This is a genomic window from Serratia sp. CY40230, assembly GCF_052168835.1.
Lineage (GTDB): Bacteria > Pseudomonadota > Gammaproteobacteria > Enterobacterales > Enterobacteriaceae > Serratia > Serratia nematodiphila.
Map to the genome: position 1 here is coordinate 1 of NZ_JBJNLX010000003.1, position 57,671 is coordinate 57,671.

Sequence of the window (57,671 nt, forward strand, 5' to 3'; positions counted from 1 at the left end):
GCGGCAATAGCGCGGTGGTCCCACCTGACCCCATGCCGAACTCAGAAGTGAAACGCCGTAGCGCCGATGGTAGTGTGGGGTCTCCCCATGCGAGAGTAGGACACTGCCAGGCATCAAATTAAGCGTGCTGATATGGCTCAGTTGGTAGAGCGCACCCTTGGTAAGGGTGAGGTCCCCAGTTCGACTCTGGGTATCAGCACCACTTTATTTAAAGTGGGTTTAGAAGTTCGGCAGAAAAAAGAATTTGCTTGGCGGCAATAGCGCGGTGGTCCCACCTGACCCCATGCCGAACTCAGAAGTGAAACGCCGTAGCGCCGATGGTAGTGTGGGGTCTCCCCATGCGAGAGTAGGACACTGCCAAGCATCAAATAAAACAACAAGCCTCATGCGAAAGCATGGGGCTTTTTGTTTTGTCTGTTATTTGGTGTTCTGCTCGAGCATGGGCATGCGAAAGGCCCGTCGGGAACGGGCCTTAACGCCGCTTGCGGCGGCCCCGCAGGGGAGAGTCTCAGGATGAGACGAATACTGTAGGACACTGCCAAGCATCAAATAAGCCAAGAGGCCATCCGAAAGGATGGCCTTTTTGCTTTTCATCCGCTTTACTCCCTCTGCTTATATCCCCGCGCAGGCCGCGCAATGAAACATTTTCACCTTTCCGCTGAATGCTCGACAGCGACGAAAAAAAACGCTATCTTCGGGCATCTAGAAGTCTAAACGTATAAATGGATGTGTGAGGGTTAAGCAATGCCGATTCGTGTTCCTGATGAGTTACCTGCGGTCAATTTCTTGCGCGGTGAGAATGTCTTCGTGATGATATCCTCGCGGGCAAAAACACAGGAAATCAGGCCGCTGAAAGTGCTGATCCTCAACCTGATGCCAAAGAAGATCGAAACGGAAAACCAGTTTTTGCGCCTGCTTTCCAACTCGCCGCTGCAGATTGATATCCAGCTGCTGCGTATCGACAGCCGCGAATCGAAGAATACGCCGGCCGAGCATCTGAATAACTTCTACTGCGACTTCGAGGATATTCAGAACGAGAACTTCGATGGTTTGATCGTCACTGGTGCGCCGCTGGGGCTGGTCGATTTCTGCGATGTTGCCTACTGGCCGCAGATCGAGCGCGTGATCGACTGGGCCAAGCACCACGTTACCTCTACGCTGTTCGTGTGCTGGGCGGTACAAGCGGCGTTGAACATCCTGTACGGCATTCCCAAGATGACGCGCGAAGTGAAGCTCTCCGGCGTTTATCCGCACCAAACGCTGCAGCAGCATGCGTTGCTGACGCGCGGCTTCGACGAAAGCTTCCTGGCGCCGCACTCACGCTATGCCGATTTCCCGACCGAGGTGATTCGCCAATATACCGACCTGGATATTCTGGCCGAATCCGAGCAGGCCGGCGCCTACCTGTTCGCCAGCAGGGATAAGCGCCTGGCGTTTGTCACCGGCCATCCTGAGTATGATGCCCTGACCCTGGCCGGGGAGTATTGTCGCGACAACGAAGCTGGCCTCGATCCTGCCGTACCGCTCAACTACTTTCCCGATGACAACCCCGCACTGACACCGAAAGCCACCTGGCGCAGCCATGGCCACCTGCTGTTTTCCAATTGGCTCAACTATTACGTCTACCAGATCACGCCTTACGATCTGCGCCATATGAATCCGACTCTCGACTGATCTTTTCTGCCTGCCGGCGGCTGAATCGAGGCCGCCGCGCTGTTGATCCTCTGTACGATCCTCTTTTTACCCGCCACTTTTCCTAAAAAACCATTGGCCAACAGCGCGTTAGCCTGTCTTTGTGACTCTATTGGAACCGGTTTCCTTACCTGTTGGTTATGTTATTTGCTCTAACCAATTGATAATAAAGTGTTAATAAAATATTTAATAATAAAATGGAAATGGTTTTTGATTTTTATTTTTTGTTGAGTATTCTTAGAGCTATCGGGATGAGATCTGACCAGTTTAGGATCGTTTCATCCGCCCTGATCCACAGTGATTTCTGATGAAAATGCGCCGGTCGCTCGGGCGCAATGATGGGAAGGAGCAAGGTCATGACGCAACAGATAGCAGGCACGGAGTTAAGGTTTACCCAGGGTTTCGCCGCTGCGGAGCGCCAGGTATTAACGGATGAAGCGGTTGAATTCCTGGCGGAACTGGTGGCGAAATTCACGCCGCGGCGCAATGAGCTGCTGGCGGCGCGTGCCCGCTGGCAGCAAAATATCGATCGCGGCGAGCTGCCTGGATTTATTTCGGAAACTAATTCCATTCGTGAAAGCGACTGGCAGATCCGCGGCATTCCGCAAGACCTGCGCGATCGCCGGGTCGAAATCACCGGGCCGGTAGAACGCAAGATGGTGATCAATGCGTTGAACGCCAACGTAAAAGTATTTATGGCGGACTTCGAAGACTCCCTGGCGCCAAGCTGGGACAAAGTCATCGATGGTCAAATCAACCTGCACGATGCGGTTAACGGCACCATTTCCTACACCAATGAAGCCGGCAAGATCTACCAGCTGAAACCGAATCCGGCGGTGTTGATCGCTCGTGTCCGCGGCCTGCATTTGCCGGAAAAACACGTGCTGTGGCGTGATGAAGCCATTCCCGGCGGCCTGTTCGATTTCGCGCTGTATTTTTATCACAACTATCGCCAGCTGTTGGCCAAGGGCAGCGGCCCGTATTTCTACCTGCCGAAAACCCAGTCCTGGGAAGAAGCGGCCTGGTGGAGCGATGTCTTCAGCTTTACCGAGGATCGTTTCGATCTACCGCGCGGCACCATCAAGGCGACCGTGCTGATCGAAACCCTGCCGGCGGTGTTCCAGATGGACGAGATCCTCTATCACCTGCGCGATCACATCGTCGGCCTGAACTGCGGCCGCTGGGATTACATCTTCAGCTACATCAAAACGCTGAAGAACCACGGCGATCGCGTGCTGCCTGATCGTCAGTCGGTGACCATGGAGAAACCTTTCCTCAGCGCCTATTCACGTCTGTTGATCAAAACCTGTCATAAGCGCGGCGCCTTCGCCATGGGCGGCATGGCGGCGTTTATCCCGAGCAAAGACGCTGAGAAAAACGCCTGGGTGCTGAACAAGGTACGGGCGGACAAAGAGCTGGAGGCCAACAATGGCCACGATGGCACCTGGGTGGCGCACCCGGGGCTGGCGGACACGGTGATGGATGTGTTCGGCAAGGCATTGGGCGATCGCCAGAATCAGCTGGACGTGATGCGTGAGCAGGATGCGCCAATCAGCGCCGCGCAGCTGTTGGAACCATGCGACGGCGAACGCACCGAAGCGGGGATGCGCGCCAATATCCGCGTGGCGGTGCAGTACATCGAAGCCTGGATCTCCGGCAACGGCTGCGTGCCTATCTATGGGTTGATGGAAGATGCCGCGACGGCGGAGATCTCCCGTACCTCTATCTGGCAGTGGATCCACCACGAGAAGAGCCTGAACGACGGGCGCCCGGTCACCAAGGCGCTGTTCCGCCAGATGTTGCAAGAAGAGATGTTGGTGGTGCGTGAAGAAGTAGGGGAAGCACGCTTTAACGCCGGCCGGTTCGAAGAGGCGGCGCGCCTGATGGAGCGCATCACCACGCAAGATGAATTAATCGATTTCCTGACGTTGCCCGGCTATGAGCTGCTGGCCTGAACTTTCCCAATCAACCCTACATGACTGAAAGGATAAAAATTATGTCTACCTCTCGCTCTCAACAGATCCAGCAGCTGGAACAGGAATGGAAATCGGCCCGTTGGGAAGGCATCACCCGCCCTTACAGCGCCGAAGACGTGATCAACCTGCGCGGTTCGGTCAACCCGGAATGCACCCTGGCGCAAAACGGCGCCGCCAAACTGTGGGCGTTGCTGAACGGCAAGGCGCGCAAAGGCTACGTGAACTGCCTGGGCGCGCTCACCGGCGGCCAGGCGCTGCAACAGGCCAAAGCCGGCGTCGAGGCTATCTACCTGTCCGGCTGGCAGGTGGCGGCCGACGCCAACAGTGCGGCGGCCATGTACCCTGACCAGTCGCTGTATCCGGTGGACTCGGTACCGAAGGTGGTCGAGCGCATCAACAACACCTTCCGCCGCGCCGATCAGATCCAGTGGGCGAACCAGATTGAGCCGGGCAGCAAAGGCTACACCGATTACTTCCTGCCGATCGTCGCCGATGCGGAAGCCGGCTTCGGCGGCGTGCTGAACGCCTTCGAGCTGATGAAAGCGATGATCACCGCCGGTGCTGCCGGGGTGCATTTCGAAGATCAGCTGGCGGCGGTGAAGAAATGCGGCCATATGGGCGGCAAAGTGTTGGTGCCGACGCAAGAAGCGATCCAGAAACTGGTCGCCGCTCGCCTGGCGGCCGACGTGCTCGGCGTGCCGACGCTGGTGATCGCCCGCACCGACGCCGACGCGGCCGACCTGCTGACGTCCGATTGCGATCCGTATGACAGCGCCTTCGTCACCGGCGAGCGCACGGCGGAAGGCTTCTTCCGCACCCATGCCGGCGTCGAGCAGGCGATCAGCCGCGGCCTGGCCTATGCCCCTTACGCCGATATGGTGTGGTGCGAAACCTCAACGCCGGATCTGGATGCCGCTCAGCGCTTCGCCGACGCCATTCACGCCAAATACCCGGGCAAGCTGCTGGCCTACAACTGCTCGCCGTCGTTCAACTGGAAGAAGAACCTCGACGACCAGACCATCGCCCGCTTCCAGCAGGCGCTGTCGGACATGGGCTACAAGTATCAGTTCATCACGCTGGCGGGCATCCACAGCATGTGGTTCAACATGTTCGACCTGGCGCACGCCTATGCGCAGGGCGAAGGGATGAAACACTACGTCGAGAAGGTGCAGCAGGCGGAGTTCGCCGCGGTGGATCGCGGTTACACCTTCGCGTCGCACCAGCAGGAGGTGGGCACCGGCTACTTCGACAAGGTCACCACCATCATTCAGGGCGGCGCCTCTTCGGTCACCGCGCTGACCGGTTCGACGGAAGAACAGCAGTTCTGATGCGGCAAGCTTGAAGACGTTTCACCCGGAGCCTGCATGCGCAGGCTTCTTTTTCTGGCGGGGGGTAAGGATGGCGGCAAAACTGGAGTTGTTGATCGCACAGACGATCCTGCAGGGCTTCGATGCGCAGTACGGCCGCTTTCTGGAGGTGACCGCCGGCGCGCAGCAGCGCTTCGAGCAGGCGGACTGGCCGGCGGTGCAGCAGGCGATGAAAAAGCGCATCCATCTGTATGACCATCACGTCGGCCTGGTGGTGGAGCAGCTCAAATGCATCACCGGGCAGAAATATTTCGACGCCGACTTCCCCAGCCGGGTCAAAGCGGTCTATATCGACCTGCTGCCGGACTACCCGCGTTTCGAGATCGCCGAAAGCTTCTTCAACTCGGTCTACTGTCGGTTGTTCAAGCATCGCGATCTGACGCCGGACAAGCTGTTCGTGTTCAGTTCGCAGCCGGAACGGCGCTTTCGCGACATTCCGCGTCCGCTGGCGCGCGATTTCACCCCCAATGGCGATCTGCCGGCGATGCTGCGCAGCGTGCTGAGCGATCTGCCGCTGCGGTTGCCGTGGGAGGATTTGACGCGCGATATTCGCTATATCACCCAGGCGCTGCAACGCGCCTTCAGTCCGCAGCAACTGGCGGGGGCCACCTTTCAGATCGCCAACGAACTGTTTTACCGCAACAAGGCCGCCTGGCTGGTTGGCAAGCTGCGCCTGGCCGACGGCGTTTACCCGTTCCTGTTGCCGATCCACCACAGCGAATCGGGCGCGCTGTTTATCGATGCCTGCCTGACCGGTAAGGCCGAGGCCAGCATCGTCTTCGGCTTCGCCCGTTCTTATTTCATGGTCTACGCGCCGCTGCCGGCGGCGATGGTGGAATGGCTGCGCGAGATCCTGCCGGGCAAGACCACCGCCGAGCTGTACATGGCGATCGGCTGCCAGAAGCACGGCAAAACTGAATGCTACCGCGAATACCTGACCTTTATGGCGCAGTCGCAGGAGCAGTTCATCATCGCGCCGGGGGTGAAGGGCATGGTGATGCTGGTGTTTACCCTGCCGTCCTTCGATCGGGTGTTTAAAGTGATCAAGGACGAATTCGCCCCGCAAAAAGAGGTGACGCAGGCGCAGGTGATGGCTTGCTATCAGCTGGTGAAAGAGCACGATCGCGTCGGGCGTATGGCGGATACCCAGGAGTACGAGAATTTCGTCGTCGACAAGGCGCGCCTCAGCCCGGAACTGTTGGCGGAGCTGCGGCGCGAAGTACCGGGCAAACTGGAAGATCTTGGCGATCGCATCGTGATTAAGCACCTGTATATGGAACGGCGCATGACGCCGCTGAATCTGTATCTGGAGCAGGCCAACGACCAGCAGATGCGCGATGCGATTGAAGAGTACGGCAATGCCATCAAACAGCTGGCCGCCGCCAATATCTTCCCCGGCGACATGCTGTTCAAGAACTTTGGCGTGACGCGCCACGGGCGGGTGGTGTTCTACGACTACGACGAGATTTGCTACATGACCGAGGTCAACTTCCGCGATATCCCGCCGCCGCGTTATCCGGAAGATGAGTTGGCCAGCGAGCCGTGGTACAGCATCGCGCCCAACGACGTGTTCCCGGAAGAGTTCCGCCACTTTCTGTGCGGCGATCGGCGCATTCGGCAGGTGTTTGAAGAGCTGCACAGCGATCTGTTTACCGCGGAGTATTGGCGCGGATTGCAGCAGCGCATCCGCGAAGGGCATGTGGAAGACGTATTCGCTTATCGCAAGAAGCAGCGGTTCAGCCAGCGCAGCGGGGCGGCGCTGCCGGCCGCCACCGCTGCGATGTAAATCAGGCCTCGGCGCCCGCGACGGCGGCGCGCGCCAGTTCAGTGATGCGCGCGTAGTCGCCGCTTTCGAGCGCGTCCGCCGGCACCAGCCAGGAGCCGCCGATGCACAGCACGCTTTTCAGCGCCAGATAGCTGCGGTAGTTGTCCGGTGAGATGCCGCCGGTCGGGCAGAAGCGCACCTGCGGGAACGGGCCGCCGATCGCCTGCAGCGCTTTTACGCCGCCGTTGGCTTCCGCCGGGAAGAATTTAAACTCGCGCAGGCCGTAATCCATGCCCTGCATCAGTTCGGAAACGGTGCTGATGCCCGGGATCAAGGGAATGGAACCGGCGGTGGCGGCTTTGAGCAGCTCGTCGGTCAGGCCTGGGCTGATGGCGAACTGCGCACCGGCTTCGGTCACTTCCCGCAGCTGCTGCGGATTGATCACCGTACCGGCGCCGATGATCGCTTCCGGCACCTCTTGGGCGATGGCGCGAATGGCGTCCATGGCGCAGGCGGTGCGCAGCGTCACCTCCAGCACCCGCACGCCGCCGGCGACCAGCGCTTTCGCCAACGGCACCGCATGTTCCAGCTTGTTGATCACGATGACCGGCACCACCGGCCCCGCCGTCAGGATCTGCTCGGCGCTTGTTGTCCACTTGTTCATGCTGACGTTCTCCTCTGTGGCCGCCGCCAGGCGGCGATGCGGCCAGGCTATCGATTAAAATTTGATGCAGCAGGCGCCCTGTTCGGCACCGGACAGCTGGCTGCGCAGCGCGCCGAACAGCTCGCGGCCGCAGCCGATGTGTTCGGCGCTCAGATCGGGTTGGCAAGGCGTGCGCCGCGCCAACTCGTCGGCGTCGACCAGCACCTGCAGCTCGCCGCTGCGGCCGTTGACGCGGATCGGATCGCCGTCGCGCACTTTCGCCAGCAGGCCGCCGGTATAGGCTTCCGGGGTGACGTGAATGGCGGAAGGCACCTTGCCGGAGGCGCCGGACAGGCGGCCGTCGGTCACCAGCGCCACTTTGAAGCCGCGATCCATCAACACGCCCAGCGGCGGCATCAGCTTGTGCAGCTCCGGCATGCCGTTGGCCTGCGGCCCCTGGAAGCGCACCACCACCACGCAATCGCGATCCAGCTTGCCGGCTTCGAACGCCGGCACGATATCGTGCTGGCTGTCGAACACTACCGCCGGCGCTTCGATGATCTGGTTGTCGGCGGGCACCGCCGAGGTTTTCATCACCGCGCGGCCCAGATTGCCGGCCATCACTTTGGTGCCGCCATGATGTTCGAACGGCTGGGCCACGCTGGCGATCACGCTGGCGTCGAGCGAGCCGGCCACGCCTTCGCGCCATACCAATTGGCCGTTGTCCAGCCACGGTTCCTGGGTGTAGCGGCGCAGGCCGAAACCGGCCACGGTGTGCACGTCTTCGTGCAGCAGGCCGTGTTGCAGCAGCTCGCGCACCACCAGCGGCACGCCGCCGGCGGCCTGGAATTGGTTGATGTCGGCCGGACCGTTCGGGTAGATGCGGCACAGCAGCGGCACCGCCTCCGACAGCTCCGAGAAATCGTCCCAGGTGATGATGATGCCCGCCGCGCGCGCCATCGCCACCAGATGCATGGTCAGGTTGGTGGAGCCGCCGGTCGCCAGCAGCGAGACGATGCCGTTCACCACCACTTTCTCGTCCACCAGGCGGCCGATCGGCAGGTAGTTGCCGGCGGTATCGGTCAGTCGGGTCACCTGGCGCGCGGCGGCGTCGTTCAGCGCGTCGCGCAGCGGCGTGTCAGGATGGACGAAGGAGGCGCCCGGCAGATGCAGACCCATCACTTCCATCACCATCTGGTTGGTGTTGGCGGTGCCGTAGAAGGTGCAGGTGCCGATGCCGTGATAAGAGGCCGCCTCGGCCTCCAGCAGCGCCAAACGGTCGGCCTTGCCCTCGGCGTACAGCTGGCGCACGCGCACTTTTTCCTTGTTCGGCAGGCCGCTGCTCATCGGGCCGGCCGGCACGAACAGCGCGGGCAGGTGGCCGAAGGAGAGGGCGGCCATCACTAACCCCGGCACGATCTTGTCGCAGATGCCGAGGAACAGCGCGCCGTCGAACATATTGTGCGACAGGCCGACGGCGGCCGACATGGCGATCACGTCGCGGCTCATCAGCGACAGCTCCATGCCGTCCTGCCCCTGCGTCACGCCGTCGCACATTGCCGGCACGCCGCCGGCTACCTGGCCCACGGCGCCGACCGCCTTCAGCGCTTGCTTCAGCCGCTGTGGGTAGTGTTCGTACGGCTGGTGGGCCGACAGCATGTCGTTGTAGGCGGTGATGATGGCGATATCGCTGCGCACCATGTTTTTCAGCGACGCCTTGTCATCGGGCTGACAGGCGGCGAAACCGTGGGCCAGGTTGCCGCAGGCGAGCTGCGCGCGGTGGACGGTTTGGGAGCGGGCCGCCTCGATACGCGCCAGATAGGCGGCGCGGCTGGCCTGGGAACGGTCGATGATGCGCTGTGTGACACGGGACAAGGTTGGATTAATCATGCCTTCCTCACATTGCTGTTGTTATAGTCGCCGCCTGTGGCGGTGCCCCCGGGGGTGATTTGCAGCCCTGGTGTGCAAGGCCGGGGGCGATTTAGGATTTAAAACATCGTGAATGCAATCATGCCGATGGCGCCGCCGACGCTGCCCAGAATGGTTTCCATCACCGTCCAGGTTTTCAGCGTTTGCAGTTCGTTGGCGCCGGTGAATTTGCCGAACAGCCAGAAGCCGGCATCGTTGACGTGGCTCAGCACGATGGAGCCGCCGGCGATGCAGATGGCCAGCGCGGCCAGTTGCCCGCCGCTGAGCCCGAGCTGGCTGGTGACCGGCAGCACCAGGCCGACGGTGGTCAGGCAGGCGACGGTGGCCGAGCCCTGGATCACCCGCACCATGGCGGACAGCGCGAAGGCGGCCACGGCGATCGGCAGGCCGGCGCCGATCATGGCGTCACCCAGCGCCGGCCCGACGCCGGAATCCACCAGGATCTGCTTGAACACCCCGCCGGCGCCGGTCATCAGCAGGATGATCCCGGCCGGCTGCACCGCGGCGGAGCAGATGGCCAGCGTCTGTTCGTTGCTCATGCCGCGCGGTTTCGCCAGACCGTAAATCACGATCAGGCAGGCCAGCAGGATGGCGGTGAACGGGTGGCCGATAAACTCCAGCCACTGCTGCAGCTGTGAACCTGGAGTGACCAGCCGCGCGCCGATGGTTTTCATGCCGACCAGCACCAGCGGGCACAGCACCAGCGCCAGGCTGAAGCCGAACGACGGCAGATTGCCCTTGGTCAGCGTCGGCTCATTTTCTTCCGGCGGCATCGGCCAGTTGACGAAACGGCTGATAAAGCTGCCGTACAGCGGGCCGGCGATCAGCATGCCGATCACCGCCGCCACCAGGCCGATGGCGATCATCCAGCCGAAATCGGCCTTCATCTGCGACGCCAACAGCATCGGCACCGGCCCCGGCAGCAGGAAGGAGGCGGCGGCGGCCACGCCGGCGAACAGCGGGATCGCCAGCTTGACGATATTACCGTCGGTGCGGCGCGCCACGGCGAACACGATGCCGATCAGCAGCACCACCGCCACGTCGAAGAACAGCGGCAGCGCGCAGATCAGCCCGGCGATGCCGAGCGCGTAGTGCGCCTTGCTTTGTCCGAATCGTTTCAGCAATTGCGCCGCAATTTGATCGAGCGCGCCGACCTCATGCAGGATCTTGCCGAACATCGCCCCGAGCGCCACCACGATCGCCAGGAAGCCCAGCGTGTCGCCCATGCCTTTTTGCATGGTGTCGGCGATGTGTTCCAGCGGCATGCCGGAGAAAATGCCGGCGGCGATGGACACCAGCATCAGCGCGACGAAGGCGTGCATGCGCGCCTTCATCACCAGGAATAACAGCAGTAAAACCGAGCCGACTGCGGTACCGACCAGCGTTACGGTACTCACGCGCACACGTCCTGCGGCAGGAAGCTCTGGATATGGCGCACGGTATCGGCGATCACCGCGTCCAGCGGCTGATTGATGTCGATCGCCATCACGTCGTTCTCGTCGGCGCCCGGTTGCTCCAGCGCGGCGAACTGGGTGACCAGCATCTGCGGCTTGAAGAAGTGGCCGTTGCGCGCCGCCAGGCGGGATTCGATCACCGGGAACTCACCGTGCAGATAGATGAATGACAGGTTGCCGTTGCCGGCGCGCAGGCGGTCGCGATACTGCTTTTTCAACGCCGAACAGACGATGATCGACACGCTGTTGGTGCGCTGCATGGCGAAGGCGGCGTCGTTGAGCGCGGCCAGCCACGGCGCGCGATCGTCGTCGTTCAACGCCTCGCCGGCGGCCATCTTCAGGATGTTGCTGCGCGGGTGCAGGAAGTCGCCGTCGAGGAAGCCGGCGGAGAGTTGGCGGGCCGCGGCGGCGGCGACGGCGGACTTGCCGCTGCCGGAAACGCCCATAACGACGTAAATGCGATTTTGATTGTTGGTCATGGCTTGGCTCCAAAACACCGGGTGACGTTACCTTCGTTCAGCTTGATTGTTACCGGTAACATGTTATCGGTAACATTGTCGAAGGAAGTTTGAGCGGTTGCAATGGGCTTTCGCCGTGAGGATCGTTAACTGTGATCGGCTTCAAGCTTTTTTCCTGTGCGCTAAACAGGATGCCGACAGCCTGTTACATGCTGACAACAGAACAGAGCGGGGGAACAAGGGCGCGCTGCGGCGCCCCTCGGATGGACAGGATTAGCGCACGCCGCCGTAGGCCAGGCTGATCTCTTTCGACGCGTGGATCACCAGCGCGCCCAGCTCGATCACGCGATCGTCGGTGATGCGCGACACCGGGCCGGAGATGGAAATGGCGGCGAAGGCTTCGCGGTGTTCGTCGAAGATGCAGGCCGCCACGCAGCGCAGGCCGAGCGCGTGCTCTTCGTCGTCAAAGGAGAAGCCCTGTTTGCGGATCTGCGCCAGCCCCTCTTTCAGGTTGTGCGGCGTCAGGGTATGCGGCGTGTAGGTGTGCATGCCTTTCTTATGCAGCAGTTTGGTCACCTGATCGTCCGGCAGGGTGGCGAGGAACGCTTTGCCGGCGCCGGAGGCGTGCATCGGCAGTTTGCCGCCGATCGGCGCCGACATGCGCATCAGCGCCGTGCACTGCACCTGATCGATGATGATCGCCTGGTACTCGCTGGTATCCAGCACCGCCAGGTTGACGGTTTCGCCGGACTCTTCCATCAGGCGGCGCAGCGTCGGATGCACCATCGCCAGCAGGTTGCGGCTTTGCAGGAAGCTGCTGCCGACCACAAAGGCGTGCGAGCCGATGGTCCACAGGCCGAGATCGCCGACCTGGCGCACGAATCCCTGCTGCTGCATGGTGGTGAGCAGGCGGTGAGTGGTGGAGTTCGGCAGGCCGGCCTGCTGGGCCAGATCGGTCAGGGCCACGTTGCCCTGGGCTTCCGAAATGTATTCCAACAGTTTCAGGCCACGGGTCAACGATTGTACCTGACCGGTCGCCGCACTGGCGGCGGGGGCTGCTGCGCGGGGCTTCTTGCCGCGCTTGGCGGGAGCAGGGGTGGCCATGGGTGAGATTCCTTTTTCCGTATGATGGAATTCATTTTCGTTTTTTGTCGATGAATTGCAAGCCGCCGTCAGCTCATCGGAGGTGTTGGCGCACAACCTGAAAAACTCTCAATTGCCGCCTGGCCCTTTGTCCTTACAAGCTGTGCTAGGATGACTCGTTGGTTTTTGCGGCAGTTGAGCAATGGGCTGGATGGCAATGGAAGGGGTTACAGTGACGAATCGAGTAGAACAACTGCGCCGCCAGTTAGCGCAGCGCATTTTGGTGTTGGACGGCGGCATGGGCACCATGATCCAGAGCTATCGCCTGGACGAGCGTGATTTCCGCGGTGAGCGTTTCGCCGACTGGCGCAGCGATCTGAAAGGCAATAACGATCTGCTGGTGCTGACCAAGCCGGAAGTGATCACCGCCATTCATTACGCCTATCTCGAGGCGGGCGCCGATATCCTTGAGACCAATACCTTCAACTCCACCCCCATCGCCATGGCCGACTACCACATGGAGTCGCTGTCCGCCGAGATTAACTATCAGGCCGCCTGCCTGGCGCGCGCCTGCGCCGACGAATGGACGGCGCGCACGCCGGAAAAACCGCGCTACGTCGCCGGGGTGCTGGGGCCGACCAACCGCACCGCGTCCATCTCGCCGAACGTCAACGATCCGGCGTTCCGCAACATCTCGTTCGATGAACTGGTGGCGGCTTACCGCGAATCGACCCGCGCGCTGGTGGAGGGCGGCGTCGATCTGATCATGATCGAAACCATCTTCGACACCCTGAATGCCAAGGCCGCCGCTTTTGCGGTGGAAACCGAATTCGAAGCGCTGGGGGTGGAACTGCCGATCATGATTTCCGGCACCATCACCGACGCCTCCGGCCGCACCCTGTCTGGCCAGACCACCGAAGCGTTTTACAATTCGCTGCGCCATGTCAAGCCGCTGACCTTCGGCCTGAACTGCGCCCTGGGGCCGGATGAGCTGCGTCAGTACGTCGCCGAGCTGGCGCGCATCTCGGAGACCTACGTCACCGCGCACCCGAACGCCGGTTTGCCGAACGCCTTCGGCGAGTACGATCTGGATGCGGCCGAGATGGCGCGCCAGGTCGGGGAGTGGGCGCAGGCCGGCTTCCTCAATATCATCGGCGGCTGCTGCGGCACCACGCCGGAACACATCGCCGCGATGGCCAAGGCGGTTGAGGGCGTGCCGCCGCGCCGGCTGCCGGAGCTCCCGGTCGCCTGCCGCCTGGCCGGTCTGGAACCGCTGACCATCGACGCCAACACCCTGTTCGTCAACGTCGGCGAGCGCACCAACGTCACCGGTTCGGCACGTTTCAAACGCCTGATCAAAGAAGAGAAATACAACGAGGCGCTCGACGTGGCGCGCCAGCAGGTCGAGAGTGGCGCGCAGATCATCGATATCAACATGGACGAGGGGATGCTCGACGCCGAAGCGGCGATGGTGCGCTTCCTCAACCTGATCGCCGGCGAGCCGGATATCGCCCGGGTGCCGATCATGATCGACTCCTCCAAGTGGTCCGTTATCGAGAAAGGCCTGAAGTGCATTCAGGGCAAGGGCATCGTCAACTCGATCTCGATGAAGGAGGGCGAAGAGGCCTTTATCCACCATGCCCGGCTGGTGCGCCGCTACGGCGCCGCGGTGGTGGTGATGGCGTTCGACGAAGTGGGCCAGGCGGACACGCGCGAGCGCAAGTTCGAGATCTGTCGCCGCGCCTATAAAATTTTGACCGAACGCGTCGGTTTCCCGCCGGAAGACATCATTTTCGACCCGAACATCTTCGCCGTCGCCACCGGCATCGAAGAGCACAACAACTACGCCGTCGACTTTATCGAAGCCTGCGCCGACATCAAAACCCACCTGCCGCACGCGATGATCTCCGGCGGGGTGTCTAACGTGTCGTTCTCGTTCCGCGGCAACGATCCGGTGCGCGAGGCGATCCACGCGGTGTTCCTGTATCACGCCATTCGCAACGGCATGGACATGGGCATCGTTAACGCCGGGCAGCTGGCGATTTACGACGATCTGCCTGGCGAGCTGCGCGAGGCGGTAGAAGACGTGATCCTCAACCGTCGCGAGGACGGCACCGAACGCCTGCTGGAGCTGGCGGAAAAGTACCGCGGCAGCAAAGACGGCGAAGCGGCGGTGCAGCAGGCGGAGTGGCGCGGTTGGCCGGTGGAAAAGCGGCTGGAATATTCGCTGGTGAAGGGCATCACCGAGTTTATCGAGCTGGACACCGAAGAAGCGCGGCAGCAGGCCGAACGCCCGATCGAAGTGATCGAGGGGCCGCTGATGGCGGGGATGAACGTGGTCGGCGATCTGTTCGGCGAGGGCAAGATGTTCCTGCCGCAGGTGGTGAAATCCGCCCGCGTGATGAAGCAGGCGGTGGCCTACCTGGAACCGTACATCGAGGCCAGCAAGCAGCAGGGCACCTCCGCGGGGAAAATCCTGCTGGCGACGGTGAAGGGCGACGTGCACGACATCGGCAAGAACATCGTCGGCGTGGTGCTGCAGTGCAACAACTATGAAATCGTCGATCTTGGCGTGATGGTGCCGACGGAGAAAATCCTGCGCACCGCGCGCGAGGAGAACGTCGACATCATCGGCCTGTCGGGGCTGATCACGCCGTCGCTCGACGAGATGGTCAACGTGGCCAAAGAGATGGAGCGCCAGGGCTTTACGCTGCCGCTGCTGATCGGCGGCGCCACCACCTCCAAGGCGCACACCGCGGTGAAAATCGAGCAGAACTACAGCGGCCCGACCACCTACGTGCAAAACGCCTCGCGCACCGTGGGCGTGGTGTCGGCGCTGCTGTCCGCCACCCAGCGCGACGAGTTTGTGGCGCGCACCCGCAAAGAGTATGAGACGGTGCGCATTCAGCACGCGCGCAAAAAACCGCGCACGCCGCCGGTCGATTTGCACAAGGCGCGCGCCAACGCCATGGCGCTGGACTGGGCCGACTATCAGCCGCCGGCGCCACGGCAGCTTGGCGTATTCCCGGTGTCGGCCGGCATCGAGACGCTGCGCCATTATATCGACTGGACGCCGTTCTTCATGACCTGGTCGCTGGCGGGCAAATACCCGCGCATCCTGGAAGACGAGGTGGTGGGGGAAGAGGCAAAGCGCCTGTTCCACGACGCCAATCAGATGCTGGATCGGTTGGCCGCCGAGCGCAGCCTCAACCCGCGCGGCGTTTACGGCCTGTTCCCGGCCAACCGCGTCGGCGACGACGTGGAAGTGTACCGCGACGAACAGCGCGGCGAGGTGCTGGCGGTGAGCCGCCATCTGCGCCAGCAGACGGAAAAAACCGACTTCCCGAACTACTGCCTGGCGGACTTCGTGGCACCGAAAAACAGCGGCAAGGCCGACTACTTCGGTGCCTTCGCGGTGACCGGCGGGCTGGAGGAGGACGCGCTGGCGGCGGCGTACGACGCACAGCACGACGATTACAACAAAATCATGGTCAAGGCGCTGGCGGATCGTCTGGCGGAGGCTTTCGCCGAATACCTGCATGAACAGGTGCGCAAGTTGCACTGGGGTTATGCCGCCGACGAGAACCTGAGCAACGAAGAACTGATCCGCGAAAACTATCAGGGCATCCGGCCGGCGCCGGGCTACCCAGCCTGCCCGGAGCACACCGAAAAAGCGACCATCTGGCAGCTGCTGGACGTCAACCGCCACACCGGCATGGAACTGACGGAGTCCTTCGCCATGTGGCCGGGGGCGGCGGTGTCCGGCTGGTATTTCAGCCATCCTGAGAGTAAGTACTTCGCGGTGGCGCAGATCCAGCGCGATCAGGTGGAAGACTATGCGGCGCGTAAAGGGATGAGTGTGAGCGAGGTCGAACGCTGGCTGGCGCCAAACCTCGGCTACGACGCCGACTGACCTTCCTCTTTAAGGGCGCAGCGATGCGCCCTTGTCATTTACAGCGCTTCCACATCGATGTGCAGCGCGTCGTACCGCCAATACTCCAGGTCGCAATCGATCACCCGGTCATGTTGATCGCGATTCACCCGCGTAATGAACAGCGCCGGGCTGCCGTAGGTCACCTTCAGCATGGCGGCGGCCTGTTGTGGCAGCAGGGTGGGCAGCATGTCGAAACGTACCCGGCCGTAGTGAATGCCGTAGCGTGCGGCGTACAGCGCGGTCAGTGACTGGGTCAGATCTTCGTCCAGAATACCGGGGAAATAGGCCGGATTGAGGTAGTGCTCGCAGTACAGCACCGCGCGCCCGTCGATGTAGCGCAGCCGGCGAATGCGATAGGCCTCGGCGCCGGAGGGCAGCGCCAGGCGGCCGGCCAGCGGCGCGTCGAGCGTGACGACCGCACTGTCGATCGCTTCGGTATGGGCGGCGCGCCCCTGTTGCTGCGCCATGGCGTGAAAATGGCTGCGCTGCAACGGGTTATAGATCAGACGTGGCGGCGAGATAAACCAGCCGCGCCGCACCTGGCGGTAAATGACGCCCTGCGCCTCCAGCTGGCCGAGCGCCTCCTGCAAGGTAATGCGGGTGGTGGCGAACTGTTCGCTCAGGGCGCGCTCGGAGGGCAGCTTGCCGCCCGCGGCGAACTCGCCGGCGGTGATGCGGGCGCTCAGCGTTTGGCAGATGGTGGCGACGGTCGTCGGTGCTTCACTCATACAGCGGGTGTCCCGTTTCAGTGCGTTTGGCCTTCCTTAAGGTAGACCAGCGTCGCGTTTTCGCCGTTGCAATGGGTGATAAAACTGTCGCTTTTTTAAGCTGACATATAATTATCACATTCGTCCGTTAGATTGGTTTGGTCCTTGCTGGACTAGTCCAGCCATCCCCACACTACCACCTGGAGCATCAGTTATGAAACGTTTGTGCGCTTCTGTGTTAACCAGTGCCATCGTGTTATCCAGCCAGATGAGCTGGGCCGCGGGTACCGATCTGGCGGCGCTGGAGCAGGCCGCTAAAAAAGAAGGCGAAGTCAACAGCGTCGGCATGCCGGACAGCTGGGCCAACTGGAAAGGCACCTGGCAAGATCTGTTGAGCAAATACGGCCTGAAGCATGTCGATACCGACATGAGCTCTGCGCAGGAGATCGCCAAATTCGATGCGGAAAAGAACAACGCCACGGCGGACATCGGTGACGTCGGCGCGGCCTTCGGCCCGGTGGCGGTGCAGAAGGGTGTAACGCAGCCGTACAAACCCTCCACCTGGGATCAGGTGCCGGATTGGGCGAAAGACAAAGATGGCCACTGGGCGCTGGCTTACACCGGCACCATCGCCTTCATCATCAACAAGCAGCAGGTGAAAGACATCCCGCACAGCTGGGCCGATCTGCTCAAGGGCAGCTATCAGGTCACCATCGGCGACGTCGGCACCGCGTCGCAGGCGGCCAGCGGCGTGCTGGCGGCCACTTACGCGATGGGCGGCAACGAGAAAAACCTCAAGCCGGGCCTGGAATTCTTCGGCAAGCTGGCCAAGGCCGGCCGCCTGAGCCTGAGTAACCCGGTGATCGCGTCGCTGGAGAAGGGGGAAGTGCAGGTTGGCGTGGTATGGGACTTTAACGGCCTGAACTACCGCGATCAGATCGACAAAACCCGCTTTGAAGTGCTGATCCCGTCGGACGGTTCGATCACTTCCGGCTACACCACCATCATCAACAAATACGCCAAGCACCCGAATGCCGCCAAGCTGGCGCGCGAATACATCTTCTCCGACGCCGGTCAGATCAACCTGGCGCGCGGCTATGCCCGCCCGATCCGCGCCGAACATCTGACGCTGCCGGACGACGTCAAGGCCAAGCTGCTGCCGGCCGAGCAGTACAAGAACGCGCACCCGATCGCCGATCCGGCGGCCTGGGAACAGAGCGCCAAAGCGCTGCCGCGCCTGTGGCAGGAAAACGTCATTATGTTTATGCAGCAGTGAGTTAACGCACCATGAAAACGATCCTCGTGCTGCTGGACGGCCTCAACTACCGGGTGGCGCACGACGCCATGGGTTATCTGCAGGCCGAATGCGCGGCGGGACGCGGGCGGTTGTACCTGCTGGAGAGCGAGTTACCCTCGCTCTCCCGGCCGCTGTATGAATGCATTCTCACCGGCGTCACGCCGGTGGAGAGCGGCGTGGTGCACAATCACGTCTCGCGCCTTTCTCATCAACAAAGCGTGTTTCATTACGCGCGCGCCGCCGGGCTGACCACCGCCGCCGCCGCGTATCATTGGTTCAGCGAATTGTATAACCGCACGCCGTTCGACGCCGCGCGCGACCGCCATACCGACGCCCCCGAGCTGCCGATTCAGCACGGGCATTTCTATTACGACGACGGCTATCCCGACAGCCATCTGTTCGACGACGCCGAAAGCCTGCGCCAGCGTCATCAGCCGGACTTCTTGCTGATCCATCCGATGAACATCGACGACGCCGGCCACCGCTTCGGCCTCTCTTCGCCGCAGTACCGCAACGCGGCGCGGCGCGCCGACGGCTCGTTGTCGCGCTATCTGCCCGAGTGGCTGGCGGCCGGTTATCAGGTGCTGGTCACCGCCGACCACGGCATGAACGACGATCGCAGCCACGGAGGGGTGTTGCCGGAAGAGCGCCAGGTGCCGCTGTTCGTGTTCGGTGCGGGCTTCAGCCTGGATGACGCCGATCCGCAGCAAACCGAGCTGTGCGGCACGATCTGCGATCTGCTGCAGGCGCCGCACGACAAGCCGCGCTGCCGGGCGTTGCTGGCGCAGGATGCGCGATGAACAGTAAAACCAAATGGATCGCCGCACTGTGCCTGCTGCCGTTTATCGTGTTGTTCGGCGCGTTTCAGATCGCCCCGCTGGTGTGGATCGCCATTCACAGCTTTTTCAGCGAGACCAGCGGCTGGGGCTGGGGCAACTATGTCGATATCCTCACCTCGCCGTTCTACCTGCAGGCGTTTCAGTTCTCGCTGGAGATCTCGCTATGGTCGAGCGTCTACGGCTTGCTGATCGCGTTAGTTGGCAGTTACTCACTTCGCCAGCTCGGCCAGACCCGGTTTCATGACTTCGTGATGTCGTTCACCAACATGACCAGCAACTTCGCCGGGGTGCCGCTGGCGTTCGCCTTCGTCATTCTGCTGGGGCTGAACGGTTGCCTGACGTTGCTGCTGCGCAAATACGGCCTGATGGAGAGCTTCAACCTCTATTCGAAGAGCGGCCTGATCGTGCTGTATACCTACTTCCAGATCCCGCTCGGGGTGCTGCTGCTGTATCCGGCATTCGACGCGCTGCGCGCCGACTGGCGCGAATCGGCGGCGCTGCTCGGCGCCGGCCCCTGGCGCTACTGGCGGCATATCGGCCTGCCGGTGCTGGCGCCGGCGCTGATGGGCACCTTCGTTATCCTGCTGGCCAACGCGCTGGGCGCCTACGCCACGGTGTATGCGCTGACCACCGGCAACTTCAACGTGATCCCGATCCGCATCTCGGCGTTGGTGGCGGGGGACATCTCCCTCGATCCGAACCTGGCCAGCGCGCTGGCGATGCTGCTGGTGGTGATGATGGCGTTTATCACGGTGATCCACCAATGGATGCTGCGCAGGAGCTATCTCAATGCGCGCTCATAACCGGCTGGAGAATGCTCATGTCGCGTGCTGAACGCCTCTATCATCGTACGGTGACCGGCCTGCTGCTGTTGATCCTGCTGCTGCCGCTGGCGGCGACGCTGATTTACGCGCTGGCTACCCAGTGGGGCGCCACCATTTTGCCGGACGGTTTTACCCTGAAGTGGCTGACGGCGCTGTGGAGCGATCCGCGCTTTTTGCAGGCGCTGTGGCACTCGCTGCTGATCTGCTTCGGCACGCTGCTGCTGTCGGTGGTGGTGATCCTGCCGGCGATGTTTGTGATCGCTTACTACTTCCCCAAGCTGGACGCGGTGATGAACGTGCTGATTCTGCTGCCGTTCGCCGTGCCGCCGGTGGTGTCGGCGGTGGGGCTGATGCAACTGTTCGCCGCCGATCCGCTGCCGCTGCTCGGCACCCCCTGGATTTTGGTGGGTTGCTATTTCACCATCGCGCTGCCGTTTATCTACCGCGCCATCAGCAACAACATGCAGGCGATCAACCTGCGCGATCTGATGGACGCCGCGCACCTGCTGGGCGCCAGCACCTGGCAGGCGGCGCTGTGGGTGGTGTTGCCGAATCTGCGCAAGGGCGGAACGATCGCCGTGCTGCTGTCGTTTTCGTTCCTGATCGGCGAGTTCGTGTTCGCCAACCTGCTGGTGGGCAGCCAGTATGAAACGTTGCAGGTCTACCTGTTCAATATGCGCAACGGCAGCGGGCATTTCACCAGCGCGCTGGTCATCTCCTATTTCGCCGTGGTGCTGCTCGTCACCTGGCTGGCGAACCTGCTGAATAAAAACAAGGGTTAACCCGATGGCTTATCTCAACGTCACCCGCCTGAACAAACACTATGGCCAGACCCAGGTGTTTCAGGATATCGATTTCACCGCCGAAGAGGGGGAGTTTGTCACCCTGCTCGGGCCAAGTGGCTGCGGCAAGTCGACGCTGTTGCGCTGTCTGGCCGGCCTGACTCCGGTCGACAGCGGGCAAATTTTACTGCAGGGCCAGGATCTGGTGCCGCTGGCACCGCAAAAGCGCGGCATCGGCATGGTGTTCCAAAGCTATGCGCTGTTTCCCAATATGACGGTGGAAGGCAACGTGGCCTTCGGCCTGAAAATGCAGAAGCTGGCGGCCGGGCAGATCGGCCAGCGAGTGCAGGAGGTGCTGGCGCTGGTGGAGCTGAGCGATCTGGCGAAGCGCTATCCGCATCAGCTGTCGGGCGGCCAGTGTCAGCGCGTGGCGCTGGCGCGATCGCTGGTCACGCGCCCGCGTCTGTTGCTGCTCGACGAACCGCTGTCGGCGCTGGACGCGCGCATCCGCAAACATCTGCGCGAGCAGATCCGGCGCATTCAACGCGAGCTGAACCTGACGGCGATCTTCGTCACCCACGATCAGGAAGAGGCGCTGACCCTGTCGGATCGCATCGTCCTGATGAACAAGGGGCAGATCGTGCAGAGCGGTGATGCGGAAACCCTGTATACCCAGCCGGCGGACGCCTTCGCCGCCGGTTTTATCGGCAACTATAACCTGCTGAGCGCCGAACAGGCCGGCCGGCTGACCGGGCGCAGCTATGCCGGCAAGGTGGCGATCCGCCCAGAGTCTATCGGGCTGTTGCCGGCCGGACAGGGGATCGGCGGGGTGATCCTTGGCCACAGTTTGCTCGGGAATGTGGTACGCTATCGGATTCAGGTTCGCGAGGTAGAGTTGCTGGTTGACGTGCTCAACCGTTCGGTGGCCGATCTGCGGCCCGACGGCGCGGAAATTGGGCTACACTTGGAACCTGTTGTATTGCGGGAAGTTGCATGACTTCGCAGCGCGGCGCCGGGGCTCTCCCACCGCCGCCTTAACCCTTCTCTTCTGCGGTCTGCCGCCCGCCCGCTGTCCTGCCAGACCCACGCCCGGCAGGCGGGACCGCGCGCTGTACCCGTCATCCTTTGGCTCGCCTCTCTGCGTCGCGTGACAGGCATCGGGTATCAGCCTCCTTTGGCCGGGCGTTAATGGAGCGTATCTTCCGTGCTGACCCTTCTTCACCTGCTTTCGTCCGTGGCGCTTTTGGTGTGGGGAACCCACATCGTGCGCACCGGGATCATGCGGGTTTACGGCGCCAATCTGCGGCGCGTGTTGAGCGACAGCGTTGAGAAAAAACCGCTGGCGTTCGTTTCCGGCATCGGCGTGACCGCGCTGGTGCAAAGCAGCAACGCCACCGCGCTGCTGGTGACCTCTTTCGTCGCGCAGGGGCTGGTGGGGCTGGCGCCTGCGCTGGTGATCATGCTCGGCGCCGACGTCGGCACCGCGCTGATGGCGCGCGTGCTGACCTTCGATCTTTCCTGGCTGTCGCCGCTGCTGATCCTGGTCGGCGTCTTCCTGTTCCTCAGCCGCAAACAGATGCGGATCGGCCAGATCGGGCGCGTCTTGATCGGTCTGGGGCTGATCGTGCTGGCGCTGGAGCTGATCGTCGCCGCCGCCACGCCGATCACCCAGGCGGCAGGGGTAAAAGTGCTGTTCTCGTCGCTGACCGGCGATGTGATGCTGGACGCCCTGACCGGCGCGCTGTTCGCCATCGTCAGCTATTCCAGCCTGGCCGCGGTGCTGCTGACCGCCACCCTGACCGCCACCGGCGTGATTTCGCTGAAGGTGGCGCTCTGTCTGGTGATCGGCGCCAACCTCGGCAGCGGCCTGCTGGCGATGATCAACGCCAGCGGCCAGAACGCCGCCGGGCGGCGCGTGGCGCTAGGCAGCCTGCTGTTCAAATTGGTGGGCTGCATCCTGGTGTTGCCGTTCGTCTCCTATCTGGCGGATGTGATGGCTCAGCTGCCGGGCGGCAGCGAAGAGCTGGTGATCTATTTCCACGTGTTCTACAACCTGCTCCGTTGTTTGGTGATGATCCCGCTGGCCGGGCCGATGGCGGCGCTGTGCGAACGGCTGATCGTCGACGTGGCGGCCGACGACCCGCGCATGCGGCCGCGTCATCTGGACGCCAGCGCGCTGGATACGCCGACGCTGGCGCTGGCCAACGCGGCGCGCGAAACGCTGCGCATGGGCGACGTGGTGGAACACATGATGATCCTGCAGCGCGAAGTGCTGCACGGTAAGCAAGGCGTGGATAAAGAGGTGCGGCGACTCGACGATGACGTCGACGTGCTGTACACCGCCATCAAGCTGTATCTGGCGCAGATCCAGAAGGAAGATCTGGGCGAGGAAGATTCGCGCCGCTGGGCGGAAATCATCGAAATGGCGCTCAACCTGGAACAGGCGGGCGACATCATCGAGCGCATGGCCGGCGACGTGGGCGCCAAATCGCACGCCGCGCGCCGCGCCTTCTCGGCGGAAGGATTGGCGGAACTGGACGGGCTGCACGAACGGCTGATCGGCAACCTGCGTCTGGGGCTGTCGGTGTTCCTGTCCGGCGACGTCACCAGCGCCAAACGCCTGCGTCGTTCCAAGCACCGCTTCCGCATTCTGGATCGCCGCTATGCGCACGCGCACGTCGATCGCCTGCATCAGCAAAACGTGCAGAGCATCGAGACCAGTTCGCTGCATTTGGGATTGTTGGGGGACATGAAGCGCCTGAACTCGCTGTTTTGCGCCGTGGCCTACAACGTGTTGGATCAGGATGCGAAAGACGACGATCGCGACTGGGAAGACACCCCAAGCACGCTGTAAAAAAAAACGCCCCCGGAAAACCGGGGGCGTTGCGTAGGGGAGAGCGTTATTTGCCGCTGAACACGCCGGCTTTGGCGTCCGCCTGCTGAGTTGAGGCATGGCCGCTGGCGAACGGCACGTTGCCGTCGACGCTTTGCTTCGCCGCGCCGCCTAACAGTCCACCTACCGTGGCCGCCGCATCGACGCGGCCGCCGCCCTGATAGCGCTGGCCGCTGACGTCCTGCTGGCTGACCTGGCTACCGCCCAGTTCCACCTTGCCCTGCTGGCTGCGGATTTCGCCGCCAGTCAGTTGGGTTTGGCCGCCGACCTGCAGCGCCACGCCGTGCTTACCGGCAATCGCCGATTGCTCGCCAACCGCATTGTTGTTCACCACGTCGGCATTGACCTTGAGGTGCCCCTGGCGACCGGCCGGCCCGGTGATGCTGTCTTTCACCGCGCCGCCGACGGTGCGTGCGCCGCGATCCCACAGTGGGCCCTGCGGTTTTTCGCCGGCCGGCGTTTCCGGCAGCGTGACTTTGCCGTCAGCCTTGCTGAAGCTGACTGCACCGGTGGTATCCTGCTGCGGATCGAGGCGACGTGCCACGCTGTTGTACTTGTCGGTGGTGGCGTCGGCCACTTTGTTCACCCCGGCTTCCAGTTTCTCTTTCACTTTACCGGCGTAGCGCGGCGTGCCGACCTTCGACAGCTTGGAGGTGATGCTGCTGCCCGGATCGTTGCTGTGGCTCAGACCGGCATCCACATCCACCTTCACGCCTGTCTCGACGTCTTTGCGGCTTTCAACGCGCAGATCGCCGCCCACCTTGCCCTGTACGCTGTCGGCATCGACGCGCGCGCCGGCAAGGCGGGTGTCTTTGCCGCTGTTGAGCGCCACGTCGCCCGCGGTGATGCCGGTATTGGCGTGGGTGGTTTTATCCTGCTGCTCCACGCCGACTTTCAGACCTGCGCCCAGCGTGTGGGTGTCTTTGCCGGTGTTCGGATCGACCTTGCCGCCTGCGTCCTTGTTGAAGGTTTGACCGCCTCTGGCGTTGGCTTTGATGCCCAGATTCCAGTTGTCCTTATGCTGCTCGTTCTTGGCGGATCCCAGCAGGATGCCGCCGTTTTTCGCTTCGAGCGCTGCGCTGCCGCCGCTGACTTTGGCCCCCTGCAGATGCAGCGCGTCATCGCCTTTGCCGTTGGCGGACAGGGTGACCTTGCCGTCTGAGGCGATAGTAGCACCCTGACGTTCTGTCGCGGTCTCATTGACCTTGGCGATGTCGAAGGCGCCGCCGGCGGAGAGGCTGCCGCCGGTTTTTTCCTTGCTGTCGCTGCTGCCGGCGCCCAGATCGATATTGCCGGACAGCTTGCTTTCCTTACGCGTTTGGGTCGATTCCGCCGCCTGCAGCGCGACCTTGTTGCCCGCGTTCAGGCTGACGTCGCCCTGGCTCTTGACGTTGGTGCCCTGCAGCGTCAGATCGCGGCCCGCCTTCAGCTCCACACCCTGGCCGCTGACGTTGCCGACCTGCGCCGTGCTGCTGCTGCTTTCACCGTTGTTGGTGCCGCCGCCGAAACCGGCGCCGAAGTTTTTGCTGTCGGCGGTGAAGCCACCTTTGGCGGACGCTTTGACGTTAAAGCCGCTGTGGTTCTCGCTCTGTTTGTCGCTGGCCTGATCGAAGCGGATATCGCCGCCGGCGTTGACGGCGGTTTTACCGCTGCCGCCGTTCAGCGCGGTACCCTGATAGACCGCGTCTTTTTTCACGTTGACGTTGATGCCATTGGCCGCGTCGATCGAGCCGGCCACCGCCTGGCTGGCGCTGCTGTTGCTGCGCTGGGTGCCGCCTTCGCCCTTGGCGTCCACGGTCAGATCGCTGCCGGTGGTGGTGTAGACGCGCACGCCGGCACTGCCGCGGGTGTCGCGGCTCTGCTCGTCCTGACGGTTTGCCGCGGCTTCGCTGCGGTGGCTGTCCGCCGTCAGGTTAACCGCGCCTTTGCTCGCCTGGTACTGCGTGCCCTGATCGCGCACTTCGCCTTTGGCATTGATGTCGATGCTGCCGGCTTTCACCGAGCTGACCACCGCCTGCGAGCTGCTGCTGTGTTTTTCGCTGCTGCCGCCCTGTGCGCCGATATCCAGGCCGACGTTAGGCGCGCCGATGCCGCCGATGTCGTTGATAACGCCGGTAGCGTCCAGCTTGGCTGCCTTGCCGACCGCGCGCTCGACCGGACGGGTCACGGCGCTGTAATCGACGTTGGCGCCGATGTTCACGCCGACGTCGGTTTTGGTGGTGGTGGTGCTGGCGGTGTCGGCAGTGGCAAGGTGATCGACGCCGGCGGCGTTTTCTTGATAGGCGCCGCCGACGCGGTGCTGTGCGCCTTGCTGGATCAGCTTGTCGCGGGCGTTGATCGTCAGGTTGCCTTTGACGTCGCTGCCGGAGGTGATCGCCTTGCTGCTTTGCGTCTGGGTTTTGCTGTTCTCGTAGCCGGCTTCCACGCCGCTGCCGAGTTTGTCGATGCCGCCGGTGTAATAGAAACCGCCGCCGATCTTGGTTTGCTCGGTGTTTGAGGCCGTTTTGTCGTCGGCCGCCAGGAACGAAACCTTGTTGCCGCTGACGCTGGCGTCGCCTTTGTCGGCGACCAATTGAGAACCGCTGAAGGTCACGTCCTTCTCCGCCTTGAGCTTCACGCTGCCGCCGCTGAGGCTTGAGGCGCTATTCTCGGTGCGGGTGGTTTTCTCGCTGTCGCGGGTGTGCTCGATGCGCAAACCGGCGCGGTACTGCTTGTCACCGGCTTCTTTGGCGTAGCCGTTAACGGTGAGCGCGGTCTTCTGCTCGTCGATGTTCTGCTGCCGCTCGGCCGCCTTGACGTTGATGTTGCCGGTCTTCGACTCGACGCTCAGCTCACCGCCGCTGGCGACCTGGCTGCCGATCACGTCGGCATCCTTGTGGCTGACCAACGTCAGGTTGGTGTCGGACTTCAGCTCGCTGGCGGTGCTGCTCTGGTAGCTGTTGTCGGCCTTGTGCGAACTGCTGGTGATGTTGAAGGCGGTGCCGGTGCGCGCGTCGATTTTGTCCACGGTGGTGCTCAGCGCGTTGTCGATGCGCAGGCCGCCGTGGGTGGCGGTGACTTCGCCGCCTTTCTGGCCGCGCGCCTTGCTGCCGGTAATGGTGACGCCTTGCTGACCGTTCAGGCGCAGGGTGCCGCCGCTGGTCAGCTCGGAAGCGTGGCTGATCTCGCGGCGATTGCTGTTGTTTTTGTTGTCGCCGCCGCCGATGCCGCCCCAGGAGGTTTTGTCATCGCGCACCGCTTTGGCGTTGGCGGTTTTCTGCACCCCGACCTGGATCTGGCTATCTGCATCGATCGTCAGATCGCGCTGGGCGTGGATCTTGGCGCCCTGAGTCGAGACATTGCGACCGGCTTTCAACGTCAGTTCGCCCTGGCTGCGCAGTTCGCTGGCCTTCAGGCTTTCGCTTTCGTCGCTGCTGCTCCATCTGCCGGTGCGCAGGCTGGAGGTGTGGTTGCGCTGGTAGCCGCGCTCGCTGGATTTATCCTTCTCCACCAGCCCGGCAAGGTGTACGTCGCGCGCCGCTTTGACGCTCAGCGCACGGTCGGCGCTGACATGGGCGCCCAGCAGCTTCACGTCTTCCTGGGTGCTGATGAGTTTGGCGCTGCCGCTGGCGGCGACGGTGCTGCCCGCCTGCTGCAGCTGCTCGCGTTCGCGGGTGACGTCGTATTGCCAGGAGTAGAACCAGCGATCGTCGGTATGGCCTTGCGTCTGCTTCAGCTGCTGGCCGTCGAGCGTCAGCTTACCGCCCTGCAGCGTAATGTCTTCGCCGCGGATATCGGTGGCGGTGAGGTGCGCATGATTATCCGCCACCAGGCTGATGTTCTTGCCTTTCAGCTCGGTGCGGGTCAGCTTCTGGCTGCTGCTGCGATCGTTGACGTAGATGCCGCCACGGTAATTTTGATAGTTATCGCCGCCGTTTTTGTTGCTGCTGGCGTCGTCGACGCGGCTTTCGCTGCGGATATCATAGGCTTTCACCTTGAGTTCATCGCCGGCGTTCAACGAGCCGGCCAGCTTCACGCCGCTGCCCTGCACGGTGTTGATGATGTTGATGCGCCCGGCCTGCATGCTGCCGAGGTAGTAGCTGTCCAGCGCGGTCGGCGTCTGTTGGCTGGCCTGCACCGTGCCGTCGCGCGCTACCCGGTTAAGGCCGCTGATGGCGTTGATCGTCGCCGAGGTCACTTTACCATTCGAATGTTTGAAATCTTGCACGATCACTTCGCCGCGGCTGTCGATCTTCGGCGCGATCAGATCCAGTACGCCGCCGGCGTTCAGGGTGCCATTGAGGCTCAGCGTGTTGCGGTTGCCGAAGGTGCTGTAACCCTGCAGCACGCCGTTTTCCACCAGCGGGTTGCCGACCACCAGTGAGGAATGGCTGGTATTGATGAATCCGCAGCCCTGACAGCTGATGCCGTTCGGGTTGGCCAGCACGTAGTCGGCCGCCATGCCGAAGATCTCTTGCTGGCCATGCAGCAGAGACGGGTTACGGCCGATCACCTCGTTGAGGATCACGCTGGCTTCGCGTCCGCCCAGATTGGGGTTGGCGCCCAGTTGGCCGGCCAGCTGCGACAGTCCCGCCTCGCGGGAGTTGTTCAGCACCGCGCCGGGCTGGTTGACGTTGAAGTCCTGATATTGGTTGTGCGACAGCCCGTTGCCGTTCGGCGCGACGATATCGACCACCTGTGCGCCGGTGGCAGCGGTGGAGACGCCGGGGCCGTTGGCGCCGTTGGCCGCAACGATCTCTGCGGCGTAGGCGCCGGCGGAAGCGGCGAGAATAATCGCCAGCGCGGCGGCCAGTTTGCCTGCCGCCGAAAGTCTGAAGTTATTATTTTTCATCCATGTATCTCCGTATATTGCCGTGGGGTCCTGCAAAACTGTTGATTAAAAGGTGTAAGAAAAGCGGGCCAACACCTGAACGGGATCTTCCGGCGTAGCGTGGTTAGACAAAATCCAGCCGCGGCTGACCTCGAGATCGACCAGCGCCTGGCGGTAACGTAACGTGGCGCCGGTGCTTATACCGGCGCTGCTGCGCCAGCCCGAGTTGTCCTGACGCGGCAGAATGCGGCCGACGTCGGCGCCGAGGCGCGGCGTCAGCGTGGTGGCACCCAGATTGAAACTGCGGGACAGCGTATTTTGCAGATACCAGCCGTTGTCGCCGGACTGGGTGCTGCGGCTGAAGCCGCGCACGGCGCTGCGATCGGTGAGGCTCAGCCACTCCACGCCGGGCAGCGGGTCGCGGCTGTACTGGCCATAGAACAGATTGTTGAGCTGATAGGTGGCGTCACCCAGCTGGAGGCGCTGGCTGAGGTTGGCGAACAGCTTGCCTTTGGTGAACTGGCTGTCGAGGTGCACCGAACTCGGGTGGCGGCCGGCCCCCAGCCACGGCATCCCCTGCTCGACGCTGAGGTTGGCGCTGAACACGCCATTGGGCAGAATTTGCAGGTGGCTGGCGCTCAGTTCGGCCAGGGTCAGCGTTGGGCTGCTGACCTCAAGGCGCACGCTTTCGAAGTAGTTGTCGATGCGCTTGTAGGTCAGCTGGCCGCTCAGGCTGTCTATCTGATCATGATCGCGATAAAACACGTAGTCGCTGCGCAGCCCGTACTGTTGGGTCTGGCCGTGCAGTTTGACCACGTTGTGCGGCAGCTGCTGGTGGTTTTCATAGGACGAGAAGCTGGCGAACCCGCTGAAGGTGAACGCGCCGTACGGCAGCGAATAGAGCAGGGTGTAGGCGCGATTATAGCGGTGAGCCGGGTTTTCCAGCGTGCTGTTGGCGTTCAGGCTGACAAAGTCCGACAGGCCAAACGGGCTGTCCAACGTGGCAGTGGCGCGCGCCAGCCACCGGCCGGTGCTTTTTTGGCCGTAATTATCCGTGCCGGCGGTAATCAGCCAGGGCTTGGCATGCTGATTGCGCAAACGAATAACCGAACCGCCAACCTGGCGGCCGGGCAATATATCCAGCTTGGTGGTATTCGATTGCAAACGGTTGGCCTGATCCAATCCCTGATCGAGCTCGGTTAATTTCAACGGCTTGCCTTCCAGCCCCGGAAATAATAAACGGCTGTTGACCCAGCGATCGCCGCCTTCTATTTTCTCGATAAATCCTTCCGTCACGCTTAACCCCAATTCTCCTTGTGAATTAGGGCGAACAATTTGCACGCGCGCGGTGATATAGCCCTTTTGCACATAAAGGCGCGTTAATTCACGGGTCAGGCGATTGATATCGTTGCTGCTGATGCACTGTTCCGGCAGCGCGCTCAGGGCCGACAAATCGGCCGGCGAGAGTAGGGTGACTCCCTGCAGATAAACGCCGGCGATCGGCAGGCACTGCGCGGACTGCGGCAGTGCGGGCGCGGCTGGTTCCGGTTCCGCCAGCAGGCGCTGTTGCTTCAGCTGCTGGTAGCGGCGTTGCTCAATCAACTGGTTGACTTCACGCGTGCTGTCTTGCAACGCGCGCCGTGACTCCCCCATCGACATGTCCATCATCATGTGGGAGTCCGGCAGGGTTTCGGCGGAAAGGGCCGTGCTGACCAGCAGTGTCAAGGCGGTGATTTTTTTTATCATTGTAATCCATTCTGAGAGGCCGCCGGGGCAGCCAGCCCAATCCATGAGGTTAACCACGGGCGGCCGACGGCCGGCCCGAAATAATGAGCGACATGCACATTGCGAGGTATCTTGATTTGCCGCAGCAAATAAGACGGTGGGTATATATCTAAATAATAATTAGGCTGCTTCTTTTATGGCGGGCAACCCTGGTGTCTTAATTAATTAAAAAAAGTGGAGCGTCTCTTCCTCTTGCCAACATTATCGGCATGGATAGGAAGAATCTGAATTTTTATTTTTCACGGATGATAGGGGATGAGGGGAATTATGACAATCCGACCAGTGGGAAATACGAAATTTCGCAGGAAAGAAAAGGGACGCAATTGTTTGCGTCCCTACAGGCGGTTTATTTCTTCTTGATAGGGCGGCCGGACCAATAACCCGCCAGCAGTGAACCGGAAAGGTTGTGCCAGACCGAGAACAGCGCGCCTGGCAGCGCGGCCAGCGGCGAGAAGTAGATTTTGCCCAGTGTGGCCGCCAACCCGGAGTTCTGCATGCCCACTTCGATCGCCAGCGTACGGCAGGTGGACTCGTCGAAGCCGAACAATTTGCCGCCCCAATAGCCGCTCAGCAGACCGATGCCGTTGTGCAGGATCACCGCGACGATCACCACCAGACCGACCGAAGCGATATGGCTTTGGCTGCCCGCCACCACCGCGCTGATGATCGCCAGAATGCACACCATCGACAACGCTGGCAACAGTGGCTCGATGCGTTTCACTGCCTTGGTCAGGGTATGGTGGACGATCAGGCCCAGGCCGATCGGGATCACCACAATCTGCAGAATGCTCAACAGCATGCCCATGATATCGACGCTGATCTCGGCGTCGACGTACAGACGGGTCAGCAGCGGCGTGGCGAACACCCCCACCAGCGTCGAGACCGCCGAGATGGTCACCGACAGCGCCACGTCACCCTTGGCCAGATAGATCATCACGTTGGAGGCGGTGCCGCTGGCCACGCTGCCCACCAGCACCATGCCGGCGGACAGATCCGGCGGCATGCGGAACAGCATCGCCAGGATCCAGGCCGCCAGCGGCATAATCAGATAATGCAGGAAGATGCCTGCCGCCACCGGGCCGGGGCGCGCCAGCACGCGTTTGAAGTCGTCGAGCCGCAGCGTGACGCCCATGGCGAACATGATCAGCATCAGCAGCGGGCTGACGTAGGGGCCGATACCGGTAAAGGTGGTCGGCGTGTAATACGCGGCGACGGACAGCAGTATCGCCCAGAGGGGGAATAAGCGCGTGAGTAGTGCCAGCATGCAGGTTTTCCTTAGCCAGATTGAGAACGGTGGATGTGGTTGCGTTTTTATTGCGGGCTCAACATGCTGAACCCCTGCAGGTTTTGAACGAATTTTTTAGACGCAGGGGCGCAGCATGCTGCGCCCGCAATCAGGGATAATGACTTATTCGAACAGGTTGTGATGCAGGGTACGCACCACCTGCTCGGCTTCTTCGCCCGGCACCAGGAAGCACAGGTTATAGCTGCTGGCGCCGTAGCAGATCAGGCGGATATTGAACGGATCGAGCACGCCGAACACCTCTTTGCCCACGCCGCAGGCGCGCGACAGCTGGTTGCCGATGATCGCCACCAGCGCCAGGTTTTCTTCCACTTCCACCCGGCACAGCGACGACAGTTCGGTCAGCAGTGAGGTGGTCAGCAGGCTGCCGCCGACGGAGGTGGCGCCGGTGGTGTCCATGGTCAGCGCGATGCTGACTTCCGAAGTGGTGATCAGATCGACGGAGACATTATGGCGCGCCAGGATGTTGAACACCTCGGCCAGGAAACCGCGCGCGTGCAGCATGTTCAGGCTGTGCAGCGTCAGCAGCGTTTGCTTGCGGCGCAGCGCCAGCGCGCGGAACAGCGGCGGGTTCTCGGTGGTGTTGCACACCAGCGTGCCGCCGGCCGCCGGATCCTTGCTGGAGCCGACGAACACCGGAATATCGCTGCGCACCGCCGGCAACAGGGTGGCCGGATGCAGCACTTTAGCGCCGAAGGTGGCCATTTCCGCCGCCTCTTCGAAACCGATTTTGTCGATGCGCTTGGCCGCCGGCACCACGCGCGGATCGGTGGTGTAGATGCCCGGCACGTCGGTCCAGATATCCACCCGGCCGACGCCGAGCGCTTCGCCGAGCAGCGCGGCGGTATAGTCGCTGCCGCCGCGGCCGAGCGTGGTGGTGCGGCCCTTCGGCTCGCTGCCGATAAAGCCCTGGGTGACCACCAGCGCTTCCTGCAGGCGCGGCTGCAACTGCGCCCGGGCCAGTTCGCTGAGCGCGGCGCTGTCCGGCACGGCGCGGCCGAAGTGATCGTCGGTGCGCATCACTTTGCGCACGTCGAACCATTCGGCCTGCACGTTGCGGGCGCGCAGGATTTCAACGAACAGCAGGGTGGACATCAGCTCCCCATGGCTGACCAGCTCGTCGGTCAACGCCGTCGAGGTGGCCAGCGACGCGGCTTCCGACAGCATGGCGATGTTTTCCAGCAGGCGGTCTATTTCGTCGCGGATCACCGCCGGCGCCGCGAGGCGATCGAGGATGGCGTATTGGATACGCCGGATTTCATCAAGCTGGTAATTGCGCTTGTCGGCCTCGCAACCCTCGGCCAGGGCGACCAACAGGTTGGTGACGCCCGCCGAAGCGGACAACACCACCAGGCGGACCTGCGGGTTGGCCAGCACGACGTCGGCACTGCGGTTCATGGCTTCAAAGTCGGCGACGCTGGTGCCGCCGAACTTGGCTACCACGGTGGAATTCTGGGGTGCTGCTTGGTTCATCTAGAAACCTCGTGTCAGGGATGCCCGTTTGGGGCACTGTAATTCCATAGCCTTGGCACAAGGGGAGAGCGGTAAACAGGGGGCAGGCGTAGAGGTCAGGCTACGATACACCCAGAAGCGCCCCACCTTGTCGATCGCCCTGCGGGCGATCCCCTGGTGACAACCCAGGGGATTCAGCCCCTGTAGTCGATACGATAATGGCCGGCCATTACCCTACCTCGGCGTCGCTCCCCCTCGGGTGCCGTCAACGGAGAAACGGCTCCTCTGACACTCTACCTGGGCGACGCGCCTCTTCTGGCTTGCGCACCGGGTGCGCAAGTAGGCTGTTAGGAATAGCCGGTTATCGCCATTCTGTCAACGTACAGACGGTGAGGGATTTTCATCTTGTACCAGCGCGATAAGCGTACAGGGCATCGCGGGCGTGGAACCGGCGCCAATCGGTTGCAGAGAACCGTCTTCCTTTTGGCTGAATAACGGAATAACGCCCTGATGTTTCTCCAAATACTCCAGCCAACCGAAATTTTCGTTCAATTTGGTCGCCTTGATGGTGGCGCCTCTGGCGAGCAGGCTGCTCAGTCGGCCGTAGGTGGCTTCCTGATTAAATAAAATTTCATGCCGGCGGAAACGCGAACTTTCCGCGCTGGCGCCGCGTCCTTTCAACGGCGCCCCCGAACGGATGGCGAACACGTGATCTTCGCCGAAGAGATGGCCGAAGTGGTAGACCGCCAGCGCGTTCTGGTGGCGATTGGGCGACAGCGCCAGCACCTGGGCGATATTGCTCAGATCGAGGTAGTTCTCGGCGTGTTCGGAGTAGGCGTGGCCATAGTAGGCCGGAATGCCGTCCATACGCGCCTGACGGTAGTATTCCCAGCTGCTGTCGGTGACGATCACCGGCACGTTCAGCTTGATCAGCGCCTGCGCCAGCATGCGCGCCACGCTGTTGGCGCCGACGATCAGCACGCCGCGCGGTTTCTGCTGCTGCACCCGCAGCCAGCGCGCCATCATGCCGCTGGTCAGGCTTTGCAACACCACGGTGCCGATGATGATGGCGAACACCACGGTCACCAGCCGGTCGGCGCCCTGATAGCCGCTGCGCTGCAGCGTCAGCGCGAACAGCGAGCTGACCGCCGCGGCCACGATGCCGCGCGGGGCGATCCAGCACAGCAGCAGCCGATCGCGCCAGTGCAGGGAAGAGCGCCAGGTCGACACCGCGATGCACAGCGGCCGGGCGATGAACTGCACCGCCAGCAGCAACAGGAGCAGCGGCCAGCCCATGTTCCACAGCGCCTGGATGTCGAGCCGCGCCGCCAGAATGATGAACAGCGCCGAGATCAGGATCGCCGACAGCTCTTCTTTGAACGCCAGAATATCGCTGGTGTCCACGTCGCGCATGTTGGCCAGCCAGATACCCATGACCGTGACGGTCAGCAAACCGGATTCGTCGGCGATGGCGTTGGACACGCCGAAGGCGGTCAGCATGATCGCCAGCACCGCCAGGTTCTGCAGGTAGCGCGGCAGCCAGACGCGGCGCAGCGCCAGGCCGAGCAGGTAACCGAACAGCGCGCCGGCGATCAGGCCGACGGCGGCGGTCACGCCCAGCGTCCAAAACAGGTGGGTATAGGACTCCGCATTCTGCTTCAGCACGATAAACTCGAACACCAGCAGGGTGAAGATGGCGCCGACCGGATCGATGACGATCCCTTCCCAGCGCAACACCTGGTTAATGTTGGCGTTCGGCCGCACCACGCGCATCAGCGGGGCGATCACCGTCGGCCCGGTCACCACCGTCACCGCGCCGATCAACGCCGCCAGCTCCGGCGGGAAATCCAGCAGCCACCAACTGGCGAGGCTGATGACCAGAAAGGTGACCAGCATGCCGACGGTGACCAGGTTGCGCACCACGCCGCCGAGGCCGCGTATCTCCTCGAAACGCAGCGTCAGCGCCCCCTCGAACAGGATGATCGCCACCGACAGCGACACCAGCGGAAACAGCAGATCGCCGAACAGCAGATCCGGCTGTACCAGATGCACCGTCGGGCCGAGCACGATGCCGAACAGCAGCAGCGGCAAGATGGCCGGCAGGCGCAGCAACCAGGCCAGCCACTGCGCCAGCAGCGACGCCAGGCCGATAAGCACCAACATGAGCGGGGCGGATAATTCCATAAGCGAGATCCCTTTCAAATGACGAAATAAACGACGATGACACAGCCTGATGACAATTCGGCAACCCCGATAACAGGCCGTTAGCCAAAAGTATAGAGTGAAAGCTGAAACGAGGCGGCAATGCGTTGACAGTTAGCGCCTATCGCAAGAAAAGCGATCATAATCACAGTCGAACAGGCTACAATCGGACAAACGCGTCATTTTTATTCTCAAGCCTAAGAGTGTTGCTATGAAAAATATCAATCCTAGTCAAACCGCTGCTTGGCAAGCCCTGCAGCAACATTATGCACAGATGAAAGACGTACGGATCGCCGACCTGTTCGCCGAGGACAGCGATCGTTTCTCCAGGTTCTCCGCGACCTTCAACGACCAAATGTTGGTGGACTATTCCAAGAACCGCATCACGCAGGAAACCCTGGAGAAGCTGCAGGCGCTGGCGAAAGAAACCGATCTGCAAGGCGCCATCAAATCGATGTTCGCCGGTGAGAAGATCAACCGCACCGAAGATCGCGCGGTGCTGCACATTGCCCTGCGCAACCGCAGCAACAGCCCGATTCTGGTCGACGGCAAAGACGTCATGCCGGAAGTGAACGCGGTATTGGCCAAGATCAAACAGTTCTGCGCGCGCGTCATCGGCGGCGAGTGGAAAGGCTACACCGGCAAGCCGATCACCGACGTGGTGAACATCGGCATCGGCGGTTCGGATCTCGGCCCTTACATGGTGACCGAAGCGCTGCGCCCTTATAAAAACCACCTGAACATGCACTTCGTCTCCAACGTCGACGGCACCCACATCGCCGAAACGCTGCAGCCGCTGAATCCGGAAACCACGCTGTTCCTGGTGGCCTCCAAAACCTTCACCACTCAGGAAACCATGACCAACGCCCACAGCGCGCGTGACTGGTTCCTGAGCAGCGCCGCCGATCAACAGCACGTGGCCAAGCACTTCGCCGCGCTGTCCACCAACGGCAAAGCGGTAGCCGAGTTCGGCATCGATACCGACAACATGTTCGAATTCTGGGACTGGGTCGGTGGCCGTTACTCCCTGTGGTCGGCGATCGGCCTGTCGATCGCGCTGTCCATCGGTTATGACAACTTCGAGCAGCTGTTGAGCGGCGCGCACGCTATGGACAAGCACTTCGCCGAAACGCCGGCGGAGAAAAACCTGCCGGTGCTGCTGGCGCTGATCGGTATTTGGTACAACAACTTCTTCGGCGCCGAAACCGAAGCCATTCTGCCGTACGATCAGTACATGCACCGTTTTGCCGCTTACTTCCAGCAGGGCAACATGGAATCCAACGGCAAGTACGTCGATCGCAACGGCAACCCGGTGGATTACCAGACCGGCCCTATCATCTGGGGCGAGCCGGGCACCAACGGCCAGCACGCGTTCTACCAGCTGATCCACCAGGGCACCAAGCTGGTGCCGTGCGATTTCATCGCGCCGGCCATCAGCCATAACCCGCTGGGCGATCATCACGCCAAACTGCTGTCCAACTTCTTCGCTCAGACCGAAGCGCTGGCGTTTGGCAAATCGCTGGAAGTGGTGGAAGCCGAGTTCGCGGCGCAGGGCAAAACCCCTGAGCAGGTCAAGCACGTGGCGCCGTTCAAAGTGTTTGAAGGCAACCGGCCGACCAACTCGATCCTGCTGCGCGAAATCACCCCGTTCAGCCTGGGTAGCCTGATCGCGTTGTATGAGCACAAGATCTTCACCCAGGGCGCAATCCTGAACATCTTCACCTTCGATCAGTGGGGCGTAGAGCTGGGCAAACAGCTGGCTAACCGCATCCTGCCGGAGCTGGCGGGCAGCGAGAAAATCAGCAGCCATGACAGCTCGACCAATGCGCTGATCAACCGCTTCAAGGAATGGCGCTAAGCGCCTGAGCTGAAGCCAATAAAAAAACCCGCCGCGGCGGGTTTTTTTTTACGTCTGTAACAAATTACAGGTTGATCGGCACTTCGAAGCTGATGCCTGCACCCACGTCGTCGGCGGTGCTGTGATCGCTGTCGGTGTACCACAGGCTGGTATCGAATTTAACCTGAGAATCGAAGCTGTAACCCCAGCCGAGCTGAATGCCTTTCAGCGTATCGGAACGCGGGAACGCCCGGTTGATGGTTTGGTTGTTCGGGTTTACCTTGGCGTACACCAGGCGGGTACTCCAACGTTGGCCATCGTCCAGCACCATTTCCACGCGACCGGACAGCATCTGGCCGTCGCCGCCCATCGCGTGGCCCAGCGGATAACCTTGCTGATAGTAACCGCCCCGATAGATGTAGTGGTTGTACATCACGTTGTTGGCGTTGCCGTTAGAGCGGGTATCAGAACCTTCGATATGCCAGTTGATGGTGGTCGGGCCCCATTCCGGATGGCCTTCAAGCCCCAACATATAGGCATTATGCGAAGGCAACATGCCTGCTTCATCTTCACCGGTGATCTGACCATAAAGGCTGACCGGCATGCCGATGAGCGGCTGCAGCTTGAGTTTGAAGTCAAAACCGCCCAACTGGTTGCCCGGATCGTTTTTCGGATCGCCGGTGTTATCGTTACCGGTTACGCCATCCCAGAAGGAACTCCAGGAGTGCGGACGGCCATCACCACCCCACATCATGACGCGTGAAGCGCCCAGCTCCAGGAAGTCGGTCGGCATCATGGTCAGGCGACCGCCGATCAGCTTGGTGTCCGGTACGGCAGCGTACTGCGACAGCTGGCCGGCGGACAACTGGTATTGCCAGCGGCCGATCCACGACAGCCACGGGGTTTCAAACGGCGATTGGTCGGCGCGCTGCAGCATAAAGCCGGCCACCGGGCGCGCGGCGTCGGAGCGGATCAGGCTGCCGTCGTAACCCGGGCCCCACCACTGGGAGACCTCGCCGAAGGAGAGCCATTGGTTCCAGATCTTCACTGCGCCGTAGGAGCCGTTCATGTTGAATTTGGAACCGTCGCTGACGCGCTGATCGCCTTCCACCGAGCCCTGCAGACGCACGTCCCAGAACTCGCCGTTGGCGCCGGCGCCGATGGTCAGGCGATCGTCGGCGTACTCGTTTTGGCCGAAGCCCTGCGGGGTGCCGGGTTTATCGGTCGAGGCGTAACCGCTGACGCGGATGTTGGCTTTCAGGGCGTCAACGCGGCGTTGCACGCGGTCGATGACGTTTTTCTCGGTATTGGTGACCGGTTTGGCCTGCGCGATAACGGAACTGATCTCTTCCTGACTCAGCGGCCAGGTGGACAGGCTGACGTTGATGACGCCGCGGTCAGACAACCAGGCGAGATCGTTACGCAGATCGTTGTCAGGGGCTACCAGGCCGGCGGCGTGGCCGGACAATGCACAGGTAAACAGGCCTGCAGCGACCAGTCCGTTAAGTTTAGCGCGCATAAAGAATTCCCTTGTTAATTCGAGGTTATTGGTTTTATGTAAAGATCTCTGTGACCCATGATAGTTGACATTTCGATTTGCTACAAATCTATAAGTCAGAAACATCTTATTATAACGTGATGAATTAAATGGGGTTTAAAGTGCTTTCGCGAGGGGCGGAATTTTTAGGACAATGCCTATATTGGCACGGTTGAATCATATAAGCGGTATTCAGGAGAGGTTTTATGGCAAAAACGTCGCGTTCGATCATGATAGCGAAAGGGCTGCAGCGGGTGCTGAACGTGGGCTTATTGCTGCTGGCGGCAATTCTGGTGGTGTTTCTGGTCAAGGAGACCCTCCACCTGGCGAAGGTGTTATTTATCAACAACGAAGAGTCTTCTTCATACCTGTTGATTGAAGGCATTGTGATTTATTTTCTGTACTTTGAATTTATCGCCTTGATCGTCAAGTATTTTGAGTCGGGTTATCATTTCCCGCTGCGCTATTTTATTTATATCGGCATTACCGCGATTATTCGTTTGATTATCGTGGATCACAAAAATCCCATCGACACCCTGATCTACGCGGCGGCGATATTGGTGCTGGTGGTGACGCTCTATCTGGCTAACACCGATCGGCTGAAACGGGAGTAGCTGAGATAAAAATGGCGGCCAAAGGCCGCCAAAGACACAGGATGACCGCTATCGCGGAAAAACATCAAACGCACTGCAGTGGCACAAATTACCCCTTCACGCCGCCGGCCGTCAGGCCGCCCACCAGCCAGCGCTGCGCCAGCAGGAACACGGCGGTAATCGGTATCGCCGATAGCACCGCGGCGGCGGCGAAGTCGCCCCACAGGTAGTTCTGCGGGTTGAGATATTGCTGCATCCCCACCGCCAGCGTGTAGCTGTTCACATCGCGCAGCAGCAGCGACGCCACCGGCACTTCGGTGATGGCGGCAATAAACGACAGAATGAATACCACCGCCAGAATCGGCACCGACAGCGGCAACAGCACCAGACGGAACGCCTGCCACGGCGTGGCGCCATCCAGCGCCGCCGCTTCTTCCAGCGAATTGTCGATGGTTTCGAAATAGCCTTTGATAGTCCAGACGTGCAGCGCAATGCCGCCCATGTAGGCGAAAATCACGCCGCCGTGGGTGTTCAGGCCGATAAACGGAATGTACTGGCCCAGGCGATCGAACAGGGCGTACAGCGCCACCAGCGACAGCACCGCCGGGAACATCTGGAAGATCAGCATGCTTTTCAACAGCGTGCTCTTGCCGCGAAAACGCATGCGGGCGAAGGCGTAGGCGCAGGTGGTGGACAGCGTCACGATACCGATGGCGGTGATCGCCGCGATTTTGACTGAGTTCCACAGCCACAGCAGCACCGGGAACGGCGGCGGCGTCACGCTGCCATCGGCGTGGGTGACGCTGAAGCCGAGCGCCAGCCGCCAGTGATCCCAGGAGAGGGTTTCCGGTATCAGGCTGCCGGTGGCGAAGTTGCCGGAGCGCAGCGAGATGGCGACCACCATCAGCAGCGGAAACATGATCAGGGCGATAAAGCACAGCATCAAGATATGGGTGATCCACAGGCGCAGGCGCTGGGATTTGGGTTGAACCATGGCCATCGTTATTCTCCCTAATCGAAGTTCATCTTGCTGGCTTTCAAATTCAGGATCGCCAGCGCGCCCACCAGCAGGAAGATCAGCGTGGCGATGGCGGCCGCCAGGCCGAAGTCTTGTCCGCCGCCGCCTTCGAAGGCGATGCGGTAGGTGTAGCTGACCAGCAGATCGGTATAGCCGGCCGGCGTGGTGGTGCCGATCATGTCCGGGCCGCCGTTGGTCAGCAGCTGGATCAGCACGAAGTTGTTAAAGTTGAAGGCGAAGCTGGCGATCATCAGCGGCGTCAGCGGCTTGATCAGCAGCGGTAAGGTGATGCGGAAGAAGTTTTGCCACGGGTTGGCGCCATCCATCGCCGAGGCCTCGTACAGATCGTCCGGGATCGCTTTCAGCAGCCCCATGCACAGGATCATCATGTACGGGTAGCCGAGCCAGGTGTTGACGATCAGGATCATGCTCTTGGCGGTGAGCGGATCGCTGAACCAGGCGGGTTTGATGCCGAACAGATGGCTGAGCATCATGTTGATTTCGCCGAAGCTCTGGTTGAACAACCCTTTGAAGATAAGGATCGAGATGAACGACGGCACCGCATAGGGCAGGATCAGCAGCACGCGGTAGATCGCCTTGCCTTTCAGCGCCTCCCACTGCACCACGCAGGCCAACACCATGCCGACCGCCACGGTGAGGATCACCGTCATTACCGAGAACACGATGGTCCAGATGAAGATCGACACGAACGGTTTCTTGATGCCCTCGTCCTGCAGCACCCGCAGGAAGTTTTTCCAGCCGGTGGTGACGGTATAGCCGGGGCTCAGGGTTTCCTGCGCCCAGCCGCCGTCGGCGTTGATCGCCTGATAGAAGCCGATGTCGCCGTTCGGCCGATAGCGCACCTGGGTCTGGTTATTGGTCAGCGTGCTGCCGTCTTTGTCCAGCGCATACAGCGGGCGGGTGCCGGAGAATTGGCGAAGAGAGCTCATGCGCAATTCACCGCCGTCGGGCAGTTGCGCCACCAGCTGGCTCAGCGCTTGCCGGTTCTGGGTGATCACCCGCAGCGTGGCGCGTTCGCCCTGCGGCGCGGCGCTCTGCGTGGTCAATGTCAGGGTTTGCGGCGCAGCGGCGTCGAGGCGGAAAGGCTCGGAAATCAACGGCTGTTCACTGTCCGGCGAGGTTAATTGCAGGCGCCATTGCTGATTTTCCGCCGGGTAGAGGCCGAAGGTGAAGGTTTTGCCGCTCTGGAACTGGCGTTGCATCAGCACCGATTGCGCGCGCTCAAAGGTCAGCTGGTTGGTGCTACTGTAGTTGGTAAAGGCGATGGCGATGGTGCAGATCAGCGGGAACAGGACGAACAGTCCCATGCCGGCGACGCCGGGATACACATAGCGCCAGGCGTAGGCGCGGCGGTTGGCGAAGACGTAAAGTCCGGCGCTGACCAGGATCAGCGTCAGGATGGCGAACAGGTATTCACCCTGTGCATACATCAACACAATCAGGTAGCAGGTCACCAGGCTGAACAGGCCGACCACCAGCCATTTCAGCGCGTCGCTTTGCCACCACTTCGATTTTTTACGCGCGGGCGTCCCGGCGTGAGCGAATTGCATAGGGCGTTCCTTTCTGTGAAGCAACGGCGGGGCGCCACGGCGCCCCGCACGATGACATTACTTGGTGATACGGGTCTGCACATCGTCCAACGCGGCTTTCACCGTCTGACGGCCGCTGACGGCGTTGATCACTGCACTGCGTTCGGCGTACCAGAAAGCGCTCATCTGCGGAATGTTCGGCATGATCTCCCCGTTTTGCGAGTTCTGCATGGTGGCGGCGATCTTCGGATCTTTGGCCAGCGTTTCCTGGTAGGATTTCAGCGCCACCGCGCCCAGCGGTTTGTCTTTGTTGACGTCCGCCAGCCCTTCGTTGGTCAGCAGGTAGTTCTCGAGGAACTCGGTCGCCAGCTCCTTATTCGGGCTGGCGGCGTTGATGCCGGCGGTCAGCACGCCGACGAACGGCTTGGACGGTTTGCCTTTGAAGGTCGGCAGCAGCGTCACGCCGTAGTTGATTTTGCTCTGCTCGATGTTGTTCCAGGCCCATGGCCCGTTGATGGTCATCGCGGTCTGGCCTTTGTTGAACGCGGCCTCGGCGATCGAGTAATCGGTATCGGCGTTGATGTGTTTGTTTTTCACCAGATCGACGATGAACTGCAGGCCGGCCTGTGAACCGGCGTTGGCGACGCCGACATCCTTGATGTTGTATTTGCCGTTTTCATACTTGAAGGCATAACCGCCGTCGGCGGCGATGATAGGCCAGGTGAAGTAGGGTTCCTGCAGGTTCCACATGATGGCGCTCTTGCCGGCGGCGCGCAGCTGTTTGTCCAGCGCCGGGATCTCTTCCCAGGTTTTCGGCGGCTGTTTGACCAAGTCTTTATTGTAAATCAGCGATAGCGCTTCGACGGCGATCGGGTAGCCGATCAGCTTGCCGTCATAGCGCACGGCGTCCCAGGTGAACGGGAACAGCTTGTCCTGGAAGGCTTTGGACGGGTGGATTTCGGCCAACAGGCCGGACTGCGCATAGCCGCCGAAGCGGTCGTGGGCCCAGAAAATGATGTCAGGACCGTCGCCGGTGGCGGCCACCTGCGGGTATTTTTCTTCCAGTTTGTCCGGGTGCTCGACGGTGACCTTGATGCCGGTGTCTTTTTCGAATTTCTTGCCGACTTCCGCCAGGCCGTTATAGCCCTTGTCGCCGTTGATCCAGATAACCAGTTTGCCTTCCTCAATCTTGGCGAAGGCGGAAGAAGAGAGCACCAGGGTGGCCAGTGCCGAGAGCGCCAGCGTGCGGGCGAGGGTAATGCTGCGAGTCATAATCCAGTCCTTCTTTTTGTGGGCACATAAATCAAGGAGAGACGTTTCGCGGTAATAGTGGGTCACAACGCGACATATTCTCATCCTCCCCCCCTCTACGCCCCTGAGATGAGGAGTGTGATCCAGTTAACGTTGTGCTCTATTCTGTGGCGTCAGGCACAAAATAGGGGGGCGATTTTTGCCAGCCGGATCACAGATTTGCCTTAAGCGCGGAACTTCTCATCGCCGCGGTCGTTCTCTCATCCTCCCGCCTCCTCCCCCATGAAAAATCCTGTTACGGATGATTACCCTTTCCGGTGACTCCCGCACTATCGGCACATCGATTTTTAACGCCACGCGCAGCAGGGATACCGGATTTATGTCGTCAATGCCTATCGCCACTCAGCCCACCCTGTACCGGATCCATCCGGCCAGTTTCCGTGACGGAAACGGGGACGGCGTGGGCGACGCGCACGGCATGCTGGCGGCGCTGCCGTACCTGAAAGCGCTGTCGATCGACGGCCTGTTGCTGCCGCAGACGCTGGCGCCGGAGGCCGAGGCGACGGTGACGGGCGAAGGGCTGACGCTGTGGTACGGCGATGAATCCAACCGCGTTCGCAATGCCGTCGCGCCGCAGCGGTTCGCCCACGGCGCGCTGGCGCTCGACGTGATGCCGTTCAGCGCGGAGAAGCTGGCGGCGGTGTTGCACGCCCGCCGCGCCACGTTGGCGGACAGCCTGTGGAGCACCGGGGACGCCGAGCAGCCAAGAGTGGTCAGCCGCTGGGGGCAAGGCGATCTGCGTTCCGCCGCCGCCTTTTTGACGCTGTTGGCGATGTTGCCGGCGCCGATCTGCCTGTATCAGGGCGAAGAGCTGGGGCTGCCGCATGCCGCCGGCCTGCAGGATCCGCGCGGCGCGCAAACGCCGATGCCGTGGCATGAAGCCCCCGAACAGGTCACCGCCGGGGAAATCAGCTGGTATCAGCAGGTGGCGATCGAACACCGCGCATTGGCCATCAGCCGCCAACAGCACGACAGCCACTCCACCTTACGTTACTGCCAGGCGCTGTTGGCCCTGCGCCGTTCGCCGCTCATCCAGCGCGGCGAGCTGAACGCGGTCAGCCAGCGGGACGGCGTGGTGCGCTTACTTATTACCCATCAGGATCAATGCCTTGAAGCGCTGATAAACCTGCAGCCTTATACTCAGGCGGCCGCGCCGTCTGAGGCGACCTTGCCGTTGGCATGGCAGCACGGCGCGCAGCAAGAGGGTCATCAATGGGTTTTGGCGGGCTTTGCCTCCGCCATTTTCACACGACATGTTAACTGCGAAAGCAGGGGAGTAACGCATGGCTAGCGTGACACTGCGCAGCGTTTATAAGGCCTTCGGTGAGGCCGTGATTTCCAAAGACGTCAATCTGACCATCGAAGACGGCGAGTTTGTGGTGTTTGTCGGGCCGTCGGGCTGCGGCAAATCGACGCTGCTGCGCATGATCGCCGGGCTGGAGGACATCACCTCCGGCGACCTGCTGATCGGCGAGAAACGGATGAATGAGGTGCCGCCTTCCGAGCGCGGCATCGGCATGGTGTTCCAGTCCTATGCGCTGTATCCGCACCTGTCGGTGGCGGACAACATGTCGTTCGGCCTGAAGCTGGCCGGCGCCAGGAAAGCGGAAATCAATCAGCGGGTGAACCAGGTCTCCGAGGTGCTGCAGCTGGCGCACCTGCTCGATCGGCGGCCGAAGGCGCTGTCCGGCGGTCAGCGTCAGCGCGTGGCGATCGGCCGCACGCTGGTGGCCGAGCCGGACGTGTTTCTGCTCGACGAACCGCTGTCCAACCTCGATGCCGCGCTGCGGGTGCAGATGCGCATCGAGATCTCCCGTCTGCACAAGCGCCTGCAGCGCACCATGATTTACGTCACTCACGATCAGGTCGAAGCGATGACGCTGGCCGACAAGATCGTGGTGCTCGACGCCGGTCGCGTGGCGCAGGTCGGCAAGCCGCTGGAACTGTACCACTACCCGGCCAACCGCTTCGTCGCCGGGTTTATCGGCTCGCCGAAGATGAACTTCCTGCCGGTCAAGGTGACCGCTGCGCAGGCGCAACAGGTGCAGGTCGAACTGCCCAACCGTCAACTGGTCTGGCTGCCGGTGGAAGGCGCGGGCGTTCAGCCCGGCGCCAACCTGTCACTGGGCATTCGCCCCGAACATCTGCTGCCCGGCGAAGCCTCTGAAGTGCGGCTTACCGGCGACGTACAGGTGGTGGAGCAGCTCGGCAACGAGACGCAAATCCACATCCAAATCCCGGCCATCCGTCAAAACCTGGTGTACCGCCAGAACGACGTGGTGCTGGTAGAAGAAGGTGCCACATTCGCCATCGGCCTGCCGCCTCATCGTTGCCACCTGTTCCGTGAAGACGGTACGGCATGTAAACGGCTGCACCAGGAGCCGGGCGTTTAAAGCATCAAAGTCGGTATAACAGGAGAATAATGATGACTACTCTGCGCAAACTTCCTCTGGCACTGGCTGTCGCCGCCGGTGTTCTCTCTACTCAGGCGCTGGCCGTGGATTTTCACGGTTACGCCCGTTCCGGCATCGGCTGGACCGGCAGCGGCGGTGAGCAACAGTGCTTCAAGGCCACCGGCGCCGCGAGCAAATACCGTCTCGGCAACGAATGTGAAACCTACGCCGAACTGAAACTGGGGCAGGAAGTGTGGAAAGAAGGCGACAAGAGCTTCTATTTCGACACCAACCTGGCCTATTCGGTCTCGCAACGTTCCGACTGGGAAGATGTGACGCCGGGCTTCCGCGAAGTCAACGTGCAGGGTAAAAACCTGATCGACTGGCTGCCGGGCTCCACGCTGTGGGCCGGTAAGCGTTTCTATCAGCGTCATGACGTTCACATGATCGACTTCTACTACTGGGATATCTCCGGCCCGGGCGCCGGTCTGGAAAACATCGATCTGGGCTTCGGCAAGCTGTCCGCCGCCGTGACCCGCAACTCCGAATCCGGCGGCTCTTACGGCTATCTGGATAACGAATGGAAACAGCGTCCGACCGTCAACGACACTTTCGACCTGCGTCTGGCCGGCCTGGAGCTGAACCCGGGCGGCACCCTGGAGCTGGGCGTGGACTACGGCCGCGCCAATGCGCAGGATAACTACCGCCTGGCGGACGGTGCCAGCAAAGACGGCTGGATGTTCACCGCGGAACACACGCAGAGCATCCTGAACGGTTACAACAAGTTCGTGCTGCAGTACGCCACCGACTCGATGACCTCGCAGAACAACGGCCGCAACGAAGGCGCCACCATCGATAACAACGGCAAGATGATCCGCGTGCTGGATCACGGCGCCATCGACTTCAACGATCAATGGGCGCTGATGTACGTCGCCATGTTCCAGGACATCGACCGCGACAACAACAACGGCACCACCTGGTACACCGTGGGCGTACGCCCGATGTACAAATGGACGCCGATCATGAGCACCTTGCTGGAAGCCGGCTATGACAACGTCAAATCCCAGCGCACCGGCGATCGCAACGGCCAGTATAAAGTGACCCTGGCGCAGCAATGGCAGGCGGGCAACAGCATCTGGTCACGTCCGGCCATCCGCCTGTTCGCCACCTACGCCAAGTGGGACGAGAAGTGGGGCTACGCCACCGGCGATGACACCGGGTATAACGCCGGCACCGCTTACAACGACACCAGCATGCATACCTTCAGCCGCGGCAAGGATGACGAAGTCACCTTCGGCGCCCAGATGGAAATTTGGTGGTAACGACAGGACGGGGAGGACCGCAGGCTCTCCCCCAATCGCATTCGCCGCGGCCGGATCTCTTGCCTGATCCATCGCGGCGCTGAAAGAGGATATAACGATGAAAAAGAATCTGCTGTCACTCTGCCTGTCGCTGGCGCTGACCGTCGGCGCGCCTTTAGCGGCCAATGCCGATACGCCGGCCAACGTTTCCGTCGCGCCGGCCATCAGCGCCGCCACGCTGCAAAGCCTGCCGTGGCAGCCGTTGCAGCCGCCGGTGTCGCAAGAGGTGAAGCTCGACGCCGTCAGCCCGCAGCTCAATCAGGGCGAGATCCAGGGGGCGATCGCCGCCTATACGCTGCCGGCCGATCGCGGTTCGCTGGAAGTGACGCTGAGCAGCCTCGCCAAAAACAATTCGCTGTACGCGCCGAGCGTGCTGGTGCTGGACGAGCATCTGCGCCCGGCGGCATATTACCCGAGCAGTTATTTCCCTTACCAGCCGCCGGGGGCGATGTCCTCCGATCGTCTCGAAGGCACGCTGAAGCTGACGCCGGCGCTCGGTCAAAAACAGATTTACCTGCTGGTGTACACCACCCGCCAGGATTTGGTGAAAACTACGCAGCTGACCAACCCGGCCAAGGCCTATGCGCAGGGGGTGGGCAACGCGGTGCCGGATATCCCGGATCCGATCGCCGGCCACGCGACGACCGGCACGCTGAAGCTTAAGGTCACCGCTGAACAGGGCACCGGCAACGTGATGATCGGCATGCTGCAGCCTGCGCCGAGCGTGGCGCCGGTGGTGGTGGGGTCGAGCACCCCGGCCGCGGCCGCGGCACCGATGCCGACGCCGGAGAAACCGGCGGAGCCGATGCTCAACGACACCGAAAGCTACTTTAATAACGGCATCAAGCAGGCGGTGAAGGCGGGCGATATCGACAAGGCGCTGAAGCTGATGAATGAGGCCGAGAAGTTGGGCTCTACCACTGCGCGTAAAACGTTTATCAGCAGCGTTAAAGGCAAGGGGTAACACCCGGCGCTGCCGATGCTGGCTCGATGATTGGTGCGCCTTGGCGCACCTTTTTTCATCCGCGCGCCAGCGTTGCGCCGATCAACGCCAGCAGACGGGCGTTGTCCACCTGCTGCATGATGCGCACCGGCTTGCCCTGCGGCGGCGGCATACCGACCGTCAGGCGCAGGCCGCCCGGCCGCCAACGGCGTGAGCTGCCGCGCGTCAACGCCCCTTCCAGCGCCACATCCACATGGAACATTTCGGTCGTGACCAACTGCGGTTCCAGCAGCCAGGCGATCACCAGCGCATCATGGATCCAGCATCCCGGCAGGCGCCGCGTATGGCGCGAATAGTCGATCCACGGCTGCGTGGTGGCGCGCAAATAACGGCACAGCGGGGTATCCGGCTGGGTCAGCGCGGCCAGATCCGCCTGGGTCAGCATGGTCTGGGTGGTGACGTCCAGCGGCGCCAGCGTGATATTGGCGCCGCTGTTCAACACCAGCCGCGCCGCTTCCGGATCCAAACCAAAATTGGTGTCCTTGATGTATCCTTCGACGTTGAACACGCCGCCCATGATCACGATCTCTTTCACCGCCTGCGCCATCTGCGGGTACAGCTGCATGGCGTGCGCAACGTTGGTCAGCGGGCCGATCGCCGCCAGCGTGATCTCGCCGGGATGCCGGCAGATCAGTTCGCCGATGGCGATGGCGGCGTCCGGTGCGGGCGCGTTGGCCAGCGAGGGGGCGGGCAAGTCGCGCCACAGCGCCGCCAGCTGCGGATCGGCGATCGGGCGGTCCAGATGGGCGCGCCACGGTTCCGGCGGCTCGCTCAGGGCGCGCGCCGCGCCGAGGGCGACCGGTACCCGGTAGCCGCTCTGCGCCAGCAGATCGGAGGCGACGGCGAAGCCCACTTCACGCGGGGTATTGCCGGCCACGATGCTGATCAGCTCCAGTTGCAGCTGCGGTTTGGCCGCCAGCGCCAGGGCCAGCGCCAGACCGTCATCGACGTTGGCGCCGGGAACGCCGTTGCCGGGATCGCAATCAATGATTAAACGCATAGTAAGGTGTCCTGAAAAACCGCTAACAGCCGCATGAGTGGCGGATGCGCAGTTGAAAAGCGAATTCATGCAGCTCGGCGGGCGCGGCGCCGGCGGCCAGCATGGCGATGGCCCGCTTGGCCATGGCGTCGATCGGCTGCTCGACCGCGCTGAGCGGCGGCACGCTGAATTCGGATTGCTGCGTGCCGTTAAAACAGATCAGCGCCAGATCGTCCGGCGCGCGCAGCCCATGTTCCGCCAGCGCCGACAGGCAGCCGAGCGCCTGCTGCTCGTTAGAGGTGAAAACGGCGCGCGGGCGCGGGCCTTGCACCAGGCGCTGGGTGGCCTGGTAACCGCCCTGGCGGGTGTAGGGCACCTCGAAAATCCATTCGTCGCGCGGCGCGATGCCCGCTTCCAGCAGCGCATCGCGCCAGCCGTTCAGGCGATCCTGTGCGTTGAGCATGGTCAGCGGGCCGATAAAAATGCCGATGTCGCGATAGCCGTGCTGCAGCAGATGGCGGGTCGCCTGGCAGGCGGCGTCGCGCTCGTCGACGCGAATGGCGCAGACGCCGGCCTGGCTGTCGATGGTATCTATCATCACGCAGGGCGTGCCGGAGGCGCGGATCAGATCGAACCACGGATGGCGATCGACGCTGGTGTACAGCAGGCCGTCGACCTGGCGGCGCAGCAGGTTGTTGATCAGCTCATATTCGCGCTGCCGGTCGTCGCCGGCGTCGCCCAGCAGCAGCACGCGGTCGCGGCTGAAGGCCTCCTGCTGCAGCGCCCGCGCCAGCGTGGCGAAGAACGGGTTGGAAATATCCGGCACCACCAGCCCGTAGGTTTGCGTGCTGCCGGAGGCCAGCGCTCGCGCGATGTCGTTCGGCCGGTAGCCGGTCTGCTCGATCGCCGCCAGCACGCGCAGCCGGGTGGCTTCCGCCACCGGGCGCGGGCCGTTGTTGATCACGTAGCTGACCACGGCGACGGAGGTGCCCGCTATGCGAGCCACGTCGGCGCGGGTAACGCGGCGCGCGGAGTGATTATCCAAATTGAGGTCCTGTTCGCCTTCCCGCTACGCGGCATCCTGCGGCAGGTTGAGATCGCGGCCGCGGGTTTCGGGAGCAAAGAAGGTGGTGATTAAGCCGATGGCTGCCATTACAACAAAATAGCAGGCGACAGGCCACCAGTGACCGAAACCGGACAGCAGCGCGGTGGCGATCAGCGGCGCGGTGCCGCCGGAGAGGATCGACCCGAGCTCCTTGGCGAACGCCATTTTGGAGTAGCGGTTCTTCACGCCGAACAGTTCGACGCCGTAGGCCGCCTGCACGCCGAAGATCCCCAGTGATGCGATGCACATGCCGACCACGATCACCGAGATGACGATCGCCGGCTCACGGCTGTCGAGCAGCCAGAACGCCGGGAAAGCGTACAGCACCAGCAGCAGGCAGAACCACCGGTAGGTGATGCGACGGCCGAAACGATCGGAGAGCCAGCCGGCCAGCGGGATCACCAGAAAACCGCACAGTGAGGCGATCAGCACCGCCAGCGCCGGCACCGATTTATCGACCATCAGCACCTTGGCGACGTAGCCGACGATAAAGCCCTGGCACAGGTAGGAAGGGCCGTTCTCGCCGATGCGCAGGCCAAGCATCACCCAGAACGCCTTGGTGCGTTGCAGGTAGCTGCGTGAGTCCGGCGTGGCCTGGGCGGCGTCGAGCATGCGCTGGTGGTTTTGCTGCAGTTCGCGTTCGAACACCGGCGTTTCCCGCACGTGGCGGCGCAGATACAGCGCCACGCCGGCGATCAGGATACTGGCGAGGAACGGAATGCGCCAGCCCCAGCTCATCAGGTCTTCCTTGTCCAGCTGCAATACCAGCAGCCACACCAGCGACGCCAGCAGGGTGCCACTGTTGGAGCCGATGGCGATGATCGACGCCACCAGCCCGCGCCGCTTGGCCGGCGCGTATTCCGCCAGCATCACCGCCCCGCCGGACAGCTCCGCACCGGCGCCGAACCCCTGCGCGAAGCGCAGGATCACCAGGCAGGCGGGCGCCCAGACGCCGATTTGCGCATAGGGCGGGATCAGGCCGATCAATGTGGTGGAGAGGCCCATCAGCGCCACGGTGGTGATCAACACCACGCGGCGGCCTTTGCGATCGCCGATCCAGCCGAACACCAGCGCGCCGATCGGCCGCGCGACGAAGCCGACGGAGTAGGTGGCGAAGCTGGCCAGCAACGCCACCAGCGGCGTGGCTTCGGGGAAGAACACGTCGCCGAACACCATGCCGGCCGCCAGGCCGTACAGCGCAAAGTCGACGTATTCCATGGCGGTGCCGAGCCAGCAGGAGAAGGTGGCGCGCCAAAATTGGCTGCGCCCCTCTTTGGTTGCCAGGCGTTCATCGGCCGCCAGCGCGGCGTCGGCGGTCTGTGAAGGGGCAAGCGTTGTTTCGCTCATGGCAGTGCTATCCTCTTTTGTTCTGCGCCTGGAGGGGCGCGGTTAAAGATGGTTTCCCTGGTGCCGGCAACAAAGGTGTGCCGACAAATCATGTCGGACGCATGGCGATTCAACGCTGCGGTATCAGGGTATCTACGCGCGTAGATAACACAACGCGAGGAAGCTGAAACTTTGCGGGCGATCACAGAATCGTCAGCGCGCCGGGAAATGAAGATAGAGAATGCGGATGGCAAAAAGATGACAGAACCCCGGTTTTTCCGGCCGATTGACCTGCCGTTTTCGCCACGAATCAGCCTGCCGCTTTCGCATTTCTGCGCTACAATGGGGGCCTGTTAACAGTTTGTATCGTCTGGCGCGCCGTACCGGCTGCGGTTCAGGCGAGGAGTAAAGCAATGTCTGGCATCAGGGATTCCATCCTGCCGCCGCTGGAGTGGTTATCCGAACAGGATCCTCCGGCGCCCGCCGCCGTCAGCGACTGGCTGATGGAGTTAGGCTCCATGACCCGACGATTTGAACGCCATTGCGCCCAGGTGCGCGTTGAACCGCAGCGCGAATGCTTCGTCACGCGCGAGGCGCTGGGCGACGAGGCGAACCACCTGCCCGATAGCCCGCGCTACTGGCTGCGCGAAGTGGTGCTGCTGGGCGACGGCCAGCCCTGGCTGCTGGGGCGCACGGTGATCCCGGAACATACGCTGACCGGCCCCGACCAGGCGCTGGTGGATCTGGGGACGCTGCCGCTGGGGCGCTATTTGTTCAGCAGTGGCGATCTGACCCGCGACTATATCCATATCGGCCGACAGGATGCGCTGTGGGCGCGTCGTTCACGGTTGCGGCTGGCGGGCAAGCCGCTGCTGCTGACCGAACTGTTTTTACCGGCTTCGCCGCTGTATTCAGCGGTCCCCGCATAAGAGAGGAGAGCAAGACGTTGGAGGGAAGCGTGACTCAAAGTAAATGGCGGGCTTACAGCCATTTGATGCGCATTGATAAACCGATTGGCACGCTGTTGCTGTTGTGGCCGACGCTGTGGGCACTGTGGCTGGCCGGAAAAGGCGTGCCGCCGCTGTCGATTTTGCTGGTGTTCGTGCTCGGCGTGTTCCTGATGCGCGCCGCCGGCTGCGTGGTGAATGACTATGCCGATCGCGCGGTGGACGGCTACGTGAAACGCACCGCCGGGCGGCCGATGCCGAGCGGCCGGGTGAGCGCGAAAGAGGCCAAGGTGCTGTTCGTGGTGCTGGTGCTGATCTCGTTCTGCCTGGTGTTGACGCTGAATGCGATGACCATCTGGCTGTCGCTGGCGGCGCTGGCGCTGGCCTGGGTGTATCCGTTTATGAAGCGGGTGACCAACCTGCCGCAGTTCGTGCTGGGCGCCGCGTTCGGCTGGGGCATTCCGATGGGCTATGCGGCGGTCAGCGAATCGCTGCCGCTCAGCTGCTGGCTGCTGCTGCTGGCGAACATCTGCTGGACGGTGGCCTATGACACGCTGTATGCGATGGTCGATCGCGACGATGATCTGAAAATCGGCATCAAGTCCACCGCTATCCTGTTCGGGCGTTATGACAAGCTGATCGTCGGGCTGTTGCAGTTCGCGACGTTGCTGCTGCTGGTGTGGGTCGGTTATCTGGCGCAGCTCGGCGGCGCGTTTTACTGGTCGCTGCTGCTGGCGGGCGCACTGTTCATTCACCAGCAGAAGCAGATCGCCGGGCGCGAGCGCGACGCCTGCTTCAAGGCCTTTCTGCAGAACAACTATGTCGGGCTGGTGGTGTTTATCGGCATCGCGCTGAGCTATCTGCCGACGTAACGGTTTCCTGCAGCAAGAAAAAAGGCACCCCAAGGGGTGCCTTTTGTGTTTCCGCGCCGGGCGAAATCACTCGTCTTTCTCTTCTTGCGCATCGGTTTGCGGCAGAGCGTTGGTCTCTTCCGGCATGTTGACGCTTTCGATGGTCAGCTTGATTTCCGGCGTGATCAGATCGCTCAGCATGCTGTACACCTCGAGGGTGTGCTCGCGGATCGCATCGCCGCTGTCGTTGATGTAGCCTTCTTCACGCAGCGTCGCCACCAGGGTGGAGAACACCGCCTTGTCGAAGAACTCCGGCGCATTGATGCCGTGCAGCACCGATAGACGCTGCGCCATGATGCGGCTCTCTTTCTCCAGCGCGCCGCGGTTGATGCTCGGGTTGGCGCTGAGGATCGACATGGTGATGGCGTAGCGTTGCAGGGTTTCGCGCACCCCGGCGGCCAGCAGCTGCAGCGGGCGAATGCGCGCCGGGTTGAGCACCAGATCGTCGCCTTTGTCGCAGATCAGCTGTTGACGGATCAGCTCGTCGATCATCGGCCGCAGCACCTCCGGCAGCTGTTCCTTGTCGTTATGCAGGAACAGCTCGGCTTTCAGCATCGGGTAGATCATGCCGATCTGGCACAGCAGCTCGGCGCGCGACACCCGGCGATGATGCATCACGATGCTGGCGATCAGCGACGGCAACACCAGCAGATGGTGGATGTTGTTGCGGTAATAGGTCATCAGCACCGCCTGCTCGCGCGGCAGGATGATGATGTCGCCGATGCTGTCCTTCTCCACCTCGAACTTGTTCATGTTCAGCGCGTGATCCAGCAGCTCATCCGGCGTTTGCGTCGGCACGGTGACGTCACGCGCGTAAGGCGCGTTGCGCATCAGCTGCAGGTAGCACTCGAGCTGCTCGACCAGCTGCTCGCGGGTCAGCGAACGCTGACGCGAGGCCAGCAGCGCGGTGGAACACAGGTTCATGGCGTTGGCTGCGGCGGCATTGTTGATGCGCACCATGATCTGGCCGGCCAGATCGTTGACCGTCGGCGTTAGCCAACTTGGACGCTGAGCTTCGATCGGATCGATCGATTCGCGCCACTGCGGCACGTTCTGGTTGAGGTAAGCCGTCAATGGCAGCGGTTCGCCGAAGTTGACGTATCCCTGGCCCAGGTTGCGCAGCTTGCGCAGGCCGCGCAGCATCTGCGGCAGGCTCTCTTTTTCCTTGGTGGCGCCGCGCAGCTCTTTGGCGTAGGTACCCACTTCCATCACGTGTTCGTAACCGATGTAAATCGGCACCAGCGTGATCGGACGGGTGCCGCCGCGCAGCATCGCCTGGATGGTCATCGACAGGGTGCCGGTCTTCGGCTCCAGCAAGCGCCCGGTGCGGGAACGGCCGCCTTCCACGAAATATTCCACCGAGTAACCGCGGGTGAACAGCTCGCCGAGGTATTCGCGGAACACCGTCGAATACAGCTTGTTGCCTTTAAAGGTGCGGCGGATGAAGAACGCGCCCAGGCGACGGAAGATCGGGCCCGCCGGCCAGAAGTTGAGGTTGATGCCCGCAGCGATGTGCGGCGGCACCAGGCCCTGGTGATACAGCACGTACGACAGCAGCAGATAGTCCATGTGGCTGCGGTGGCAGGGCACGTAGACGATCTCGTGGCCGTCCTGCGCCAGCTGGCGCACGCGCTCGGCGTTGGTGACGTTGATGCCCTGATACAGCCGGTTCCAGGTCCAGCTCAGCACGCGGTCGGACAGGCGCACGGTTTCGTAGGAGAAGTCGGCGGCGATCTCTTCCATCAGCGCGATGGCGTTCTGCTGGGCCTTCTCGTGCGAGATCTTCTTGCTGCGCGCTTCGTCCTCGACCGCTTTTTCGATCGCTTTGGACGCCAACAGCTTGTTGAACAGATCCTGACGGGCCGGCAGACTCGGGCCCACCGCGGCCAGGCGCTGACGCGAGAAGTGCATGCGCGCCACGCGCGCCAGTTTCTGCGCGATGGTTTTATCCGTGCCGTGTTCGGTAGCCATGCGGCGCAGCGACACGGTGTTGGAGAAACGCACGAAGCTGTCGCGGCCGAGCCACAGCACGGCGAAGAATTTCTGCACGCCGTTCAACAGACGCAGGTGCGGCGTGCCGTGGCCTTCGCGGCCCGGCGAACGGCCGAACATCACCGAAACCGGCAGCATTTGAATGTCGAGATCCGGGTTGCTGCGATGCAGGTCCAGATAGTCGTGGAACAGCTTTACCGACTCTTCTTTTGGGGTGTAATAGCGGAATACGCGCGGGCCGTCGTGAATGAACACGTAGCTCGGCAGCACGGTGCCGTCGATCTCCAGCGAGTTGAGCGGATCGGGCAGATCCTGCGCCAGGCACTGGGTGCGCAGCGTCAGCAAATCCGCCTTGGAATTGTAAGGTAAAACATACAAAATCGGCCGTGAGGGATCCAACCCTAGCTCGGTAACCGGATCTGAAGGGATGACCTTACTTCTTACCAACAATTTAAGTGGTAAATTCAATATTTTATAATAAATTTTACGCCAACCTGACATAACAACGTGAAGCCTCTTGTTAGCAATGCGCCGCAAGCATACCAGAAACCGGGTAGCAGATCTGTGGTGTTCGAAAACCGAGAGCCGTCAGCGCGGACTGTTCTAGACTCTTTTTATTATGACCGACCTCTGAGAAAGGCACGAAAACATGGCAAACCAAGCAACCGGACTGACCCGCATCATCAAGGCCGCCGGCTATTCTTATAAAGGGCTATCCGCCGCCTGGCAGCACGAAGCGGCTTTCCGCCAGGAACTGGTGGTCACCCTTCTGGCTATCATACTGGCTGTCTGGCTGGATGTGGGTGCGATAGCGCGCATTTTATTGATCGGATCGGTAGCGCTGGTGATGATCGTCGAGATCCTGAACAGCGCGATCGAGGCGGTGGTGGATCGCATCGGCAGCGAACATCACGAGCTGTCCGGGCGGGCCAAGGACATGGGATCGGCGGCGGTGTCGCTGGCGATCGTGCTGGCGCTGTTCGTTTGGGGCACGGTCTTATGGCAGCATTTCGGCTGACGAAAAGCGCCTACTGACTGATTTTTATTTATTCTTCGGTTCCCAATCCGCGCTTACCTGTATATACTCACAGCAAGACTGTATAAACAAACAGGGGGCGGAATGAAAGCACTAACTACCAGACAGCAAGAGGTCTACGATCTGATTCGCGAGCACATTTCGCAAACGGGCATGCCGCCAACGCGTGCCGAGATCGCGATGCGTCTGGGGTTCCGTTCGCCTAACGCCGCCGAAGAGCACCTGAAGGCGCTGGCACGCAAAGGCGTGATCGAAATCGTCTCCGGTGCCTCGCGCGGTATCCGTCTGCTGATGGAAGAAGAAGAAGGGCTGCCGCTGATCGGCCGCGTCGCCGCCGGCGAGCCGCTGCTAGCGCAGCAGCACATCGAAGGGCACTACCAGGTGGATCCTTCCCTGTTTAAACCGAGCGCCGATTTCCTGCTGCGGGTGAACGGCATGTCAATGCGCGACATCGGCATTCTGGACGGCGATCTGCTGGCGGTGCACAAAACGCAAGACGTGCGCAACGGCCAGGTCGTGGTCGCGCGGATCGAAGACGAAGTGACGGTCAAGCGCTTGAAAAAGCACGGCAACGTGGTTGAACTGCTGCCGGAGAACAACGAATTCCAACCGATCGTGGTCGATCTGCGTCAGCAGAATTTCACTATCGAAGGGCTGGCGGTCGGCGTGATCCGCAACGGCGACTGGATTTAATCGCCGCGCCATCACCGCCGCTCCCTGTATCAATCGCCCCTGTTTTGGGGCGTTTTTGTTTCTGACTTCGCCCTTTGTCACTCAGTCACAGGAACATCCCATCATGCGCCTGATTTCCGCTTTCACCAGCGACACCGATAAAGCCCTGTGGCGCCTCGCCCTGCCGATGATCTTCTCCAATATTACCGTGCCGCTGCTCGGGCTGGTGGACACCGCGGTGATCGGCCACCTCGACAGCCCGATCTACCTGGGGGGCGTCGCGATCGGCGCGGTGGCGACCAGCTTCCTGTTCATGCTGCTGCTGTTCCTGCGCATGAGCACCACCGGCCTGGCGGCGCAAGCGCTGGGGGCACAGAATCCGCAGGCGCTGGCGCGCGCCTTTATGCAACCGTTGCTGCTGGCGCTGTTGGGCGGCGCGGCGATCGTCCTGCTGCGTTATCCGCTGATCGAACTGGCGCTGCGGATCGTCGGTGGAGATGGCGAGGTGCTGGAACAGGCGCGGCGTTTTCTTGAGATCCGCTGGTTAAGCGCCCCGGCGGCGCTGGCCAACCTGGTGCTGCTGGGCTGGCTGCTTGGCGTACAGTACGTGCGGGCGCCGGTGATCCTGCTGATCGTCGGCAACCTGCTGAACATCGTGCTGGATATCTGGCTGGTGATGGGCCTGGGCTGGAACGTGCGGGGGGCGGCGGCGGCAACCGCCATCGCCGAATACGCTACGCTGCTGCTCGGCCTGTGGTTGGCGTGGCGGGTGATGCGCCTGCGCGGTATTACCCTGCAGATGCTGCGCCAGGCCTGGCGTGGCGATCTGCGTCGCCTGCTGGCGCTCAACCGCGACATCATGCTGCGCTCATTGTTGCTGCAACTGTGCTTTGCGTCGTTGACCA

41 protein-coding genes, 1 tRNA gene, 2 rRNA genes and 1 riboswitch (1 of these 45 running past the window's edge) are annotated in these 57,671 nt (G+C 61.8%); of the genes, 25 read left to right on the forward strand and 19 right to left on the reverse strand.

Annotated features, from left to right (window positions below):
- The 7 genes from rrf (ACJ8IJ_RS11685) to aceK form a co-directional block, all read left to right on the forward strand.
- A 5S ribosomal RNA gene (rrf, locus tag ACJ8IJ_RS11685) occupies positions 1–112 on the forward strand; the annotation flags it as partial.
- A gap of 14 nt (positions 113–126) precedes the next feature.
- Positions 127–202: transfer RNA gene (locus tag ACJ8IJ_RS11690), tRNA-Thr, on the forward strand.
- A 45-nt stretch (positions 203–247) separates the two neighbouring features.
- A 5S ribosomal RNA gene (gene rrf, locus ACJ8IJ_RS11695) occupies positions 248–363 on the forward strand.
- Between the two features lie 381 nt (positions 364–744).
- Positions 745–1,674 (forward strand): homoserine O-succinyltransferase MetA, encoded by a 930-nt coding sequence (metA, locus tag ACJ8IJ_RS11700; RefSeq protein WP_442518742.1) that lies wholly within the window; start codon positions 745–747, stop codon positions 1,672–1,674.
- Between the two features lie 374 nt (positions 1,675–2,048).
- Entirely contained in the window at positions 2,049–3,647 is a 1,599-nt protein-coding gene (aceB, locus tag ACJ8IJ_RS11705) for a malate synthase A (RefSeq protein WP_442518741.1), read from the forward strand.
- 41 nt (positions 3,648–3,688) lie between these two features.
- Entirely contained in the window at positions 3,689–4,996 is a 1,308-nt protein-coding gene (gene aceA / locus ACJ8IJ_RS11710) for an isocitrate lyase (protein ID WP_004936630.1), read from the forward strand.
- A gap of 70 nt (positions 4,997–5,066) precedes the next feature.
- A complete protein-coding gene (gene aceK, locus ACJ8IJ_RS11715; protein ID WP_049187872.1) occupies positions 5,067–6,821 on the forward strand; it encodes a bifunctional isocitrate dehydrogenase kinase/phosphatase in 1,755 nt (584 codons plus the stop codon).
- A 1-nt stretch (position 6,822) separates the two neighbouring features.
- On the opposite strand, the gene ACJ8IJ_RS11720 is transcribed toward aceK, so the two are convergent.
- The 5 genes from ACJ8IJ_RS11720 to iclR all read right to left on the reverse strand — a co-directional run bounded on the left by ACJ8IJ_RS11720 (position 6,823) and on the right by iclR (position 12,388).
- A complete protein-coding gene (locus ACJ8IJ_RS11720; RefSeq protein WP_004936635.1) occupies positions 6,823–7,464 on the reverse strand; it encodes a bifunctional 4-hydroxy-2-oxoglutarate aldolase/2-dehydro-3-deoxy-phosphogluconate aldolase in 642 nt (213 codons plus the stop codon).
- Positions 7,465–7,518: 54 nt separating this feature from the next.
- On the reverse strand, positions 7,519–9,333 hold the full coding sequence (edd, locus tag ACJ8IJ_RS11725; protein ID WP_015379254.1) for a phosphogluconate dehydratase: 1,815 nt from the start codon (positions 9,331–9,333) through the stop codon (positions 7,519–7,521).
- Between the two features lie 98 nt (positions 9,334–9,431).
- Complete coding sequence (gene gntU, locus ACJ8IJ_RS11730; protein ID WP_015379253.1) at positions 9,432–10,769, reverse strand: gluconate transporter; 1,338 nt, start codon at positions 10,767–10,769, stop codon at positions 9,432–9,434.
- Positions 10,766–11,305 carry a gluconokinase gene (gene gntK, locus ACJ8IJ_RS11735; protein ID WP_015379252.1) on the reverse strand — a complete coding sequence of 180 codons (540 nt, stop codon included), beginning with the start codon at positions 11,303–11,305 and terminating at the stop codon, positions 10,766–10,768. The genes gntU and gntK overlap by 4 nt, the downstream gene beginning before the upstream one ends.
- 252 nt (positions 11,306–11,557) lie before the next feature.
- Positions 11,558–12,388 (reverse strand): glyoxylate bypass operon transcriptional repressor IclR, encoded by an 831-nt coding sequence (gene iclR, locus ACJ8IJ_RS11740; RefSeq protein WP_021505158.1) that lies wholly within the window; start codon positions 12,386–12,388, stop codon positions 11,558–11,560.
- Positions 12,389–12,584: 196 nt separating this feature from the next.
- Here iclR and metH point away from each other — a divergent pair, with 196 nt between their 5' ends.
- Positions 12,585–16,280: a methionine synthase gene (metH, locus tag ACJ8IJ_RS11745; protein WP_442518740.1), complete on the forward strand. Its 3,696-nt coding sequence runs from the start codon at positions 12,585–12,587 to the stop codon at positions 16,278–16,280.
- Between the two features lie 38 nt (positions 16,281–16,318).
- On the opposite strand, the gene ACJ8IJ_RS11750 is transcribed toward metH, so the two are convergent.
- A complete protein-coding gene (locus tag ACJ8IJ_RS11750) occupies positions 16,319–17,029 on the reverse strand; it encodes a UTRA domain-containing protein (RefSeq protein ID WP_197776035.1) in 711 nt (236 codons plus the stop codon).
- A 193-nt stretch (positions 17,030–17,222) separates the two neighbouring features.
- Between ACJ8IJ_RS11750 and ACJ8IJ_RS11755 the strand changes: the two genes are divergently transcribed.
- The 6 genes from ACJ8IJ_RS11755 to ACJ8IJ_RS11780 all read left to right on the forward strand — a co-directional run bounded on the left by ACJ8IJ_RS11755 (position 17,223) and on the right by ACJ8IJ_RS11780 (position 23,604).
- The gene (locus tag ACJ8IJ_RS11755) at positions 17,223–18,284 is read left to right on the forward strand and encodes an ABC transporter substrate-binding protein (protein WP_442518739.1); all 1,062 of its coding nucleotides are present in this window, start codon (positions 17,223–17,225) and stop codon (positions 18,282–18,284) included.
- 11 nt (positions 18,285–18,295) lie between these two features.
- Complete coding sequence (locus tag ACJ8IJ_RS11760; RefSeq protein ID WP_016930299.1) at positions 18,296–19,105, forward strand: alkaline phosphatase family protein; 810 nt, start codon at positions 18,296–18,298, stop codon at positions 19,103–19,105.
- Positions 19,102–19,947 carry an ABC transporter permease gene (locus ACJ8IJ_RS11765; protein ID WP_004936665.1) on the forward strand — a complete coding sequence of 282 codons (846 nt, stop codon included), beginning with the start codon at positions 19,102–19,104 and terminating at the stop codon, positions 19,945–19,947. Before ACJ8IJ_RS11760 ends, ACJ8IJ_RS11765 begins: the two co-directional genes overlap by 4 nt.
- A gap of 17 nt (positions 19,948–19,964) precedes the next feature.
- The gene (locus ACJ8IJ_RS11770; protein ID WP_025304475.1) at positions 19,965–20,750 is read left to right on the forward strand and encodes an ABC transporter permease; all 786 of its coding nucleotides are present in this window, start codon (positions 19,965–19,967) and stop codon (positions 20,748–20,750) included.
- A gap of 4 nt (positions 20,751–20,754) precedes the next feature.
- Positions 20,755–21,747 (forward strand): ABC transporter ATP-binding protein, encoded by a 993-nt coding sequence (locus ACJ8IJ_RS11775; protein WP_033631956.1) that lies wholly within the window; start codon positions 20,755–20,757, stop codon positions 21,745–21,747.
- A gap of 207 nt (positions 21,748–21,954) precedes the next feature.
- On the forward strand, positions 21,955–23,604 hold the full coding sequence (locus ACJ8IJ_RS11780; protein ID WP_154871710.1) for a Na/Pi cotransporter family protein: 1,650 nt from the start codon (positions 21,955–21,957) through the stop codon (positions 23,602–23,604).
- 46 nt (positions 23,605–23,650) lie between these two features.
- Here the strand turns inward: ACJ8IJ_RS11780 and ACJ8IJ_RS11785 are convergent, their stop codons facing one another.
- The 5 genes from ACJ8IJ_RS11785 to ACJ8IJ_RS11805 all read right to left on the reverse strand — a co-directional run bounded on the left by ACJ8IJ_RS11785 (position 23,651) and on the right by ACJ8IJ_RS11805 (position 35,177).
- The gene (locus ACJ8IJ_RS11785) at positions 23,651–28,474 is read right to left on the reverse strand and encodes a hemagglutinin repeat-containing protein (RefSeq protein WP_442518738.1); all 4,824 of its coding nucleotides are present in this window, start codon (positions 28,472–28,474) and stop codon (positions 23,651–23,653) included.
- Positions 28,475–28,519: 45 nt separating this feature from the next.
- Positions 28,520–30,199 carry a ShlB/FhaC/HecB family hemolysin secretion/activation protein gene (locus tag ACJ8IJ_RS11790; RefSeq protein ID WP_004936682.1) on the reverse strand — a complete coding sequence of 560 codons (1,680 nt, stop codon included), beginning with the start codon at positions 30,197–30,199 and terminating at the stop codon, positions 28,520–28,522.
- 385 nt (positions 30,200–30,584) lie between these two features.
- On the reverse strand, positions 30,585–31,502 hold the full coding sequence (gene panS / locus ACJ8IJ_RS11795; RefSeq protein WP_033636223.1) for a ketopantoate/pantoate/pantothenate transporter PanS: 918 nt from the start codon (positions 31,500–31,502) through the stop codon (positions 30,585–30,587).
- A 144-nt stretch (positions 31,503–31,646) separates the two neighbouring features.
- The gene (gene lysC / locus ACJ8IJ_RS11800) at positions 31,647–33,014 is read right to left on the reverse strand and encodes a lysine-sensitive aspartokinase 3 (RefSeq protein ID WP_004936686.1); all 1,368 of its coding nucleotides are present in this window, start codon (positions 33,012–33,014) and stop codon (positions 31,647–31,649) included.
- Positions 33,015–33,121: 107 nt separating this feature from the next.
- Positions 33,122–33,316: riboswitch (Lysine riboswitch) on the reverse strand.
- Positions 33,317–33,368: 52 nt separating this feature from the next.
- Positions 33,369–35,177 carry a cation:proton antiporter gene (locus ACJ8IJ_RS11805; RefSeq protein WP_004936687.1) on the reverse strand — a complete coding sequence of 603 codons (1,809 nt, stop codon included), beginning with the start codon at positions 35,175–35,177 and terminating at the stop codon, positions 33,369–33,371.
- 229 nt (positions 35,178–35,406) lie between these two features.
- On the opposite strand from ACJ8IJ_RS11805, the gene pgi reads away from it, so the two are divergent.
- The gene (gene pgi / locus ACJ8IJ_RS11810) at positions 35,407–37,053 is read left to right on the forward strand and encodes a glucose-6-phosphate isomerase (RefSeq protein WP_004936690.1); all 1,647 of its coding nucleotides are present in this window, start codon (positions 35,407–35,409) and stop codon (positions 37,051–37,053) included.
- Between the two features lie 64 nt (positions 37,054–37,117).
- Here the strand turns inward: pgi and ACJ8IJ_RS11815 are convergent, their stop codons facing one another.
- Positions 37,118–38,551, reverse strand: coding sequence for a capsule assembly Wzi family protein (locus ACJ8IJ_RS11815; protein ID WP_004936691.1), 1,434 nt, complete (start codon positions 38,549–38,551; stop codon positions 37,118–37,120).
- 224 nt (positions 38,552–38,775) lie between these two features.
- Here ACJ8IJ_RS11815 and psiE point away from each other — a divergent pair, with 224 nt between their 5' ends.
- The gene (gene psiE, locus ACJ8IJ_RS11820; RefSeq protein WP_004936694.1) at positions 38,776–39,183 is read left to right on the forward strand and encodes a phosphate-starvation-inducible protein PsiE; all 408 of its coding nucleotides are present in this window, start codon (positions 38,776–38,778) and stop codon (positions 39,181–39,183) included.
- An 88-nt stretch (positions 39,184–39,271) separates the two neighbouring features.
- Here psiE and malG read toward each other — a convergent pair whose 3' ends face one another.
- Genes malG through malE form a run of 3 tightly spaced genes read right to left on the reverse strand, consistent with a single transcriptional unit; the run spans position 39,272 to position 43,002 of the window.
- Entirely contained in the window at positions 39,272–40,162 is an 891-nt protein-coding gene (malG, locus tag ACJ8IJ_RS11825; protein WP_021505147.1) for a maltose ABC transporter permease MalG, read from the reverse strand.
- A gap of 11 nt (positions 40,163–40,173) precedes the next feature.
- Positions 40,174–41,751 carry a maltose ABC transporter permease MalF gene (gene malF, locus ACJ8IJ_RS11830; protein WP_033631964.1) on the reverse strand — a complete coding sequence of 526 codons (1,578 nt, stop codon included), beginning with the start codon at positions 41,749–41,751 and terminating at the stop codon, positions 40,174–40,176.
- A gap of 57 nt (positions 41,752–41,808) precedes the next feature.
- A complete protein-coding gene (malE, locus tag ACJ8IJ_RS11835) occupies positions 41,809–43,002 on the reverse strand; it encodes a maltose/maltodextrin ABC transporter substrate-binding protein MalE (RefSeq protein ID WP_004936701.1) in 1,194 nt (397 codons plus the stop codon).
- A 358-nt stretch (positions 43,003–43,360) separates the two neighbouring features.
- Between malE and ACJ8IJ_RS11840 the strand changes: the two genes are divergently transcribed.
- From ACJ8IJ_RS11840 to malM, 4 genes are all read left to right on the forward strand, one after another.
- Positions 43,361–44,332 carry an alpha-amylase family glycosyl hydrolase gene (locus ACJ8IJ_RS11840; protein WP_442518737.1) on the forward strand — a complete coding sequence of 324 codons (972 nt, stop codon included), beginning with the start codon at positions 43,361–43,363 and terminating at the stop codon, positions 44,330–44,332.
- Positions 44,325–45,434 carry a maltose/maltodextrin ABC transporter ATP-binding protein MalK gene (gene malK / locus ACJ8IJ_RS11845; protein ID WP_049241402.1) on the forward strand — a complete coding sequence of 370 codons (1,110 nt, stop codon included), beginning with the start codon at positions 44,325–44,327 and terminating at the stop codon, positions 45,432–45,434. The genes ACJ8IJ_RS11840 and malK overlap by 8 nt, the downstream gene beginning before the upstream one ends.
- A 32-nt stretch (positions 45,435–45,466) precedes the next feature.
- The gene (locus tag ACJ8IJ_RS11850; RefSeq protein ID WP_015379233.1) at positions 45,467–46,756 is read left to right on the forward strand and encodes a maltoporin; all 1,290 of its coding nucleotides are present in this window, start codon (positions 45,467–45,469) and stop codon (positions 46,754–46,756) included.
- A gap of 97 nt (positions 46,757–46,853) precedes the next feature.
- On the forward strand, positions 46,854–47,759 hold the full coding sequence (gene malM, locus ACJ8IJ_RS11855) for a maltose operon protein MalM (RefSeq protein ID WP_015379232.1): 906 nt from the start codon (positions 46,854–46,856) through the stop codon (positions 47,757–47,759).
- A gap of 55 nt (positions 47,760–47,814) precedes the next feature.
- Here the strand turns inward: malM and ACJ8IJ_RS11860 are convergent, their stop codons facing one another.
- Genes ACJ8IJ_RS11860 through ACJ8IJ_RS11870 form a run of 3 tightly spaced genes read right to left on the reverse strand, consistent with a single transcriptional unit; the run spans position 47,815 to position 51,229 of the window.
- Positions 47,815–48,798 carry a nucleoside hydrolase gene (locus ACJ8IJ_RS11860; RefSeq protein WP_088381960.1) on the reverse strand — a complete coding sequence of 328 codons (984 nt, stop codon included), beginning with the start codon at positions 48,796–48,798 and terminating at the stop codon, positions 47,815–47,817.
- Between the two features lie 22 nt (positions 48,799–48,820).
- A complete protein-coding gene (locus ACJ8IJ_RS11865; protein WP_442518736.1) occupies positions 48,821–49,822 on the reverse strand; it encodes a LacI family DNA-binding transcriptional regulator in 1,002 nt (333 codons plus the stop codon).
- 24 nt (positions 49,823–49,846) lie between these two features.
- Entirely contained in the window at positions 49,847–51,229 is a 1,383-nt protein-coding gene (locus ACJ8IJ_RS11870; protein ID WP_075684489.1) for an MFS transporter, read from the reverse strand.
- Positions 51,230–51,621: 392 nt separating this feature from the next.
- On the opposite strand from ACJ8IJ_RS11870, the gene ubiC reads away from it, so the two are divergent.
- Together ubiC and ubiA are read left to right on the forward strand one after the other, a co-directional pair.
- The gene (gene ubiC, locus ACJ8IJ_RS11875; RefSeq protein WP_015379228.1) at positions 51,622–52,137 is read left to right on the forward strand and encodes a chorismate lyase; all 516 of its coding nucleotides are present in this window, start codon (positions 51,622–51,624) and stop codon (positions 52,135–52,137) included.
- Positions 52,138–52,154: 17 nt separating this feature from the next.
- A complete protein-coding gene (gene ubiA / locus ACJ8IJ_RS11880) occupies positions 52,155–53,027 on the forward strand; it encodes a 4-hydroxybenzoate octaprenyltransferase (RefSeq protein WP_442518735.1) in 873 nt (290 codons plus the stop codon).
- Between the two features lie 66 nt (positions 53,028–53,093).
- Here the strand turns inward: ubiA and plsB are convergent, their stop codons facing one another.
- The gene (gene plsB, locus ACJ8IJ_RS11885; protein ID WP_442518734.1) at positions 53,094–55,559 is read right to left on the reverse strand and encodes a glycerol-3-phosphate 1-O-acyltransferase PlsB; all 2,466 of its coding nucleotides are present in this window, start codon (positions 55,557–55,559) and stop codon (positions 53,094–53,096) included.
- Between the two features lie 148 nt (positions 55,560–55,707).
- On the opposite strand from plsB, the gene ACJ8IJ_RS11890 reads away from it, so the two are divergent.
- From ACJ8IJ_RS11890 to dinF, 3 genes are all read left to right on the forward strand, one after another.
- Positions 55,708–56,076 carry a diacylglycerol kinase gene (locus ACJ8IJ_RS11890; protein WP_015379225.1) on the forward strand — a complete coding sequence of 123 codons (369 nt, stop codon included), beginning with the start codon at positions 55,708–55,710 and terminating at the stop codon, positions 56,074–56,076.
- A gap of 102 nt (positions 56,077–56,178) precedes the next feature.
- On the forward strand, positions 56,179–56,787 hold the full coding sequence (lexA, locus tag ACJ8IJ_RS11895) for a transcriptional repressor LexA (protein WP_004936736.1): 609 nt from the start codon (positions 56,179–56,181) through the stop codon (positions 56,785–56,787).
- Between the two features lie 103 nt (positions 56,788–56,890).
- A protein-coding gene (gene dinF / locus ACJ8IJ_RS11900) for an MATE family efflux transporter DinF (protein WP_442518733.1) crosses the window boundary here: on the forward strand, positions 56,891–57,671 show its 5' portion. It continues 557 nt past the right edge of the window; 781 of the gene's 1,338 nt are visible here — the first part of the coding sequence; it begins with the start codon at positions 56,891–56,893; its stop codon lies off the right edge, out of view.

Coding starts and splice junctions, on each gene's coding strand:
- plsB (WP_442518734.1), bottom strand. CDS start 55,559: ATGTCAGGTTGGCGTAAAATTTATTATAAAATATTGAATTTACCACTT.
- aceB (WP_442518741.1), top strand. CDS start 2,049: ATGACGCAACAGATAGCAGGCACGGAGTTAAGGTTTACCCAGGGTTTC.
- ACJ8IJ_RS11785 (WP_442518738.1), bottom strand. CDS start 28,474: ATGAAAAATAATAACTTCAGACTTTCGGCGGCAGGCAAACTGGCCGCC.
- ACJ8IJ_RS11870 (WP_075684489.1), bottom strand. CDS start 51,229: ATGAGCGAAACAACGCTTGCCCCTTCACAGACCGCCGACGCCGCGCTG.
- malF (WP_033631964.1), bottom strand. CDS start 41,751: ATGCAATTCGCTCACGCCGGGACGCCCGCGCGTAAAAAATCGAAGTGG.
- gntK (WP_015379252.1), bottom strand. CDS start 11,305: ATGACCAACAATCAAAATCGCATTTACGTCGTTATGGGCGTTTCCGGC.
- malK (WP_049241402.1), top strand. CDS start 44,325: ATGGCTAGCGTGACACTGCGCAGCGTTTATAAGGCCTTCGGTGAGGCC.
- ACJ8IJ_RS11765 (WP_004936665.1), top strand. CDS start 19,102: ATGAACAGTAAAACCAAATGGATCGCCGCACTGTGCCTGCTGCCGTTT.
- ACJ8IJ_RS11815 (WP_004936691.1), bottom strand. CDS start 38,551: ATGCGCGCTAAACTTAACGGACTGGTCGCTGCAGGCCTGTTTACCTGT.
- ACJ8IJ_RS11860 (WP_088381960.1), bottom strand. CDS start 48,798: ATGCGTTTAATCATTGATTGCGATCCCGGCAACGGCGTTCCCGGCGCC.
- lysC (WP_004936686.1), bottom strand. CDS start 33,014: ATGAACCAAGCAGCACCCCAGAATTCCACCGTGGTAGCCAAGTTCGGC.
- metH (WP_442518740.1), top strand. CDS start 12,585: ATGGAAGGGGTTACAGTGACGAATCGAGTAGAACAACTGCGCCGCCAG.
- ACJ8IJ_RS11850 (WP_015379233.1), top strand. CDS start 45,467: ATGACTACTCTGCGCAAACTTCCTCTGGCACTGGCTGTCGCCGCCGGT.
- iclR (WP_021505158.1), bottom strand. CDS start 12,388: ATGGCCACCCCTGCTCCCGCCAAGCGCGGCAAGAAGCCCCGCGCAGCA.
- panS (WP_033636223.1), bottom strand. CDS start 31,502: ATGCTGGCACTACTCACGCGCTTATTCCCCCTCTGGGCGATACTGCTG.
- ACJ8IJ_RS11805 (WP_004936687.1), bottom strand. CDS start 35,177: ATGGAATTATCCGCCCCGCTCATGTTGGTGCTTATCGGCCTGGCGTCG.
- malE (WP_004936701.1), bottom strand. CDS start 43,002: ATGACTCGCAGCATTACCCTCGCCCGCACGCTGGCGCTCTCGGCACTG.
- psiE (WP_004936694.1), top strand. CDS start 38,776: ATGGCAAAAACGTCGCGTTCGATCATGATAGCGAAAGGGCTGCAGCGG.
- ACJ8IJ_RS11775 (WP_033631956.1), top strand. CDS start 20,755: ATGGCTTATCTCAACGTCACCCGCCTGAACAAACACTATGGCCAGACC.
- aceA (WP_004936630.1), top strand. CDS start 3,689: ATGTCTACCTCTCGCTCTCAACAGATCCAGCAGCTGGAACAGGAATGG.
- ACJ8IJ_RS11755 (WP_442518739.1), top strand. CDS start 17,223: ATGAAACGTTTGTGCGCTTCTGTGTTAACCAGTGCCATCGTGTTATCC.
- ACJ8IJ_RS11840 (WP_442518737.1), top strand. CDS start 43,361: ATGTCGTCAATGCCTATCGCCACTCAGCCCACCCTGTACCGGATCCAT.
- ACJ8IJ_RS11760 (WP_016930299.1), top strand. CDS start 18,296: ATGAAAACGATCCTCGTGCTGCTGGACGGCCTCAACTACCGGGTGGCG.
- edd (WP_015379254.1), bottom strand. CDS start 9,333: ATGATTAATCCAACCTTGTCCCGTGTCACACAGCGCATCATCGACCGT.
- ACJ8IJ_RS11750 (WP_197776035.1), bottom strand. CDS start 17,029: ATGAGTGAAGCACCGACGACCGTCGCCACCATCTGCCAAACGCTGAGC.
- ACJ8IJ_RS11790 (WP_004936682.1), bottom strand. CDS start 30,199: ATGATAAAAAAAATCACCGCCTTGACACTGCTGGTCAGCACGGCCCTT.
- ACJ8IJ_RS11770 (WP_025304475.1), top strand. CDS start 19,965: ATGTCGCGTGCTGAACGCCTCTATCATCGTACGGTGACCGGCCTGCTG.
- malG (WP_021505147.1), bottom strand. CDS start 40,162: ATGGCCATGGTTCAACCCAAATCCCAGCGCCTGCGCCTGTGGATCACC.
- aceK (WP_049187872.1), top strand. CDS start 5,067: ATGGCGGCAAAACTGGAGTTGTTGATCGCACAGACGATCCTGCAGGGC.
- pgi (WP_004936690.1), top strand. CDS start 35,407: ATGAAAAATATCAATCCTAGTCAAACCGCTGCTTGGCAAGCCCTGCAG.
- malM (WP_015379232.1), top strand. CDS start 46,854: ATGAAAAAGAATCTGCTGTCACTCTGCCTGTCGCTGGCGCTGACCGTC.
- metA (WP_442518742.1), top strand. CDS start 745: ATGCCGATTCGTGTTCCTGATGAGTTACCTGCGGTCAATTTCTTGCGC.
- ubiC (WP_015379228.1), top strand. CDS start 51,622: ATGTCTGGCATCAGGGATTCCATCCTGCCGCCGCTGGAGTGGTTATCC.
- ACJ8IJ_RS11890 (WP_015379225.1), top strand. CDS start 55,708: ATGGCAAACCAAGCAACCGGACTGACCCGCATCATCAAGGCCGCCGGC.
- ACJ8IJ_RS11720 (WP_004936635.1), bottom strand. CDS start 7,464: ATGAACAAGTGGACAACAAGCGCCGAGCAGATCCTGACGGCGGGGCCG.
- lexA (WP_004936736.1), top strand. CDS start 56,179: ATGAAAGCACTAACTACCAGACAGCAAGAGGTCTACGATCTGATTCGC.